Here is a 57,671-nt window from a genome sequence, read left to right as displayed (position 1 = left end):
TAGAAGTTCTTTTACAGAGTGTTGCGTCGGCTTAGTTTTCACTTCGCCCGCTGCCGCTAGGTAAGGAACAAGTGTTAGGTGCATGAACATTGCGCGCTCACGGCCTAGCTCAACAGCTAGCTGACGAATCGCTTCCATAAATGGTAGTGATTCGATATCACCAACAGTACCGCCAACTTCAACGATAGCCACATCATGGCCTTCAGAACCTGCAATAACGCGATCTTTGATTGCGTTAGTGATATGAGGGATAACTTGAATAGTTGCGCCTAGGTAGTCACCACGACGTTCTTTACGAAGTACGTCGGCATAAACACGACCTGCAGTGAAGTTGTTACGCTTGGTCATCTTGGTACGGATGAAACGCTCGTAGTGACCAAGGTCAAGGTCAGTCTCTGCGCCATCTTCTGTAACGAACACTTCACCGTGCTGAGTAGGGCTCATTGTGCCCGGGTCAACGTTGATGTAAGGGTCAAGCTTCATCATAGTCACTTTAAGACCACGAGCTTCTAGAATAGCCGCAAGAGATGCTGCTGCAATACCTTTACCTAGAGAGGATACAACCCCGCCAGTAACAAAAATGTAATTTGTCGTCATGTTTAACCTGAAATTGGTTGAATGAGGGAAATGGAGTGCTTCTGGACGGGAGATAAATATACCAGAAGCTCCTTACCGCCACAACGTGAAATCTATCACACCGTAATTTTTTATTTTTTGCTTCAAATCAAAGTGAGCAAAGACAAACCAAAGTCCGTTTTCGTGTAACCAAACAAGCTGACCTTATATTATGTATTCTGCCAGTTTACCTCTGCCTCGATTCTTCTTGTTTTACTTCATCCCAAAAATGGTCAAGTTCTGATAAAGAACAATCTGTAAGTACTTTGCCTGACTGCTGGACCTTGCCTTCAACTTGTTTAAAACGTCGCGCAAACTTTACGTTTGCTTTTCCTAGTGCGACTTCTGGGTTTTTATCAAGGTGGCGAGCCAAATTGACAGTCGCAAATAGCAAATCACCGAGCTCCAACTCAACTTTCTCTTCATCGGGCTGAACTTGCAGTGCCTCTTCCATGACTTCGTCAATTTCTTCTCGTACTTTATCGACAACCGGGCCAAGTGAATCCCAATCAAACCCAAATTTTGCACATTTTTTCTGAATTTTTGTAGCACGAGAAAGTGCCGGCAAAGAGTTTGGTATTGAGTCTAGGATACTTTCTTCCGCTTTGCCTACTAGGGCTTTTTCTTTTGCTTTTTCCGCTTCCCAGTTCGCGTTAATTTCCTCGTCAGATTCAAACTCAACATCTGAAAAAACATGCGGGTGGCGACGAGTCAGTTTTTCGTTCACGGTTTCGACGACATCCGAAAAGTCGAACAGCTCTTGCTCTTTCGCTAGCTGACTGTAAAAAATCACCTGAAACAACAAATCCCCTAGCTCTTCTTTTAGATTGGGCCAATCTCGATTTTGAATCGCGTCCACCACCTCGTAGGTTTCTTCTATTGTATGCGGAACGATGGTGTCAAAGGTTTGTTTTAAGTCCCAAGGGCAACCGTTTTCTGGGTCACGCAACTTCGCCATGATTTGTTCTAATTGTTCAATTGGATGACTCATTTTTTGTTCCTTTAAACCTTTCTATTAAAGAAAAAGGTGAGCAGCCAAAACCACTCACCTTCTACATTATATTTTCTCAGCAGCTTTCACTAAGTAATTGTTACTTTGACAAGGCAACAAGTTTTCGCGACTCCTGAGCATAGCCTACTATGTGATGCCCCTGAGCCGGCACGTCGGAATAAGTGCAGCTAACGCAGATAAAAAGCCAAATATGACGCAAGTGTAACTCTGTAAATAGTTGAAGTTGTAGCTAGGCGACAAACAAACGAGACTCCTGAGCATGGTTCACCATGTGATGGAGCGAGTGCGTGCAGTCAACAACGCTACAACGATAACTATGACGAGAGTTTTAGCCGAGGCGTTTCACCGTCATGACATCCTTGATCTGTTCCACACGTTTCGAAACCCGCGAAAGCACCTCAATATTGGTGACTTCTAGGTCAAAGTCCATGATGGCAAGTTGACGTCTGTAATCGACTCGGTTCTTCATACTGGTCACTTTGATCTTTTCGTTGGCGAACAGTGTCGTAATGTCTTTGAGTAGACCACCTCGCTCCATCGCTTCAACACGGACGGTGAGGATGTATGACCCGACGAAGCCGCTGCCCCAGACAGTATCAATGATACGCTCTGGCGCATGATGGCGCAGTTCTTCTAACTGTTCACAGTCACTACGGTGTACTGAAATGCCGCGACCTTGCGTGATGTAACCACAGATATCATCACCTGGAATTGGCTGACAGCAACGTGCTAGATGTGTCATTAGGTTATCGACGCCTTCTACTACAACTGCGTCTTTTTTCGGTCGGCTTTGCGCGGGTGATTTATGCTCAGCTTCTTGCAGTTTTTCCAGTGCTTGCTGGTCTTCTTCCTCTGCCGTTGGCTTGTTAACTAACGCGTTAATATGGTTAATGATTTGGTTGATGCGCAAATCACCGCTACCTACACCAACATACAATTCATCTGGTGTTTTGACGTTAAACCGCTTGAGGGCGTAATGCTCTGCATCTTTTAACGTTGCGCCAATTTTGGCTAACTCATGCTCAAGGATTTCACGACCTGCTTCGAGGTTCTTCTCACGGCTTTGTTTTCGGAACCAGGCGTTAATTTTGGCACGCGCACGACCAGAATGAACGAAGCCTAATGATGGGTTTAACCAGTCACGTGATGGGTTAGGTTCTTTCTGAGTGATAATCTCGACTTGGTCACCCATATGTAATTTATGCGTGAACGGCACAATACGACCTCCGACTTTGGCACCGATACAACGGTGTCCCACTTCGGAGTGAATGTGATAGGCAAAATCTAGCGGCGTTGCCCCCATTGGCAAATCGACAACATCACCACGTGGTGTAAAGGCATAAACACGGTCATCAAAGACTTGGCTACGCAGCTCATCGAGCATTTCGCCAGAGTCAGACATTTCTTCTTGCCAATCCAATAGCTTACGCAGCCACGTGATTTTCTCATCATAACCGCTTCGGCTGCTTGCCCCTTCTTTATATTTCCAGTGCGCTGCAACCCCCAGTTCCGACTCTTCATGCATTTGCTTGGTACGAATCTGGATCTCGATGGTTTTGCCTTCTGGCCCTAGAATTACTGTATGGATCGATTGATAACCGTTTGGTTTAGGGTTAGCAACGTAGTCATCAAACTCGCTCGGTAGGTGCTTGTATTTGGTGTGAACTACGCCTAAAGCCGCATAACAATCTTGCAGTTTGTCTGCGATGATACGCACTGCTCGCACATCAAACAGCTCATCAAAGGCCAAACTCTTTTTCTGCATTTTTCGCCAAATGCTGTAGATGTGCTTAGGTCGACCACTCACTTCCGCATTGATGCCCGACACTTCCATTTCGTGCGTGAGGTCTTCAACAAAGTCTTTGATGTACTGTTCACGAACAATGCGTCGCTCAGAAAGCTGTTTGGCAATTTGTTTGTAAGTTTCCGGTTGTTGGTAGCGGAAAGCGTAATCTTCAATTTCCCATTTCAGCTGACCGATGCCTAATCGGTTTGCTAGCGGCGCATAGATGTTGGCACACTCTTTTGCCGCCGCACGTCGAACTTCATCTGGCGCTTTTTTAACTTCAATAAGATTACAAATTCGTTCCGCGAGCTTGATAACTACGCAGCGGAAGTCATCCACCATGGCAAGCAGCATACGGCGTACGTTATCTACCTGAGATGACGCTGCACTGCCTTCCATGTTGACGTTGAGTTGGCCAATAGCAGCCATTTCTTCAACGCCGTCGATTAATTTTATGATTTCTTTGCTGTATTTCTCTTCCAGAATTTCTCTGTTAAAAGCACCACTTGAAACCAAAGGAAACAGTTGAGCAGCCACTAAAGTGGCTTGATCCATAGACAAGGTGATCAAAATTTCGATCATTTCTCGTCCACGCCACAACAACAGCTCCGCTTGCTCGTTATCAGCTAATACCGTCTGGCAATCTCGATATACTTCGATTAAGCGTGAGGCTGTGTTTTTCTCTTGTCCTAGGCTAGCCACCCAGTTTTCGAGTTCAAACTGTTCATCTTGGTTTAAATGCGCGCTTCTTACCGCAACCATCTCATCATCCTAATTATTATATTCGTGTGGTTTGACTAACACCGTCCAGGTTAGTTCTTTTTACCGCGCGTACACGCTGGCTTTATGACCACCCACCACAAATAAGGGGTCAAAGTCCTAAAGTTAGGACTTTTCAAACAATGCCATCGATTCTAGATGACTGGTATGAGGGAACATGTCCAGCATACCTAATTTAGTTAATTTATAGCCTTGCTCTATCAAGCTTTGACTATCCCTAGCAAGGGTAGCAGGATTACAAGAAACATAAACTACACGCTGTGCGCCAAGCTCAGAAACTTGATCGATGATCCCACTCGCTCCCGCGCGTGCCGGGTCTAATAATACTTTATCAAACCGCTCTGCGGCCCAGGCTTGGCCTTCAAAATCTTGCTCAAGGTTAGCGTGATAAAATTGCGCGTTATTGATTTGGTTCAAAGATGCATTGTTTGTGGCTTTTTCTACCATCTCTGCAACACCCTCTACTCCAACCACGTACTTAGCTAATTTCGCAACTGGTAAACTAAAGTTGCCTAAACCACAGAACAAATCTAACACTCGGTCACTCTTTTGTGGGTCTAACCACTCAACCGCTTGTTTGACCATTTGTTGGTTTACACCTTGGTTTACTTGAATAAAGTTATTTGGTGCAAAAGGGATTTTCACTCCAACTTCTTGATAAAAAGGCATATCGCCTTCGATAAGGTCTAATTGTTCTGTCGATGGCATTAAGTACAACGATGCGCCATGACGTTTTGCCAACTCCGTTAGAGATTGAGTTTCACTCGTTGTCAGAGCGCTCAAGTGGCGCAGCGTAATACACGGACCATTATCACCAAGTACCAGCTCTACATGACCCAATTGTTCCGGCTTTTTGAACGCTTTTAGGGCTGAGTAAATCTCTGGCAGCAAAACATTCAGTTCCGGTGCCAGCACTGGGCAATCGGTCACTTGCGCAATTTGCTTACTCTGCTTTTTACGGAAACCAAAATGTAGCTGACGTGTTTTTTTATCAACAAACAAGCTCACTCTCGCACGGCGACGGTAGGCCTGCGAATATCCCAATAACGGGGCATCTAGTTCAATGTCACTGCCTGAAAATTTTCGCATTAGCTGACGCAACGTTTGCTGTTTGTACGTCAATTGTTGGTCATAATCTAGATGCTGCAAATCACAGCCACCGCACTCATTATAATGTGGGCAAAATGGCTCCACACGAGCTTCACTCGGCTTAAGGATTTTAATCAACTTACCGCGAGCGTATTTGCTCTTTTCTTCCACCAATTGAGTGACCACCTCCTCACCCGGCAGTGCTCCATCAATAAACAATGGCTTCTTTTTGAGGTAAGCAATGCCTGCGCCGTGGTGATCTAAACGCTCTACTTGCACTGCTTGGTGCCGAGTATTGAGTTGGGTTTTCTTTTTCGGTTGAAAGATGCGTGCCATGCTCTATGCCTGATTTATGTGTAATTGCTCTTCGGCTTCACTATTCTTGATTGCAGCCGTTGTGTGATTCGAGTGACTTGATTATGCTTACCGTTTATTCGGTGACGTCACTTCTTTGCTCAAGGCTTTATCGTGCGCTTGAGAAATAATGCGTTATTTTCCCATATCCAGACTCCGATGTAATTAGATAACATGACCAGATATGGCTTACGAGCACGTGTAATTACACTAACTCTCGCTCCCACTCTCATTATTGGTTTATTACTGAGCGGCTTTTTCTCATTTAACCGCTACCAAGACCTTGAGAAACAAGTTATCACCACTGGTAACAGCATTATTGAGCCGCTGGCGATTGCCAGTGAAACTCATCTACTATCAGAAAGCCGAGAGGCGGTACGTCGCTTGATAAGCTACGCGCACCGTAAAAACTCCAAACTGGTTCGTAGTATCGCGGTATTTGATGAACATCATGAGCTCTTTGTAACCTCTAACTTTCATCCTAATTTTGAAGCCTTGATGTTTCCCAAAGATAAACCGATCCCGCAACTGGGTAATTCGGAAATCTACGAAAACTCACTGATATTGCGTGTCCCCATTTTGTCAGAAGGTCACTACTTAGCGGAGTTGTCGAACGAAAGCCAAGGCACAAAAGCGATTGGTTACATCGCCGTCGAGTTAGATCTCTCCTCCTTGAGGCTGCAACAGTATCAAGAAGTCTTCTCTGCGTTTTTAGTTCTGGTTCTCGGTCTTGGCTTAGCAAGTGTGTTTGCTTCACGTCTAATGCACGATGTGACCCAACCTATCACCCACATGAAGAATGTCGTTGACCGCATTCGCCGCGGTCATCTGGATGTGCGTATCGAAGGCAAAATGCACGGGGAGTTAGACCAGCTAAAAAATGGCATCAACGCCATGGCGGTATCGTTATCAGAATATCACGTGGAGATGCAGCACAGTATAGACCAAGCCACGTCCGACTTACGTGAAACGCTTGAGCAGCTAGAAATTCAGAACGTTGAGCTGGATATCGCGAAGAAACGCGCGCAAGAAGCGGCCAGGGTTAAGTCAGAGTTCTTGGCGAACATGTCGCACGAGCTGCGTACTCCGCTCAATGGGGTGATTGGCTTTACTCGTCAAATGCTTAAAACGCAGCTTTCTAACAGCCAAACGGATTACCTACAGACGATTGAGAAATCGGCGAACAACTTGCTGAATATCATCAATGACATTCTCGACTTCTCGAAACTTGAAGCGGGTAAGCTGGCGCTGGAAAACATTCCTTTTGATTTCCGAGAAAGTTTAGAAGAGGTAATTAACCTACAAGCCACAAGTGCACATGAGAAAGGGTTAGAAATTACCCTAAAAGTGGACCCTAAAATTCCACCAGGTTTAGTTGGGGATCCACTACGTATCCAGCAAATTTTGACGAACTTAGTCGGTAACTCAATCAAATTTACCGAGCGAGGCAACATTGATGTTAGCGTAGAAATGCGCTCTCAATCAGGAGACTCCGTCGAACTGCAATTCATGGTGCGTGATACAGGTATTGGTATCTCTGAGCGTCAGCAAGCGCAGTTGTTCCAAGCCTTTAGCCAAGCAGATGCAAGTATTTCACGTCGTTACGGCGGTACTGGCCTTGGTCTGGTCATCACTCAGAAACTGGTGAGCCAGATGGGCGGCGAAATCAGTTTAACCAGCCGTCTACACCAAGGTTCAACCTTCTGGTTTACGGTGCGCTTGCACTCAACCGAGATGCCAATGAGCGAACTGATTGAAGTGGAACTTCTGACTGGGAAGCAGTTACTGCTGATTGAACCAAACATGCAAGCCGCATCCGTAACCCAACAGATTCTTAGTCAGGAGGGTATTTTAGTAACCTACCGCTCTTCGCTACCAAACAACGAAGAACAATATGATTATGTATTGTTGAATTTAGCGGCCAACCAGACTCACGATGCGGAAGTTATTACACCTTGGATAGAACAAGCGAAACGTATGGCTCCGAGTGTTCTCCTAGGGACACCGAGTACCGAATTAGCGCTTGCGGACCAAATAATGACAGAGCATCACGTCCAGTGCCTGACGAAGCCATTGTCTCGCCGTAAGTTGCTACAAAGCCTGATTAGCGAACATGTAGAATCGCCACCTGTATTAAGCGCTCCAATTACGCCAAGCGAAGGGGACCGTTTACCTCTCACTGTACTAGCAGTGGATGACAACCCTGCAAACTTGAAGCTGATCTCTGCACTGCTCCGCGAACGAGTAGAAACCGTCACCGCCTGTAGCAATGGCCAGCAAGCGGTGAACCTGGCGACAGAGAAAAAGTACGATTTAATCTTCATGGATATTCAAATGCCACAAATGGATGGGGTGACCGCTTGTAAGTACATTAAAGAGTTGGAGCTAAATAAAGACACGCCAGTGATTGCGGTAACGGCGCATGCCATGGCAGGGGAACGAGACCGCTTGCTCTCGGCAGGAATGGATGACTATTTGACCAAACCTATTGAAGAGCATGTGCTACAACAGGTTTTGGTTCACTGGAACCCAAATGCTTGTACAGAGAGCATTGGCAAAGTCGCCCCTTCATACGTTGATGAACCTGAAGGAAGCGCACCACAATCCGTTTCTTCGCCTCAGCAGGATGTGATTATTGATTGGCAAGCAGCCTTAAAACAGAGCGCGAATAAAGAGGATCTCGCTAAAGACATGCTGCGCATGTTGATTGAGTTCATCCCTGAAGTAGAAGCAGTCGTTGACCAAGCTCTGGAGCAAGAAGATATCTCCCGTGATGACCTAATTCATGTCATCCATAAGCTGCACGGCAGTAGTTCATATTGTGGCGTTCCAAGACTGAAGTCACTCTGTGCGACGCTTGAGCAAGCACTGCGCTCAGGGGTCAGTCTTGAGGAAGTTGAGCCTGAAATGTTCGAGCTGCAAGATGAAATGATTAAAGTAACAACAACCGCAAAGTTATACCTTGAACAGTGATCTATTGAAGAGAAACAAAAGCCAGAGCAAATGCTCTGGCTTTTTAGTATTTTGTTTAAGACTTACAAACTAGGATTCAAAAATAACCGTCGCCACAGCGTAATGACGCTCATCGGAAATGGACAGGTGAATGTGGTTAACGCCCATCGCATCCGCTATTTGCTTGGCTGTGCCCGTCAATGCGAGCACTGGTTTTCCAAGCGCATCGTTCGAGATGGAAAAATCGTGAAACGTGACCCCTTTTGCTATCCCTGTTCCCAATGCTTTTGAGGCCGCTTCTTTGACTGCAAAGCGCTTAGCAAGATAACGGCCTTGCAGCTTAAGCTGTGAGAATTTGGCCATTTCTTCTTCTGAAAGAATCCGCTGAGCAAAAGGTTCACCACTACGAGCTAACGCTTTTTCAATACGCTCAATTTCTGCAATGTCGGTCCCTAACCCTATAATCGCCATCTAGATAGCCCTATGACTGGCGAGCCTCAATCATCAGTGCTTTCATGTCAGCAACCGCTTTATTTAAACCATCAAATACTGCGCGACCAATGATTGAGTGACCAATGTTGAGTTCGTAAATTTCTGGTAATGCAGCAATTGGTGCGACATTGTGATAAGTCAGGCCATGCCCGGCATTAACAATAATACCTAGATCATGTGCATAACTCGCACCAGCGGCAATCTTCTTCAGTTCAGCTTGCTGTTCGTCTTCTGTCGTCGCATCTGCATAGTGGCCAGTATGTAGCTCAATAAACGGAGCGCCACACTTTTTCGCAGCTTCAATCTGTTGACGGTCAGCATCAATAAATAGCGAAACTTTAATGCCTGCATCTGTCAGCTTTTTCGTCGCAGCTTTAATTTTTTCTAGCTGCCCTACTACATCTAAGCCACCTTCCGTCGTCAGTTCTTCACGCTTTTCAGGCACTAAACACACAAACTCTGGTTTAGTTTGCAGCGCAATATCAACCATTTCGTCAGTCACTGCCATCTCTAGATTCATACGCGTTTGAATGGTTTCACGCAGAATACGTACATCACGATCCAAAATATGGCGACGGTCTTCACGTAAGTGGATAGTGATACCGTCCGCGCCTGCACGCTCAGCAATTTCAGCAGCGTGAACAGGATCTGGGTATTTTGTACCACGTGCATTACGTAGAGTGGCAATATGGTCGATATTGACGCCTAAATAAATTGAGCTCATTTTCCGTTACTCCGTGCTCTGGGGGTCTGAATGAAAAATTCACGACTTTTTAAAGGTTTGCCGCCAAGATACGGCTTTAAGGCTATACGTGTAAAGCGTTTTGCCGCTTTTAGCTGCTCTTTAGTGACGAACCGCCGCTCACTGATAGCAATCAGTTCATTCCCTAAAAACGTGAGGTTATCGCGCCTAACCGAAGCAATAAACCCTTTCTGTTCCCGGTAACGATAGGTCATTTCTGGATCGACGGGCTCGCCGGTACCTGCACAATGCAAAAAATCCACGCCATACCCCATCGCAGACAGCAAGGCTAACTCAAAACGACGCAGTGCAGGCTCAGGGTTCTCGTTGTGCGCCAACTCGGTTAACGCATGCAAATAATCATGAAATAGTGCTGGCATCGGCACTTCAGCCATCAAAATACGGCCAATCAGTTCATTGACGTACATGGCTGAGTAGAGATTAATGCCCGTTAACGGCAAACCTAGACTTATCGGCTCGGCTTGACGCAAAGTTTTCATTGAGCCTTTCCCCGACCATTTAAGTAATAGCGGGGTAAAAGGTTGCAATGCGCCTTTTAAGTTCGAACGCTTACTGCGCGCGCCTTTGGCCATTAAAGTCATTCGGCCATATTCCTCACTAAATACATCAAGGATTAAGCTCGATTCACTGTAAGGGCGTCGGTGCAATACAAAACAGCGCTGTAAACCTTCGGAAGACAGATTACTCATCTAAGTCATTGTGCCTAAAAAGTGTGAAATAAAAAATAAGGAGCCAAGCGGCTCCTTATTTTAATCGATACTGATTTTTCATCGATGTTGGAGCGAAGCACCTTCGCAGCCAAGATTATAAATCGTCTATATAACCCAACGATCGCAACGCTCGTTCGTCGTCTGCCCAGCCAGATTTCACTTTTACCCAAGTTTCTAGGTAAACCTTACGACCGAACAATTCTTCCATATCTAAACGCGCTTCGCGACCAATGGTTTTAATCTTCTCGCCGCCTTTGCCAATCACCATTTTCTTCTGGCCATTACGCTCAACAAGAATCAAGGCATTGATGTGGAAACCGTCGGTTTCTGGGTTGTAATCAAAACGTTCAATCTCAACCGTTACTGAGTATGGCAGCTCTTCACCAGTAAAGCGCATCAGCTTTTCACGCACAATCTCAGACGCCATAAAACGCTGAGAACGGTCAGTCACGTATTCTTCTGGGAAGTGATGCGTTGCTTTAGGTAAGTGATTACGCACGTGCTTACGCAGTACGTCAATGTTCTTACCTTGCTTGGCAGAGATTGGCACAACATCCACGAAGTCCATCTTCTTAGACATCTCCGCCATGTGTAGCATCACGTCGTTACGATCTTGTACGTTGTCGACTTTGTTTACACAAAGCACAACTGGGAAGTTCGATTTTTGAAGTTTGGTCAGCACCATCTCATCATCTTTAGTCCAATGCGTACCATCGACTAAGAAGAACACAAGGTTTACATCACTCAATGACGAGTTAGCTGCACGGTTCATCAAACGGTTGATCGCACGCTTTTCTTCAATGTGAAGTCCAGGCGTGTCGACGTAAATCGCTTGGTAATCGCCGTCCGTATCCACACCCATAATACGGTGGCGTGTCGTTTGCGGCTTACGAGAGGTGATCGAAATCTTCTGACCCAAAATCTTGTTCAAAAGTGTCGACTTACCTACGTTTGGACGACCAACAATAGCAATAAAGCCACAGTGTTGGTTTTCTGGCGAGCTTGGCTCACCCTGTGATGCGAAAAACGCATCGATATCGAATTCGTTATCAGCCATTTGTTAATTGCTCAAGTGCTGTTTCAGCAGCCGCTTGTTCTGCCTTGCGGCGGCTGGTGCCTTTACCGATTACAGGCTTATCCACACCTGCTACTTCACACTCAACCGTGAACTCTTGGTTGTGCGCTTCACCTTTAATATTAGTCACTGTGTAGACAGGCAGCGGTTTTCTTCTGCCTTGTAGGAACTCTTGTAGGCGAGTTTTCGGATCTTTCTGTGAAACGCCTGGTTTAATGGCTTCAAGGCGTGACTGATACCAACTCAGTACAATGCCTCGCACAACTTCAAGATCACTGTCTAGGTAAATTGCGCCAATAATGGCTTCAACCGCATCGGCTAAAATAGAGTCTCGGCGAAAACCGCCACTCTTCAATTCACCTGGACCTAATTTTAAATAATCTCCTAGATCGAATTCACGACCCAGTTCCGCCAATGTATGTCCGCGAACCAAAGTAGCACGCATGCGGCTCATGTCACCTTCGTTCACTTTTGGGAAACGATGGTACAGATCATCAGCGATGACAAAACTTAAAATTGAATCGCCCAGAAACTCAAGACGTTCATTGTGCTTACTGTTGGCGCTGCGGTGCGTCAGCGCCAAATTGATAAGCCCGGCATCTTGAAACTGGTAGCCGAGCTTTCTCTCTAGTTTATCAATTGGAGAATTCATACTCTCTCGATATTTGAATGGTTAGTGAATGCCACCGATGCGGTTAAAACGCACACCAGTTGGAATCCATGAAGGTAGAACACTATCTGCGCCACGATCAAACTCGAAGCTGATCCAGATCGCGACAGCTTTACCGACTAAGTTTGCTTCTGGAACAAAGCCCCAGTAACGGCTGTCAGCACTGTTGTCACGGTTATCACCCATCACAAAATACTGACCTTGTGGTACAACCCACTCTGTCGTTCCGCTGCGTGGGAAATATTGCTCCACGCGGTTACGCACAAGAGGGTTAACCAAAATATTGTGCTCAACGTTACCCAATTTTTCATCCAGTTGGATCATTGGAATACCGTTCGAGCTAAACTGACTTTCTTCAACATTGCTCAGTTTAACTGGCTTACATGCCGATTCGCCTAGGCTTTGCACGCAAAGCTGCTTATCACTTGAATAACGCACGATATCACCAGGTAAACCAACTACACGCTTAATGTAGTCCACACTTGGTTGTGGTGGGTATTTGAATACCACGATATCACCACGCTCAGGCTTACCAGTTTCCACTAGCTGAGTACGCCATACTGGGTCTTTTAGACCGTACGCGTACTTCTCAACTAAAATGAAATCGCCAACTAGCAAGGTAGGCATCATTGAGCCTGATGGGATTTGAAATGGTTCGTAGATAAAAGAACGTAATACTAAAACGAACGCGATCACAGGAAAAATAGAGACGCTATTTTCAACCCACCAAGGCTGACGCTCTACTTTTTGCAAGGTCACTGCATCCAAACCATTAGACGTCTGAGCTTGAATCTCAGCCAGTTTTTCCTGACGCTTTTTCGCGAAAACCAGCTTTTCCAATAGCCAAACCACGCCAGTTACCAAAGTCGCAATAACCAACATCAGTGAGAATGTATTCGCCATTAAATTCCCTTATCTAAAAATACGAAAGTGAAAGAGCCGAAACCCTTTCACTTATTTTAATATCTAACGTCTTAAGACCGACAAGTGTGAGACAAAGTTCAACTTTAGTCTTTACCTACGTGAAGGATGGCTAGGAACGCTTCTTGAGGCAGCTCAACGTTACCGATCTGCTTCATGCGTTTCTTACCTTCTTTCTGTTTCTTCAGAAGTTTCTTCTTACGACTTACGTCACCGCCGTAACATTTCGCAATAACGTTCTTACGCAACTGTTTTACCGTTGAACGAGCGATAATGTGGTTACCAATTGCCGCTTGGATTGCGATATCAAACATTTGGCGAGGGATGAATTCTTTCATCTTCTCTACCAACTGACGACCGCGAGTCTGAGACTGATCTTTGTGTGTAATCATCGCCAATGCATCAACAGTATCACCGTTAAGAAGAACGTCTACACGTACCATGTTCGAAGCTTCAAAACGCTGGAAGTTGTAATCCAAAGATGCGTAACCGCGTGATGTTGATTTCAGACGATCGAAGAAATCCAGTACCACTTCAGCCATTGGAATATCGTAAGTCACAGCGACTTGGTTACCGTGGTAAACCATATCAACTTGACTGCCTCGCTTTTCAACACACAGGGTGATTACGTTACCGAGGTACTCTGAAGGCACAAGGATATTACAACGTGCAATCGGTTCACGAATTTCTTCAATATCATTGATCGCTGGTAGTTTTGCTGGGCTATCAACATACAGCAGATCGCCATCCGTCTTCTCAACTTCGTAAACTACCGTTGGTGCTGTGGTGATAAGATCCAAGTCGTATTCACGCTCTAGACGCTCTTGGATGATTTCCATGTGCAACATGCCAAGGAAACCACAACGGAAACCAAAGCCAAGTGCCGCAGAGTTTTCTGGCTCGTAGAATAGCGATGCGTCGTTAAGGCTTAGTTTGCCTAGTGCGTCACGGAAGTTCTCGTAATCGTCAGAAGATACAGGGAACAGACCTGCGTAAACCTGAGGTTTAACTTTCTTAAAGCCTGGTAGCGGTTTATCACAACCATTCTTCGCTAGAGTCAGCGTATCACCAACAGGAGCACCAAGAATGTCTTTGATGCCACAAACAACCCAACCTACTTCACCAGTACGAAGGGTATCGGTATCTACTTGTTTTGGCGTAAAGATACCAAGGCGGTCTACACCCCAAACTTGGCCCGTACTCATCACTTTGATCTTATCGTTCTTCTTCAGTTCGCCGTTTTTAATACGCACTAGAGAAACAACGCCAAGGTAGTTATCAAACCATGAGTCAATGATCAGCGCTTGTAGTGGCGCATCTGGATCACCTTCCGGTGCTGGAATCGCTGACACAATGTTCTCTAGAACGTCGTCAACACCGATGCCTGTCTTCGCAGAACAGCGAGTTGCTTCCATTGCATCGATACCAACGATTTCTTCAATTTCTTCCGCTACACGCTCAGGATCAGCTGCAGGTAGGTCAATCTTGTTTAAGATTGGCACAACCTCTAGATCCATTTCGATCGCGGTGTAACAGTTAGCCAGTGTTTGAGCCTCAACACCTTGACCCGCATCCACAACCAATAGCGCACCTTCACAAGCCGCTAGAGAACGTGATACTTCATATGCAAAGTCAACGTGCCCCGGAGTATCGATGAAGTTCAGCTGATACGTCTCACCGTCTTTAGCGGTGTAGTTTAGCGTCACACTCTGAGATTTGATGGTGATGCCACGCTCACGTTCAAGATCCATAGAATCCAGAACCTGTGCGGCCATTTCACGATCGGTTAACCCGCCACAAACTTGGATTAGACGGTCTGATAGGGTCGACTTACCATGGTCGATGTGGGCGATAATCGAAAAGTTACGAATGTGCTTCATAGATTTAGGGTGACTAACTCTTTACAAATAGGGACAGTAAGAAACGCCATCTACTGACGGCATTTCAATCAAGTTGGCAGATTCTACCGAATTTCGTTAACGGGCGCACGTAATTTAAAGTACATACCCAAATAACCTTTAGTGGAGGGGGACAGCACTTACTGGATTGGCTCTCCAAGTACCCGAACGAGGGTAACTTGGCGCTTGGATTCATCTTCTAACGGACGAGAAACACGTTTTGCGATCCACATTCCACCAGCGGCAAACAATACCGATGCCAATATGATGATGCCTTCCCCGCCGGCTGTCAGCGGCGCTAATAGGAAGTGACCAAACATCGCACCGATAATCAAACCAAACAATGGCAGTAAATAAACCGCCATTGCTGATTTTATTAGGCTCGACTCAGGAAAACCAATCTCGACGACTTGACCTATTTTCACCGATTTATCCGTGCGCAGGTGCCAAGATAAACTCTTGTTACCAATGGCTTTAGTAACAACGCCCGTTCCACAGCTTTTCTGTGAAGAGCAACTACTGCAACTGGTCTGCTGTTCGCAACTTAAATCAATTTCGTATTGCTTGCCGCGACGATGCACGTCTGTCACGGTAGCCAACGCGGTCATCATTGTTATTTACTCTTTGTTACATTAAATGTGACAGATTGGGCTATACGCTGTGCTGTGGTCGGTGGAATGTCTCCTACAACAGAGATTTCATGTTGACCGCTCACAAAACTGTGTAGCGTTCTTCTGCCTTGGCGAACCAACTGCCCTTTTAACGAATGCTCATCCTTGTTTGCTACGTAAACAGAGAAGCTAAACAGACCATCAGAATACAGCTGGCTCTCCACCATTTGGTTAGTAACGGCCATACGATAGCGGTTGAGCTCGTTCGGCTCGAAACCCTCAGGGATCCAACCAACCTGCCAATTACTGGTCCCAATATCGCCTTTTGGCATGGTGAGAACAGCAGGTAATTGAACATCTTGCAGGCCACTCATTAACTCTGCGATTTTTGGGTTTACCGTGTAAGAAATAGTGCGATATTGTTCAAGCATTTCACCATCGCGGTCCACAAGGTCGGCACGTAACGGCAATTTACTCTTTTCATCGATCCATAGTACGTATGAATAGCGCAGACCGTCTTTAGGAACAATACGCAGCACTTGTGTTGCCACACCAGCTTCACGAGCTCTACCCACTTTTACATAGTCGTAATACAAGTTTAGCTCATCGATATTGGTGTTGAGCATAGGCATAGTCGGAGCGACCATTTTACCTGACTCGATGGTGAACGGTTCTAAACCCGTTTCGATATAACTTACTTCAGTTCCGCGACGAATCACTTCACGCACTGGGCCACTTAAGTAGACAAGATGAGCATATTGATCGTCACCATGCGTGGCATGACGATACAGCAACGGCTCAATGCTGTTCTTTTTGATAAGGATATAAGAGAGTTCGTAACTTAAATTCTTACTCGCCTCGCTCATTTGATGCAATAAAGCCTCCGCTGGCTTATCACCAGCAAAGGCTTGAGAAGACATCATACTGAACAGAGCGCAAGCGCTGATCAGAAATTTTTTCATTCAATATCCGGATTCAGATTTGCATCTTGTTGAGATGCATCACTGTTAATTCGTAACTGCAATTCGTAGTCTCGCAGCATAGCATGAACACGCTTGCGCTGCTCTTGCATATTTGCCTCGCCTACAGAACGTTCTACAGACTCACGAGTCAAACTCACTGGTTCTGCGCTGCCAGCAAACGGAACCGTCTGCAATACAGGTAATTGATCTGTTTGCGGCGACATTGAATCGCTACCACCGTACTGCTGTACACCTAAAATAACAACAAGCGATACACATGCAGCAACAGCAACTTGACCAAACTGCGTCAACCAACCTGGCAACTGACGTTTTGCTTTTTGCGGTTCTGGTTGCGACTCTTTTGGCGTATCCGCAATTGAGATAACATTTGCACTGTGCGAATCAAACGCACGGTGTGCAGGTTCATCTTCTAACGCTAACGCCACGCTTTCAGCAATATTCCACTCAGGTTTTGCTGGCGCTTCGCCTCGCATCACATCACCAATCAGGTGATAGTTCTGCCAAGCATCACGGCTCTCTTGGTCTTGCTCTAACTCTTGAATTAAAGCCTTATCGACCAATTCTCCATCCATGAGAGCTGAAAGTTTTTCTTTGTCAGCCATTATTTTCACCATAGTTATTACTTGTACTAGCGTTGCAAAAGAGGTCTGATTTTCTTTTCCACCGCCTCACGAGCACGGAAGATACGCGATCGTACCGTTCCTACCGGGCAATCCATCACTTCTGCAATTTCTTCATAACTCAAGCCATCGAGCTCTCGTAATGTCATTGCGGTTTTTAAATCTTCAGGTAAAGCTTCGATTGCACTGAACACCACCCGTTGCAATTCTTTGGACAACGTTAAGTTCTCAGGGTTCGATATTTCTTTAAGTGCACTACCTGTTTCGTAAAATTCAGCATCTTCAGCATCGACATCTGTCGCTGGAGGTCTACGCCCTTGAGCAACAATGTGATTTTTCGCAGTATTCACTGCAATGCGATACAGCCACGTATAAAACGCACTTTCCCCACGAAAGCTAGGGATAGCTCGGTAAGCTTTAATAAACGCTTCTTGTGCTACATCTGGTACATCGCCAGGATTACTAACGTATCTGGAAATAAGATTACATACCTTATTCTGGTACTTTGTTACCAACAGGTTGAATGCTTGCTTATCGCCATTCTGAACTCGCTCAATCAATACTTGATCGGTCAGCTGCTCGTTCATTCGAGCGGATACTCCTATTTGTTATGCCCCTACTCTTCTCAGATATGGGTACTAATTATGCAAAACGTAGTATTGACACCACTGCTTACTTGAGCACTATTGTGACCCTAACGTGAATGAGAAAGTTCCATGGTTTCTCAAGTTTTTTGTCATTGTTTTTTCACAGTGTGATGTCTGTACCCAAATGACCACCGCTGCCTGACTTTAGTCTAAGTTTGACAAGCGAGCATCTTGGAGGGAAATGGGTATAATGAATGATCTCTGTCCCAGATTGTGCTGGGTCGAGCATGGAAAAGCAATGGCATTGACAAACTATTACTTTTCATTTGCATGGCTAATGGCTATCTGAACACCGCGTTACAAATTATAACTTAGGAAGCATGCTCATGCTCTGCATGAAAAAGAAGAGTGGCTCAGTCACCGCCGTAACACGGACGTCGATAGGTCTCCCAACTTAGCCCTTAGCGACAGATGTCGCGATAATGGAATGCACATGGTGTGCAAATAATACACAAGGTAACTTTGTTACCTTAGCTTGGGATTATAAAAGTTATATGAACACAAATCGTGAACATGAGTGTGATGTATTAGTGGTAGGGAGTGGCGCGGCAGGTTTGTCGTTGGCTTTGCGCGTTGCTAACCACTGTAAGGTGATGGTGCTGAGTAAAGGACCACGCAGCGAAGGGGCAACCTACTATGCTCAAGGCGGTATCGCTGCCGTATTTGATGAGTCAGACACCATTGATTCACACGTTGAAGACACGCAAATCGCCGGGGATGGTATTTGCGATGAGGAGACCGTAAGGTTCATTGCTGAGCATTCAAAAGAGTGTGTACAGTGGTTGATTGACGGTGGTGTCCCATTTGATCGTGAAGAAGATGACTCTGACGATGAACCTCGCTACCACTTAACTCGTGAAGGTGGTCATAGCCGTCGTCGTATTCTTCACGCGGCAGATGCGACAGGTATGGCGATGCAAACCTCCCTGCAAGATAACGCTCATAACCATCCAAACATTCATGTTCTCGAACGTCACAATGCTCTGGACTTAATCACCGAAGACAAAATTGGCGGTGATAAAAACAAAGTTATCGGTGCTTATATTTGGAACCGCAACGAAGAGCATGTCGAAACCGTGCGAGCCAAATTTGTGGTTCTCGCTACAGGTGGTGCTTCAAAGGTTTATCAATACACCTCTAACCCAGATGTGTCGTCTGGTGATGGTATTGCGATTGCTTGGCGTGCAGGGTGTCGTGTGGCGAATATGGAATTTAACCAGTTCCACCCTACGTGTTTATATCACCCAGAAGCACGTAACTTCTTGCTGACTGAAGCGTTGCGTGGCGAAGGTGCTTACCTGCGTCGTCCAGATGGCTCTCGCTTTATGCCGGATTTCGATGAACGTAAAGAGCTTGCTCCGCGTGACGTCGTGGCTCGTGCTATCGACTTCGAAATGAAGCGTTTAGGTGCCGACTGTATGTATCTCGACATCAGCCATAAGCCTGCTGACTTTATTACGAAACACTTCCCAACCATTTATTCACGTTTGATGGACTTGGGCATTGACATGACTAAAGAGCCAATCCCAATCGTACCTGCTGCACACTACACTTGTGGCGGTGTCATGGTGGATAGAAATGGCTGCACCGATCTGAAAAATTTGTATGCGATTGGTGAAGTTAGCTACACCGGCCTGCACGGTGCTAACCGCATGGCATCAAACTCACTTCTCGAATGCGTGGTTTATGCTTGGTCTGCGGCAAAAGATATTCTAAAACATCACACTAACGTTGAGCTACCCTCACAGGTGCCATGTTGGGATGAAAGTAAAGTAACCAATAGTGATGAAGAAGTGATCATTCAGCACAACTGGCACGAGCTTCGTCTGTTTATGTGGGACTACATGGGCATTGTGCGAACTGACAAGCGTTTAGAGCGCGCCTTACGCCGTATCCAACTGTTGCAACAAGAAACACACGAGTACTACAGCAATTTCCGAGTGTCGAACAACTTATTAGAACTGCGTAACCTTTTACAAGTAGCAGAGTTGATGGTTCGTTGTGCGATGCAGCGTAAAGAGAGTCGAGGTTTGCACTACACGCTTGACTATCCGAACCAACTGGAAAACAGCGGACCAACGATTTTGGTTCCAGCTAAACAGCTTTAACTTTACCAATTAAACTATTACATCAGCAGGGAGCATTAGCTCCCTGTTTCATTTCCCATTGGCGTAATACCAAAGATAATTGACGATACTGCTCATCGTCACAGCTATCACGCCAAATCGTAACACTACGGCCAGATTGCAATTGGAATGTTATCTTGAATGGTGATGCCGATGTATCAACTCGCTGTAAATGACCCTTTTCGGACTCAATATCTTCCGAGTATTCGCCATACTCAAGGGCATCAAACCTAACCGAGCCATCGCAGTGCACATACCAATGCCCATGACTTGTAGGTTGAACAAGGCCTTGGCTTGAGAGAGCCTTAACAATCAGTAATAACAAATAAGTCGATAATACGAGCGGAATGCTAGAGAAGATAACAGCCCAAGTCATCAATAAGAAAAGTACAACATTGAAGACTCGGGCAGTCAGAGAGGGAGAAGCAGTAAAATTAACGAACTTTGCTGAGGTTATGGGCGACAATTTTATCAACCATTGCTGCATGACCTAAATTTTCGCTACGGCCATGCCCCATTACCCAAGTAAACAGATCAGGATCATCGCATTCAAGTAAAGAAACAAAGTCACGCTGCTCTTGTTCACTCAGAGTATCAAAGCACTCTTCAAAAAACGGCATAATTACTACGTCAAGCTCAAGCATGCCTCGACGACAAGCCCATTTAATACGCGCTTTTTCTTCCGGAGTGTACATTCACTATTCCTTCATAGATGTCTTGTTGTTAGTGCGGAGTGTAACAAGGGATGTGCTACGTCACTAGTGTGCGGGTCACAATACGATAGTGAAAGCAGACAAATGTTGATTCGTAAATCGCTCCCCTAGTATCTCAAGGTTATTTGGGTATAACATAGCGGAAAAATATCTTCAAAAGGCATTGTAATTATGGAATGGCAAACTCGTTTTTCAGCATTACCTCTCTCAACTCAAGACGCACTTCCAGAGTTATCTATCTCACTGCTGGATAACTTCGGCATGATCACCATGATCGGTGATGATAAAAAATCATACTTACAAGGTCAGGTTACCTGCGATGTTGTTTCTTTAGAACAAGACCAATCAACACTGGGCGCACATTGTGATGCGAAAGGAAAAGTGTGGAGCGTGTTCCGCCTTTTCCATCATCATGATGGCTACGGCATGATCCAACCAAAATCGGCGATTGACGTAGAACTTAATGAAATAAAGAAATACGCTATTTTCTCTAAAGTAACGATTGAAGCTTCTGATGACGTTATCTTAGGTGTTGCTGGCGTCAAAGCCGACGAATTCATTTCAACAATGAGCAAGACAACTGGCAGCGTTCGCCCAGTTGACGGTGGCACAGCAGTGCAAGTTGCACAAGATCGCTGGTTACTGATATTAAGTGCGCCAGAAGCACAGCAAATCGTTGAAACTACCGACGCTGTCTTTACGACAAATGAGCTTTGGAATCGTTTCGATATTGAGGCAGGTTTACCATTTGTCTCTGCATCCGCGCAGAATGCTCACATTCCACAAGCACTTAACGTACAAGCTTTAGGAGGCATAAGCTTCACAAAGGGCTGCTACACGGGACAAGAAACGGTAGCACGAGCGAAGTATCGCGGTACCAATAAACGTGCGATGTATATCGTAAAAGGTGCAACTTCTGCTCCATTCAGTGACGAACCAATTGAGCTCGAACGCAGCGTAGGTGAAAACTGGCGTTCAGTAGGTGCTTTATTAAATCACTACCAGTTCAGTGACAATCACGCGATTGGCCTGATCGTGCTGCCTAATAATCTCGATGAGGACACTCGTCTTCGTTTGGTTGCGCAACCAGAATGTGAATGGACAATCGAATCACTGCCTTACAGTCTTGATGATGAGTAATACAATCAATACTCCTTTGATGCAATTTCTCACAGACCAACACATTCCGTTTCGTCTGTTACCGCATCAAAGACCAGCAACCACCATTGAGGATGCCGCGCACCAACGCGGCATTCGCCCCTCTCAAATGGTGAAAGCAATCTTGCTACGAGACATGGGTAATCAATATGCACTCGCCTGTGCGCCAGGTGATCGTAGCGTTGATCCCAAAAAAGTGCGCTCGTTACTGAAATGTCGCCGGATGACTTGTGTTGATCAAGCCGATGTTGAGTCCATCACTGGTTACAAAATTGGTACTGTCACTCCTCTGCTACTAAAACGTCATATGCCAATCGTGTTCGACCCTAGCTTACTAGAAGAACAGGAAGTCACGATCAGCAGTGGCGATCGCATGGCTGGACTGGCGCTTTCTATCCAAGATCTTATCCAATTGTGTCAGCCGACCGTAGCTGAGATCTGTCGTTAATCGTCTAAAAACAATGTAATGACACGTAGTGTTTCTATCACTGCGTGATCTCGCTCATATCTACAAAAATAGACATGAGAATTTTTAATCACATATAAAACATAAATAGTCACAAAGATAAAACTCGTATATGCTGAATTTGTTGGTTAAGTTTCAAACAAGCACTTAACCAATATAAAGTGAGTCAGCTAGCTGAGTGACAGCATTCATGCAGTTAGTTATCCACTTTTGTGTAATGCATCTGTGACTATTCGCCCGCTGAAGCGGGCTTTTTTTTACGTGGAACTTTTTCTCTTTCATTTCCTCTAATCGTTAGAACGCAAAGTGTGTTGCGCGAGGCACGACCTTAATAGAAACAACTAGCAAACAACCGTTTTCGTTCTATTCTTAATTCTGTAACAAAACTATTGCTTAATGCGTCACGTAAAAAGGAGTGTATTGGCGTAAGGGTTCCTTTAGAGAGGTTATTTTTGGGGTAATCCTCACGCTATTTAAGAGATGACACTGTCAAATTGTCTAAGACAACACAATTCTCTGACGCAACATCCTACATCTGTATTTAATACTATTGCTGTCACAATAATTTTCGCGTCCAGAACGTAGAATACCTAGGCTAGGTTAGATAAAAGGAAAGTAAATATGAGACTGTTTAAGCGCTATACACCAAGTATGATTGCTAAACATATAAGTCGTCTTTTTAAAGGAAGAATTTATATTTACGGGGTCGGTAGATTCGAGTTTGATAACGGTAAGTTAATACTGCCGGAGAAAGCAGAGCAACGCCATTTCCGAGCGGTCAAAGAGATCAATCAAGAAATAATGAAACTCCGATGCGCATATGCTTAGCAAAATGTTGATAAAACAAAGGCTGGATTAACCAGCCTTTTGTGTATTTGAAGTTTGCTTTGCACTTACTGACGCGCCAGATCCGGCAAGTGTCCCTTTAAACCAAGCGCGCGCTTCATGATCTCATCTTTCGCTCCCGGCAGTTGCCCCGCTAAACTCAAGCCAATGCCACGAACAAGCTTTTTAGCAGGGTTCTCGCCAGAGAACAAATCTCGAAACCCTTGCATAGTAGCGATCATCTTTGCCGCTTCCGCTTTTCGCCAACGCTCGTAGCTTCTTAGGTTGCGTTTACTGCCGATATCTTGCCCCTGCTTCCAAAGTGCTAACACCTCTTGAGCAAGACTGGCCGCATCTAATAAACCTAAATTCACACCCTGCCCCGCTAATGGGTGAATGGTATGGGCCGCATCACCAACCAGCGCGACTCGCTCGACGACAAAATCTCGCGCATAGCGCATTTTCAAAGGAAACGCAGCACGCTCTCCCACTACTTCACATAGACCAAGTCGAGCATCAAACTCACTCGTCAACGCTTTATTGAAATCATGTTCACTCATCGCCACTAACTGCTCTGCTCGATTTGGCTCCGTGGACCAAACAATAGAGCACATATCTGGTTGCGACATTGGCAAAAATGCCAACGGTCCGTGAGGAGTAAATATCTGGCGCGCAATGCTGTTGTGTGGCATAGCAGTTTTGACATTCGCGACCAAAGCATGATGACCATAGTCCCAATGCGTTAATGGAATATCCATTTGATGGCGAAGCCACGAATTCGCCCCATCGGCTCCGACCACTAATTTAGCGGTCATGGCTTGGCCATTATCGAGCGTCAGCCAGCTTTCTTGCTCACCGACCGCGAGAGTCGCGCAACGTGCGGGCATAAACATCGTGACGTTATCGAGCTTTTGGACTTGTTCAAGCAGCGCAAGTTGAATCACACGATTCTCAACAATATGCCCTAAATCAGGTTGTGCCATACTTTGTGCATTAAATTCAATGCTGGCAAAGCTATCTTGTTCCCATACTTCCATGCCATGGTAAGGTGAAGCTCGGCGCTGTTCTATGCCCTGCCAAGCACCAAGTTTACGCAAAATCGTCTCACTAGAGCGGCTCAGCGCAGACACACGAACATCGGGTAATTCTTTCAACGAATCATCTGGCACTTTACCTTCAATAACGGCGACACGCAGATCACTGTCTTTGAACGCGGCAGCAAGTGCCAACCCAACCATCCCTCCGCCGATGATGGCGATATCTACACTTTGCATCATTGCTTTTTATTACCTAATTCAGTGCGGCCGTTCATCGTTTTACCAAGCCAAGTGTATGGCGTAGTAGCGGCTGCTTAAAAATAGAAAGGTTATCCATCGCTGCTAAGGCAGTATTTCGGCCAATTCGCATCGCGGGTAAATCATTTGAAAAAACATGCACTAAGGCACTGGTTAGCCAAATAGTTTCGCTTCGATCTGCTTCTCTACGTTGACTAAAGCGCATCAGGCCTTGATAAAGACCCACATCCTCACTTTGCTGCACAATTTCTTCTGCTAGTGAGACTACATCGCGAATACCGAGATTAAAGCCTTGTCCAGCTATCGGGTGCAGCGTTTGCGCCGCATTTCCAACAATCGCAAAGCGATGTGAAACATTTTGCTTTCGATGGCGAAGAAGCAATGGGTAACTTGCACGGCGCCCCACTTTTTTCATCGCGCCTAAACGCCAACCAAAATCGTTCTGTAAACGCTGGAGAAATGCTTGATCAGATAACTCAAGAACGGCTTGGGCTTCTTCAGGGTGCAAACACCAAACTAAGGACATTCGATTGTCACTCATTGGCAATAAAGCAACAGGGCCATTCTCAGTAAAACGTTCAAAGGCTCTACCTTGATGAGGTTCTTGAGTCACAATATTGGCAATGACAGCCACTTGTTCAAAATCTTGCTCAGAAAGTTCTAGACCAATTTTCTGACAACAGGTCGAAACAGCACCATCTGCAGCCACCAGCAGTTTTGCTTCAAGTTGCTCACCACTTTTCAACGTCACATGGGTACAGTTTTGCTCGCGCTCGATATCGGTAACGGAGTCAGGACAAAACAGCGTAATTGACTCGCTACTGTCTAATAATTCTTGATATACACGCCCAACATCGGCTAGTTCTACAACATACCCTAGAGCTTCAACCCCGACCTCTTGCTTGGTAATCTCCGTCATCCCAGCATGAGAACGGTCAGAAACGTGGATATGTTCAATGGGGGTGACAAACGGTTCTACTGACGTCCAGAGCTGTAGTTGACGCAACAGATTGACAGTACCGTAAGACAATGCGATTGAGCGAGAGTCAAAACCAGGGTGCATATCTGATTGTGCTTTAAAAGGCTCAACGACGGCAATGCGGAGCTTTCCCTGAGACAAATGGTCAATCGCCAATGCTAACGTTGCACCAGCCATGGCACCACCAGCAATGACTACATCATATTGCTTCATACTAACCTCTGGACGGTCTACGATTAGTGAATAGTAGGTTTTTTGTCGCTGCTTTCAGGACGAACACCAAATTCAGCATGAATCGTTAGTACGCAAGCTTTGATGTGCTCAATCACTTGCTCTAGCAATTGCGCTTGTTCACCAAGATCGTCATCTTCATCGATGCCTAATTTGGCAATCTCTTCTAAGTCAGCCAGTGCTTCTTTAGCGTCATCAGATGCTTTATTAAGCGCAACGCCTGCTAGACCTAACCCAGAAATAAAGTGGTTTACAAAGTCGGACACACTGTCAGCTAATGCGAATAAGCCTTCTTCGCCCGGCTCATCTGGCAATAGTAAAGACAGCTCCATTGACGTGCCAGTAAGCTCATTAACAGTAACGTTGAATATGCTCTGAGCAAAAGTGAGTGCTGTCGAGGGCCACCCCATCCCATCATTGGTGTAGTCAAAAAGAATCGGCTGCCAAGTTTGATCATTGATCGCCAATCCACCACTTAACATGCCAACAAATAAGCCATGTAACTCCGCCGGTGTCACTGCTAGGCTTGCCGATTGCAGTTCAGCAGCAATAGATTGGTATTCAGGAAGGGTGATTTCACTCATAACTTGGCTCATTCTTACGTAATAATGTATTGGTATATCCTACCATCAAGGTTAGTGGTCTGAAACGGCTATCAAATTCAATTTTGGACAGCATTTGTTCAATTTGCCCAATTCCTGTGTGATCTCGTCATCATTTCTCTTTCTGTGATGGGAAATGCTTGAATCTTAATAGCGGTTTTCCTATAGTTTGCTCCTCGGTAGTTGTATGAAGCAACACCTTAGATAGCGCGAATATAGAGTTTATTCATCATGAGCAATCAAGCGATCGACGTTGAAATATTAGGCAAACTTACACGAGTGAATTGTCCGACAGGACAAGAAGAGTCTCTTGTTGCAGCGGCAAAAGATCTGGATCGCCGATTGAAAGAAATGAGCGAACGTACTAAGGTAACCAATGAAATCCAACTGCTGACCTTTGCTGCATTGAATATTTGCTATGAGTTGCACACCAAGTCATACGAATCCAATGGTCAACAGCAAGAAATTACTGAGCGAATGGAAAAGCTCACCGCGTCTTTAGAGAACGCACTAAGCAAAGTTACGCAAGGACAGCAGTAAATACAAAATTTACCCTGGGGTGTGCGTCAGCAGGATTTAAGTCCCTGAGCCGATAAGCAATACCTAAGGGTTAGTATTTGGTAACTATTGAGCAAGCTCGGCATGCACCGAGAAGCCTACGGTTGTCATTGCTGATCCGCCTTGAACCAGCTGGTTCAAGGGCCACAATCCTCAACGGCACCCTGGGGTATTCTCTCTATGTCAGACCTCTCTCGACAAGACTTCCGCAAACTGATTCGTGAAAAGCGCAACGCTCTGTGCAGTGATACACAATACCAAGCGGGAATCGACCTTATTACTCAATTTTCCCAACTTCCTGAAATCGATCAGGCGCAACATATTGCCATCTACCTTTCTGCAGACGGTGAGCTTGATACTAAACCGCTCATTGAATGGTTATGGCAACAGGGAAAATCGGTTTATCTGCCCGTCATCCACCCCTTTTCTAAAGGTCAGTTACTGTTTCTTCAGTATATAAGTGATGAACAGCTCGTCTACAACAAGTACGGCATCTTAGAGCCCAAGCTCGATATCAGACACCTCAAACCCGTTCGCCAGCTTGATTTAATCTGCACGCCTTTAGTTGGGTTCGACAGTATCGGACACCGCTTAGGCATGGGCGGAGGGTACTACGATCGTACTCTGTCACGTTGGTTTATAACTGGAGAGGGAGCTAAACCTGTTGGTATCGCTCATGACTGCCAACATGTAGAACGCTTACCAATTGAAAGCTGGGACATTCCATTACCTAAGATCGTGACCCCAAGCCAAATATGGCAATGGGAAAGTGACAAGTAAGCCGCTATAATCACGCCCGCAAACGTTAACGAACATCTATTCAGGAGATTGGCATGACTCAAGATGAAATGAAAAAAGCGGCTGGTTGGGCAGCACTAAAATATGTTGAGAAAGGCAGCATTGTCGGTGTTGGTACTGGCTCTACCGTGAATCACTTCATCGATGCACTAGGCACTATCAAAGATGATATTAAAGGTGCAGTGTCTAGCTCTGTCGCTTCAACTGAGCGCCTTAAAGAGCTTGGTATTGAAGTATACGAGTGTAACGATGTAATGAAGCTGGATGTGTATGTTGATGGCGCAGATGAGATCAACCCAGCACGTGAAATGATCAAAGGCGGCGGCGCGGCTCTGACTCGTGAGAAAATTGTCGCAGCAATCTCTGATAAGTTCGTATGTATCGTTGACGGCACTAAAGCAGTTGACGTACTTGGCCAGTTCCCATTGCCTGTTGAAGTAATCCCAATGGCACGCTCTTACGTGGCTCGTGAATTGGTAAAACTAGGTGGTGATCCAGCTTACCGTGAAGGCGTTGTGACTGACAACGGCAACGTGATTCTGGATGTGCACAATATGCAAATTACCAACCCGAAAGAAATGGAAGACAAAATAAACGGCATCGCTGGTGTGGTGACTGTGGGTCTTTTCGCTCATCGTGGTGCAGACGTAGTGATCACTGGCACACCAGAAGGTGCAAAAATTGAAGAATAAATAACAGCCCAAAATGAACCTATCTGGTTCACTTTTCTGTTATTTCATTACATACGGTGCTGCAAGGCACCGTTTTTTATTCCTTTCTATAAGAAAATTATCTCTTATTCCGTAATTTTCTTACCCAAAGCAATTTTTTTTTGTTACTTTATTGAACAGAAGACGCACAGGGAAACGTTTGTCTTCCTACAAAACTGTTAATTATCCCCTTTTTAATAGTTTTGTCCAATGTGCGCCACATTAGCCCACCTTTCCATTTTAAGGACGAGAAAAAATGGCCAAAGTTTCACTGGAAAAAGAAAAGATTAAGATCCTCTTGTTAGAGGGACTCCACCCTTCTTCAGTTGAAGTTCTTCAAGCAGCTGGTTATACCAACATTGAATACCATAAAGGTTCCCTTCCGGAAGAAGAACTAATTGAAGCGGTAAAAGACGTACACTTCATTGGTATCCGCTCCCGTACGAACCTATCCGAAGAGGTAATCAATGCGGCGAACAAGCTGGTTGCAATTGGCTGTTTTTGTATTGGTACTAACCAAGTAAACCTAGACGCAGCAGCAAAACGCGGTATTCCTGTCTTTAATGCACCATTCTCTAACACTCGAAGCGTGGCAGAGCTTGTACTTGGGCAAATCCTTTTACTAGTGCGTGGTATTCCTGAAAAGAATGCACTTGCACATCGCGGTATTTGGAAGAAAAGTGCAGACAACTCTTACGAAGCTCGTGGTAAGTGCCTTGGCATTATCGGATACGGTCACATTGGTACTCAGCTTGGTATTATTGCCGAAAACTTAGGTATGCGCGTTTACTACTACGATATTGAGAACAAACTGTCCCTTGGTAATGCGACGCAAGTACATACCATGAGTGAACTACTGAACAAATGTGATGTGATTTCTTTGCACGTTCCCGAAACACCGGAAACGAAAAACATGATGGGTGAAGCTGAATTTGCTCGAATGAAACCAGGTTCCATCTTTATCAACGCGGCACGTGGCACCGTTGTGGATATTCCTGCACTTTGCCATAGCTTAGAAGCTGGTCACCTTGCCGGCGCTGCAATTGATGTATTCCCAACTGAACCAAAAACGAATGCTGACCCGTTCGAGTCTCCTTTACAAAAATTCGATAACGTCATCCTCACTCCACACGTTGGTGGTTCAACACAAGAAGCACAAGAGAATATCGGCTTAGAAGTGGCGGGTAAACTGGCTAAGTACTCTGATAACGGATCGACACTTTCAAGCGTAAACTTCCCTGAAGTGTCATTACCAGAACACAGTGGTGAGTGCTCTCGTCTGCTTCATATCCACAAGAACCGTCCTGGTATCCTAACTCAGATCAACACCATCTTTGCTGAAGAAGGCATTAACATTGCCGCGCAGTACCTACAAACAGCCGCTGAAATAGGCTACGTAGTGATCGACGTTGAAACTGAACGCTCAGAAGAAGCTCTAACAAAGCTCAAAAACATTGAAGGCACAATCCGTGCTCGTATCCTTCACTAAACAGTGAAACAGAAACGACAAAGGCAGGGGTTATGACTCCCTGCCTTTTGCTTTTTACTGTTTGCTAAGCCTTACTTTAGCTTATAAATGACATCGACTTGATCGCGAATGATCATAGTTGAATCTTGGTAGCTATTCGCTCCTTCTTTACTATCCATCGCCATTGAACGCATTAACACAGGCTGAACGTGCATCTGTCTGTAATTGATCTGCCATACATCGCCCAACTTTTTCTCAAAACCAGTCGCTAATGACCCTGCTTTTTCTCTTGCGTCCTTAATCGCAGCCATTCGTGCCTTTTGCTGATACTCGGCTTGGTTGCTTACCTTAAGTTGAATATTATCAACCTGATTAATTCCCGCTTCTAACGCCATATCTAGGTATTGGTTAAGGTTTTTCAGATCCGTCACCGTGACATCAATACTGCGAGATGCTCGGTACCCAACAAGTTCTGCTTTTCCTGATTTAGGGTAATGGTACTGAGGAGCAAGGTATAAATTCGAGCTAGTAATATTGTCTTTTGACAAGCCGGCATCCGATAAGCTTTTTAGAAACTCTTCAACGGTTTTATCTACGGACAATTTCGCTTGTTCGGCCGTCATTGTCGTATCGACTACTTTTACAGAAAACGTAGCCATATCAGGTGTGGCCGTCACTTCGCCATACCCCGTTGTCGTAACATGAGCAAACTCTGGCGTATTCGCCAAAACTGAAGCACTGGTAAGGCTGAGTGCTGAAGCCAGCAAAAATGAATACAATTTCATTCAATAAATCCATCCATACAAAATTAAGTACTTAATCTCAGATTCCAACATCACTATCATGGCTGAGAAAGCGTGTGGTTTCATAATAGAAACTTCCGCCGATTATCCAAGCACCCATAGTGACTTCTAACACAACTTTGACTATGTAACATTGGCGTAATTTTTAAACAAAACACACTTAAGTTAACGATATGCAGCTCTGACAAACTTATTGAGGTAGATGCTGCTGCGCATACCCCACTATCGCGTGTGAGATTTCTTGTAATACCCCAGTTTCTAACTGCCAGTGGTGCCAATAAATCCGATGGGACATTAAAAAACCTGGAGTCACATCAACCAACACACCTCTGTCTAATTCGTCGGTAATTTGCAAGCGGGGGATCAAGCAATAAGCAACACCAGCTAACGCCACTTTTAGAAACGCTTCAGAACTACTGATGTTGTGATGAATAACGCTGTCAGGATTGACGTTAAAATGCTCGGTAAGAAATGTTTTATGTAGATCATCATATTGGTCATATGAAACGGCCGGTGCTTTTGCCAATGTCTGATTATTTACGCCTTTAGAAAAATAACGCTGATAGAACTCTGGGCTCGCGACACAAACATAATCGATGCGACCTAAATAGTCTGCTCTGCATCCGGGGATTGGCTGGGACTCCAAGCTGATCGCTCCTGTCACTTCGCCACTTTTGAGTTTTTCAATAGAGCGGTATTCACCATAGATAGTCAGTTTTAGTTCAACTTGACGCTGCTTCATAACATTTTGCAGCGCTGGCAGTAGCCATGTTGCAAGGCTATCTGCATTAGTCGCTAAAGAGAGTTGCACAGGTCGCGTACTGGTATCATTTTTTAATTCGGGGAGAATTTCATGCTCTAGCAAGCGTACTCGCCGATAAAGACCCAACAATTTTTTACCAATTAGCGTTGGCTTAGGTGGCTGGCTTCGAATTAAAACAGGCTGCGCGAGAAACTTCTCTAACTGCTTGATACGTTGAGAAATGGCGGATTGAGAAACAAATAAATGCTCGGCAGCACGCTCAAAGCTACCCTGATAAACTATAGCGTCTAATGCCTCAATCCATTTGTAATCTAACCCTCGCATACCTTTCCTCTCACTCCTGATCAAACGCCTCCCGTTAAATTAGTCTATCTAATGTAAGATTAAAATCATTAATTATACTTATTTAGATAAACGCTTTATCTTTCCCCTCTCTGTAAATGTATTTGTTATTTTGAAGTGAGGTGAAGTGTGAACTTGTGGGTTCTATTGCAAGGTTTTGGTTTAGGAGCATCAATGATCATTCCGATCGGCGCGCAAAATGCGTATGTTTTGAATCAAGGCATAAAGCGTAACCACCATCTAACAACCGCCACTATTTGTAGCGTGCTAGATATGATTTTCATCTCTCTAGGTATCTTTGGTGGTGGTGCAATTCTGTCTCAAAATGAAATCTTACTGACGTCGGTGACACTTGGTGGTATTGCTTTCTTGAGCTTCTATGGACTGCTCTCGCTAAAAAGTGCTTTTAAGCCAGAGAGTGAATCGGAATCAAAAGGGGAGATCGTAGCTCGAGGTCGTCGAACGGTTATTCTAGGTGCGTTAGCCGTCACTGTGCTTAATCCGCACTTATATTTAGATACAGTCGTTATTCTAGGTTCGATCGGTGGACAATTTGAAGGCCATGATCGCATTGCTTTTGCACTAGGTACGATTATGGCTTCCTTTGTTTGGTTCTACACTTTATCGATAGGAGCCGCCAAACTAGGTCCAACACTCTCTAAACCAAAAGTGAAAAAAACCATCGACATTGCAATCGCAATGATGATGTTCACAATAGCGTATATCTTAGCGAGTGAGCTTATTGATAAGTATTGGTAATCATAAGGTAGTAAGGCAGCAGAGACATGGAGTCACTAAAACGTATTTATAACAACAATAGAGAGCGATTCAACGCGCTCTCTATTCCTTTTCGGGAATGGCAGCACGAAGCCATCTTAGACTTTGAGACAGATATACGCATTGCGAGAGAGCTTGGTTGGACGGGTACGCATACCAAAAGCCTCTTTTTAACACTCAAAGGACAAGGTTACGCAGTTTATCTGACAGATAAGGACTCGCGCCTCGATGCCAAGCAGATTAAAGCGATTACAGGTAAACGTCCCTCTATTTGTAATGACGATGAAATGGTCGAAGTGTTAGGTTGCGTACCCGGCGCGGTTTGCCCAATAGGCTTACCGGAATACATCACTATCATTGTTGATACCAATCTCTATCAACATCAAGAGTTGCTCTATACGCCTGGCTTACCTGAGTTCACATTTGGATTTGCAGGTAAACATCTAAAACGCCTCTTACTTGCTGGTCATCACACCCTTTACGAAGTATAAAAAAGCGAGGCCTATTGGCCTCGCTTTTGAATATCGACTGCTTTTGATTAAGCGTCGACTTTGTTCAGGTGAACATCCATTTGTGGGAATGGAATCTCGATACCATTTTCATCCAATGCTTCTTTAATACCTTGCATTGCATCAAAGTATACGCCCCAGTAATCTGCAGTTTTCACCCATGGACGAACCACAAAGTTAACTGAAGAGTCTGCTAACGTAAGTACACCAATTGTGATATCTGGGTCTTTCAAGATACGTGGATCTTTCTCTAGCGTCTCACGAATCACTTTCTTCGTTAGTTTAAGGTCTGCTTTGTATGAAACACCAATCACTAGGTCGACACGTCGTGTCGCATGGCGAGAGTAGTTAGTAATGGCACCGCCGATAACTGAAGAGTTAGGCACAACAACCATTTTGTTGTCTGGTGTTTTTAGAACTGTTTGGAAGATTTGAATTGCTTCAACACTACCCGCTACACCACCGATTTCTACGTAGTCGCCTGATTTGAATGGACGGAACGCAACAATAAGTACGCCTGCTGCAAAGTTTGATAGTGAACCTTGTAGTGCAAGACCAACAGCAAGACCTGCCGCACCAATCACAGCAACAACAGAAGCGGTTTGAACTCCTAATCGACCAAGAGCCGCGATTAGCACGATTACAAATAGCAAGTAACGAACAAGACCGTGAATAAATTCAACGACGGCCTTATCCATGTTTTTCTTTTCTAGTACTTTAGAAACACTACCAGCGACTGCCTTAACGATAAGATTACCGATAAACAGAATAAGCACCGCAGAGATAATGTTCACACCGTACTGAACCAGTAGATCTGAATTGTTTGTCAGCCAAGTTTCAGCCTGAGTTAGACCATCCGTTAAAGTGGTATCGATACCCACCGATTCACCTGCCATAATTCTTATCCTCAAAAATAAAGAGATATAAATCCAATTGCCGTTAATTTATGAACCTTGTTTTTTTAAAGGCTCTTTTCTAAAACAACATCCCTATTGCTCCACTGAACAGTGTCAGATTTTTGGCACAATATCCCAACTCTGACTTTTTTCAAAGTCAGAGTTTCGCAAAGATATGCAAAACAAGACTTTATCAGAGCTTTCTGACACTGACTTGTTACAGGTTACGCAATGCACTCTGATTTCGCCACTCTTAAGACTGATATTCCCATGTTTTCTTTAAAAAAAACGTTAAAGGTGAGATATCTCACTAGCAAATACAACCTAACGCATAAAAATATCGGGAGAAAGCAGAGGGGAAGAAAATGATAGATATAAAAAAAACCCGCTCAAAGAGCGGGTTTTTAAGTAACTTAATCAGTAACGATTATAGTACGTCAACTGCGTTAAGGTCAGCAAATGCTTGCTCTAGACGAGTAACCATTGAAGCTTGGCCTGCACGTAGCCATACGCGTGGATCGTAGTACTTCTTGTTTGGTGCATCTTCACCAGTTGGGTTACCGATCTGACCTTGTAGGTAATCGTGGTTTTCAGCTTCGAACTTACGGATACCATCCCAAGTAGCCCACTGTGTATCAGTATCGATATTCATTTTGATTACACCGTAGCCGATAGATTCACGGATTTCTTCTAGAGAAGAACCTGAACCACCGTGGAATACGAAGTTTAGAGAGTTCGCTGGAAGACCGAATTTCTCAGAAACGTGCGCTTGAGAATCACGTAGGATAGTTGGAGTTAGTACAACGTTACCTGGCTTGTATACGCCGTGTACGTTACCGAAAGATGCTGCGATAGTGAAACGGTGGCTGATTGCGCTTAGTTTCTCGTATGCGTATGCAACGTCTTCTGGAGAAGTGTATAGCTCAGACGCATCCATATCAGAGTTGTCAACGCCGTCTTCTTCACCACCAGTACAACCTAGTTCGATTTCTAGAGTCATGTTCATTTTAGCCATGCGCTCTAGGTACTTAGCAGAAATTTCGATGTTCTCTTCTAGAGACTCTTCAGAAAGGTCGATCATGTGAGAAGAGAATAGTGGCTTACCAGTTTGCGCGAAGTACTCTTCACCAGCGTCTAGTAGACCGTCGATCCAAGGAAGTAGTTTCTTAGCTGCGTGGTCAGTGTGTAGGATTACTGGAACACCGTAAGCTTCAGCTACAGCGTGAACGTATTTCGCACCAGCAACAGCACCTAGGATTTGAGCTTCTTGACCTTCAAGTTTTAGACCTTTACCAGCAAAGAAAGCAGCGCCACCGTTAGAGAACTGAACGATAACTGGAGCTTTAACTTTTGCAGCTGCTTCAAGTACTGCGTTTACAGAGTCAGTACCCACACAGTTTACTGCTGGAAGTGCAAAGCTGTTTTCTTTTGCAACTTCAAATACTTTCTGAACGTCATCGCCAGAGATAACACCTGGTTTTACGAAGTCGAAGATCTTAGACATGGATGTAATCCTATTTATCTGTCGTTTTTAAACAAAACTTGTTAAGTTGAAAATCTTGCAAACGTTTGCTCACAACTGAGGCTATTCTAGCAGAGTTCCTCACACGTTGCAGCAAACAAGAAAGCGGGAGAATCACTCCCCCGCTTTGCTTTAATTACTTAGCGCGTGCTTCTAGCATTTCTACTGCTGGAAGAACTTTACCTTCTACGAACTCAAGGAAAGCGCCGCCGCCAGTAGAGATGTAAGATACATCCGCTTTGATACCGAACTTGTCGATAGCTGCTAGCGTGTCACCACCGCCTGCAACAGAGAAGCCTTCAGAAGCTGCGATAGCTTCAGAGATACCTTTAGTACCTGCTTCGAAGTTCTTGAATTCGAATACGCCTACTGGACCATTCCATAGGATAGTCTTAGCGTTTTTAAGGATTTCAGCTAGTTCAGCTGTTGAATCTGGACCAAGGTCGAAGATCATGTCGTCGTCTTGTACTTCAGAAACGTGCTTAATTTCAGCTTCTGCGTTCTCGTCGAATGCTTTCGCACATGCAACGTCAGTTGCTACTGGAATTGCACACTCGTCCATTAGCTTCTTAGCTGTTTCAACTAGGTCTGCTTCGTATAGAGACTTACCAACGTTGTGGCCAGCAGCTGCGATGAATGTGTTAGCAATACCACCACCAACAACGAGTTGGTCAGCGATTTTAGATAGAGACTCAAGAACCGTTAGCTTAGTAGAAACTTTTGAACCACCTACGATAGCAACCATTGGACGAGCTGGCTTGTCCATTGCTTTGCCTAGCGCTTCTAGTTCGTTCGCTAGTAGAGGACCAGCACATGCTACGTCTGCGTGCATACCAACGCCGTGAGTAGATGCTTGAGCACGGTGAGCCGTACCGAATGCGTCCATTACGAATACGTCACATAGTGCTGCGTATTTCTTAGATAGCTCTTCGTCGTTTTTCTTTTCGCCTTTGTTGAAGCGAACGTTTTCAAGAACAACAAGTTCACCCGCATTTAGCTCTAGGCCATCTAGGTAGTCTTTTGCTAGCTTCACTTCGCAATCTAGTGCGTCGTTTAGGTAGTTAACAACTGGTTGTAGAGAGAACTCTTCAGCGTATTCACCTTCAGTTGGGCGACCTAGGTGAGACGTAACCATTACTTTAGCGCCTGCTTCTAGGCAGTGCTTAATAGTTGGAAGAGATGCGATGATACGTGCATCCGAAGTTACTTTACCGTCTTTTACTGGCACGTTTAGGTCAGCACGGATAAATACACGTTTACCTGCAAGATCCAGGTCAGTCATCTTGATTACAGACATGATGTGTCCTCTCAAATATTTAATAATTAAAGTTTTTGAAAACTCGGCAACCCTGCCAAGCCTGTTAATTCTTCAAACTGGTTATAGATATGGAGATATTATGGATTTATTTCAAGGCTAGAAATAAAAATTCTCCATCACTTCTTCGTCATTACTGTTCCACTTGCGAAGAAGCTTGCATTGCTAAGGCAGTATCCAGCATCCGGTTAGCAAAGCCCCATTCGTTGTCGCACCAAACGAGCATTTTTACGAGTTGCCCGTTACTCACTCTAGTCTGGCTTCCATCCACAATCGCACTATGGGGGTCGTGGTTAAAGTCGATGGAAACGAGTGGCGATTCAGTATAGTCAACAATGTTACGTAATGTACACTGAGATGCGTTAACAATGGTTTGATTTACGTCATTAACTTTCACATTTGTACTAATTGTGACACTTAAATCCATTGCAGTGACGTTAACCGTTGGAACACGAACAGAAATTGCTTCGAATTTGTTGGAAAATTTCGGGAAGATCCTTTCAATCCCCTTATGCAACTTAGTGTTCACCGGAATAATAGATTGGCTTGCAGCACGGGTACGGCGTAAGTCGTTATGATACGCATCAATTACTTGTTGATCGTTCATGGACGAATGAATTGTGGTAATGGTGCCAGACTCTATGCCGAAGGCTTCGTCTAGTACTTTAATGATGGGAACGATACAGTTGGTGGTGCAAGAGCCATTGGAGACAACACGGTGCTCGTCTTTCAGAGTTTCGTGGTTCACGCCATAGATAATCGTATTATCTAGGTCGTTTGCGCCCGGGTGCGAAAACAGTACTTTCTTCGCGCCTGCTTCTATATGCGCTTGCCCATCGGCTTGCGAACCAAATACGCCAGTGCAATCCAAGACGATATCAACTTCTAAATCACGCCAAGGAAGTAATTCGATTTCGGAGAGGTGGAGAATGCGAATGGAATCATATTCACCGCTGTCATGATGAACATGCAAATGTTCTTGGTCATGGGAAATTTTTTTACCAAAGCGACCATGACTGGTGTCATATTGCAGTAGGTGTGCCATCGCCTCTGGCTGAGCTAGTTCGTTAACCACCACAACCTTGATCTGCTGGTGTTTTCCACTTTCATACACCGCTCGCAGAACATTACGACCTATACGTCCAAATCCATTGATCGCAACCTTTAGCATTTATCCTTCGCCCTACCAAAAATTTCGTGTCACAGATACTACCTGATCAGGCTGACAAACGCACCTGTTGAATCAAAGTAAAGCAGGATTAAAAAAGGTCGAGACTATGCTCGACCTTATTACAACGATAGATAATTAAAATGCGACGTCTAAACCTAACCAGTAGCGACGACCATCTTCAATATATCCGTATTCTTCGTAACTGATTTCCTCGTCCAGCAAGTTATAGATAGCGCCTTTAATACGAGTATTGTCGGTTAACTGGTATGTCACACCGGCGTCCACAAAGGTATAAGCTGGTTCTACAATACTGTTTCTTGATGGGCCAGTAACCGGATCCATTTCTTTACCTCGGTACGTGACTTTCGCCCAGCTCTCTAGATCTGTTGTCGTTTGCCAAGTCACATCCACATTAAACAGATGCTTTGGTAACTGCTGCAGCGGCATGCCTTTGTATTCACCTGTTTTTTGCTCTGAGTCGGTAAATGTGTAGCTCGAGCTAAGGTAAATGGTTTCCGTTAACGGCGATGCTAAGGTCGCTTCAATACCTTGTGTGACGGCTTCATCCACGTTAATACGGTACGTTGGATCTGCGCCCCATTGGTTTGGGCCATCAGTACAGATAGTGTCTGGACAAACAACACGTGTGATCTTGTCTTTGAATTCGTTATGGAACGCAGTCAAAGAGACATCTAAGCCAGAATCACCTTGATACAAGACGCTGATTTCTTTGTTTAGCGACGTTTCAGGGTCAAGATCTGGGTTACCGTAGATATTACCGCCACCACTGACTTGCGCCCAGCCAGGAGTAATTTCACGTAATTGTGGAGAACGGAAACCTGTTGCCACACCGCCTTTCACCGTCCAAGACGGATCAACTCGCCATACACCGTAAACACGCGGACTAAAGTGCGCGCCATAGTTTTCGTCATGATCTAGGCGACCACCAAGCGTAACGCTAAACGGATCAGCGATTCTCCATTCATCTTCAATGAAAACAGCCCACTGCGTATTCGATGTTTCAGTCTTCGACGACGCTTTGTTGGAGGTGAAATCCTCAAGCTCTGCATGAGTAGCGTCCACACCCGTCGTCAACGTATGGTTTCCAATACCAGTCACCAAGCTCGATTTGAACGTGGTGTTGGTTATCGTCATCTCACGAGATTTGTTCTCGCTCTCTTCTCGCTGTAAGTAAGTATCTGAAATGCCAATCGAATCCCAATCACCGTTGTGGCTTACCGTTACGTAATTACGACGATATTCATTCAGTGAGTCTTCACACCCACCACGACACCCAGTAGTCGGCACTGAAAGGCCCACATTGCCACGACGACTTTGTGCCGACGTGCCGCCCTCTAATTGCACCGAGTGGCGATCATTAATCTGGTAAGTCAGTTTTGAAGAGATACTCTGCATATCTTTATCTTCATAACCGTATTCGATGTCATCTTCTTCTCTGGTTGTGTACTGACCATATACTTGGAGAGATAAATTTTCAGCCAACGGACCATTAACGAAAAAGTTCGCGCTCTGCTCTCCCCCTGAGCGACTATTCTCTTGTAGTACCGTGCCCAGTTGAACATTACCCGTCCACTCTAGCGCATCTTTTCGTGTGATGACGTTAATCACACCACCAATCGCATCAGAACCGTAAAGCGTCGACATTGGGCCACGAATAACTTCGATTCGCTCAATCGCTTGAAGAGGAGGTAACCAACCTTGTTCGATACCAGGGCCGTCACTATTTGGACGAGTTTCACGCGTACTTTGACGTTTACCATCGACCAGTATCAAAGTGTATTTAGAACCCATACCACGGATACTAATGTCGGTGGTATCACCACCACCTGTCACGACAACACCTGGCACACTTTTTAGTGCATCAGTCACATCGCGGTAATAACGGGAGTCCAACTCCTCACGTGAAATCACACTAATACTTGCAGGCGCGTCCGCTTGAGATTGCTCATAACTTGATGCAGTTACAACCACTGTTTCCATTTTAGAAACTGCATCATTGGCAAAAACATGAGGGACACTGACGAAGGCTAAAATACCAGTTGCGGTAATAACTGGCAGTCTAAGAGTAGACATCTACATCTCCATAATTGATAATGATTATTATTTTCGAAAGTGAATTATTCACAAATAGAATGAGATGCATAGTGAGAGTTATGGAACGGTTCTTTCCATTTATGGAACTCGTACATAACGCAGTAAGGAGTAAAAGAAATATGCACGACTTAGCATCAATTAGAGCCTTTGATGCGCTCAATCAGCATAAAAGTTTGACAGCCGCTGCTAAAGCCCTTAATCAGCCAAAATCAACGCTAAGTCGTCGCTTGGCACAATTAGAAGAAGACTTCGGTCAGGCTCTAACCGCCAGACAAGGTAATCGATTAGTTCTGACAAGAGCTGGAGAAATCTTTGCCCACTACAGCCGCCAGATTCTTGAGTTAAGCGAAGAGAGTTATGATGCACTGCAAGGTTTAACGAACCAAGTTTCAGGGCCACTGCATATTGTTTGTCATACTGCCTTAGTTAGAAGCTGGCTCGGCGGCGTACTCAATCGTTTTCTTGCTGATAATCCCGATGTTAGAGTTCAACTTACCAGTGACTTTTCTGAGGCGCATCATGACCCAGATTTGTTCATCTGGCTCGGTGAACGTAAAGAGCTAGACTGGCGAAAAGAAGTGCTGGGGGTATTTCGCTATACGCCTTTTGCCTCTCCAAATTATCTAAAACAACATGGGCCTATACCGCACCCCAAAGAACTTGAAGCACATCCATGGATCGATTTTGGTTCAGTGCAAGAAAATGGATTGATGCTAGCACACCCTCAACACGGTGAGTTCTTTTTAGAACCCTTTGTTAGTCGCTTATACAGCGACAACATAGCAATGCAAATAGACAGTATCGCGAATGGTCATGGTATTGGACTGCTGCCGACTTGGACAGCATGCGGCTATGAGAAACATCACCCAGGGCGAATCACACCATGCTTAGAAGGTTGGGTTTCTGAGCCTATTTCCATTAACTGCTATACACCAGCAGGACGACCACCACTGCGCTTATCCGTACTTTTAGACTGCATTCACCAAAGCATTCCACAAGGTTGGAAAACCTGACAAAAATAAAAAGGCCATCATAATGATGGCCTTTCTAACTTTAGCATCTAACAGTTGTCGTTTACGTTCGACTGTTTAGATGGTCCTGCAATTACGCTAGCAATTCTTTAGCTGTGTTCACTACGTTTTCAGTCGTGAAGCCAAACATCTCGAATAGCTGACCAGCAGGTGCTGATTCACCGAATGTTGTCATACCGATGATGCGACCGTCGAAGCCTACGTACTTGTACCAGAAATCCGCAATGCCCGCTTCAATAGCGATACGTGCCGTTACGTCTGATGGCAGTACAGATTCACGGTAAGCAGCGTCTTGTTTATCGAATGCATCTGTTGATGGCATTGAAACAACGCGTACTTTCTTGCCTTCTGAAGTTAGTTGCTCAGCGGCTTTCACTGCAAGCTCAACCTCAGAACCTGTTGCGATAAGGATTAGCTCAGGCTTACCTTCGCTATCTTTCAGGATGTAAGCACCTTTCGCGATGTCTGCGACTTGTTCAGCAGTACGCTCTTGTTGCGCTAGGTTTTGACGAGAGAAGATAAGTGCAGTTGGTGCATCTTTACGTTCAATCGCTAGTTTCCATGCAACTGCAGACTCAACTTGGTCACATGGGCGCCATGTGCTCATGTTTGGAGTTACACGTAGAGACGCCATTTGCTCAACAGGTTGGTGAGTTGGGCCATCTTCGCCAAGACCGATCGAATCATGCGTGTAAACTTGGATGTTCTGAATTTTCATCAGCGCAGCCATACGCATTGCGTTACGAGCATATTCCATGAACATTAGGAATGTTGCGCCGTAAGGAACGAAACCACCGTGCAATGCGATACCGTTGATGATAGCGGTCATACCGAATTCACGCACACCGTAGTGGATGTAGTTGCCAGAGAAGTCCTCCATTTCTAGAGACTTAGAACCAGACCACATGGTCAGGTTAGAAGGCGCTAGGTCAGCAGAACCACCCATAAACTCAGGAAGCATTTGACCAAACGCTTCTAGTGCATTTTGCGACGCTTTACGTGATGCAATGTTCGCTGGATTTGCTTGAAGATCGGCAATGATTTGGTTCGCTTTTTCTTCCCACTGTGCAGGAAGTTCGCCGTTTAGACGACGTTTAAGCTCTGCCGCTTCTGCAGGGTAAGCTGCAGCGTATGCTTCGAATTTTTCATTCCAAGCTGCTTCTTTCGCGGCGCCCGCTTCTTTTGCATCCCACTCAGCGTAAACATCTGCCGGGATCTCAAATGGGCCGTACTCCCAACCTAGGTATTCGCGAGCCGCTTGGATTTCATCGTGACCTAGTGGTGCACCGTGACAGTCGTGCGAACCAGACTTGTTAGGAGAACCGAAACCGATAATTGTTTTGGTACAGATAAGCGTAGGACGTGGGTCCGCTTTTGCTGCTTCAATTGCTGCGTTGATCGCGTCTGAGTCGTGACCATCGACTGCTGGGATTACATGCCAGCCGTACGCTTCAAAACGCTTAGGTGTATCGTCAGAGAACCAGCCTTCAACGTGACCGTCGATAGAAATGCCGTTGTCATCCCAGAACGCGATCAGTTTGCCTAGACCTAACGTCCCAGCAAGAGAGCATGCTTCATGCGAGATGCCTTCCATTAGACAGCCGTCACCCATGAACACATACGTAAAGTGGTCAACGATATCGTGACCTTCTTTGTTGAACTGTGCCGCTAGTGCTTTCTCTGCGATCGCCATACCAACAGCGTTAGTGATGCCTTGACCTAGAGGACCCGTTGTTGTCTCGATACCAGGCGCGTAGCCGTACTCTGGGTGACCTGGGGTTTTTGAGTGCAATTGACGGAAGTTTTTCAGATCGTCAATAGATAGCTCGTAACCGCTTAAGTGCAGTAGAGAGTAAATAAGCATTGACCCATGACCGTTTGACAGCACAAAGCGATCGCGGTCGGCCCACTCTGGGTTTGAAGGGTTATGGTTTAGGTGAGAGCGCCAAAGAACTTCAGCGATATCAGCCATACCCATTGGTGCGCCTGGGTGGCCTGAGTTAGCTTGTTGAACACCATCCATGCTTAGAGCACGAATTGCATTGGCAAGATGTTTACGAGACGACATGTCTGCTCCTGAGTACATTAAGCGAAACGAAAAGTAGGTCATAATTCTCTCAAAGCCCTGTTGGGTGTGCAAACGTTTTCCAGTCCAAAACCTCACAAATATTGCACCTTTCGCGCCAAATCGTTCGAAGTTCTTAAAATTATCAATAAATCAGGCAAACGTTTGGTTATAACAAAAACCAAAAAAGAGCTTGTAATTCGAGCAATCAAATTTAGAATAGACGTCTAGATGTAGATACACCTACAAAAATTAGTATTAATTTGCGCTGGAGAGTTTATCATTCCCCAGTTTTAAACCAGATATAGTGGAGCTAACATGGCTAAGCACCTGTTTACTTCTGAGTCAGTATCAGAAGGTCATCCAGATAAAATTGCAGACCAGATTTCTGATGCGGTTCTTGACGCGATTCTAGAGCAAGATCCAAAGGCTCGTGTTGCATGTGAGACTTACGTTAAAACCGGTATGGTAATGGTGGGTGGTGAAATCACGACTTCAGCATGGGTAGACATCGAAGAGTTAACTCGTGAAACCGTTCGTGAAATCGGCTACGTACATTCAGATATGGGCTTTGACGCAGATTCTTGTGCGGTACTAAACACAATCGGTAAACAGTCGCCAGATATCAACCAAGGTGTTGATAAAGCTGACCCTAAAGAACAAGGTGCAGGCGACCAAGGCATCATGTTTGGTTACGCTTGTAACGAAACTGAAGTACTAATGCCAGCGCCAATTACTTACTCTCACCGTCTTGTTCAAAAGCAAGCAGAAGTTCGTAAAAACGGCACACTACCTTGGTTGCGTCCTGATGCAAAATCTCAGGTAACATTCCAATACGATCAAGGTAACATCGTTGGTATCGACGCGGTTGTTCTTTCAACTCAACACTGTGACTCAATCTCAACTTCAGACCTGCGTGAAGCGGTAATGGAAGAGATCATTAAGCCAGTGCTACCTTCTGAGTGGATCAACAAAGAAACAAACTTCTTCATTAATCCAACCGGTCGCTTCGTAATCGGTGGTCCTATGGGTGACTGTGGTCTAACTGGTCGTAAGATCATCGTAGATACCTACGGCGGCGCAGCTCGTCACGGTGGCGGTGCGTTTTCTGGTAAAGATCCATCAAAAGTTGACCGTAGTGCAGCATACGCAGCACGCTACGTAGCGAAAAACATCGTAGCCGCAGGCATGGCTGACCGTTGTGAGATCCAACTTTCTTACGCAATCGGTGTTGCTGATCCAACGTCTATCATGGTGGAAACGTTCGGTACTGAGAAAGTATCTCACGACATCATCATTGAAGCGGTTCGTCAATTCTTCGACCTACGTCCATACGGTCTACAAGAAATGCTTAACCTTCTTCAACCTATCTACAAGAAGACAGCGGCTTACGGTCACTTCGGTCGTGAAGAATTCCCGTGGGAAGCGACAGACAAAGCTGCACTTCTACGCGATTTCGCTGGCATCAAATAATCAAGCCAAGCAAGAATCAATCAAGCCCTCGCCTATGGTGGGGGCTTTTTATTTTCAGCAACTTTTATCTAGCCATTTCGGCTCATACCGCCCTGCCCCACAAAGCAGTCCTGTTTCTCCCTCATTTTTATACCGAATAAATTTTAAGCAATTATTTGTAAATTATCCCATCTCCACCAATAGTTAAAATATTGTTAACTCCAATTTAAATAGAGACGTCGGATGCTGGCGACTGTGGAAGCAACACTTAAGTAAAGACATGAGTCAGGCATCTTTATGGCCGATACCAAACTAAGCCAATGCTCAGATGTAAACTTGAAAAAGTCGCTTCAAGTTTGACTGAACAAAAACCGCTGTCAGTTGGTATAAGCGGATAATGTGGGAATAAATCAAGGAGGAGTTATGCCTCGAACTGTTAATCCATCGGACTTCCACAACAAGCGAAAGGAAGTGCCAGACAACGAATACGCCAGAACCATACCGTGCAATACGGTCAATCTTTCTGCACCTTTTCATTGGCTAGCATTAGGTCTGCATGATTTCGTGCGAATGCCACTTATTAGTGCTTTCTATGGCATCTGTTTTATGGCAGCTGCGATAGGCATTGTTTTGCTCGTACAGTGGCAAGGCACACACTTGGTCGTCATGCCCAGTTTGATTGTTTACATGTTAATCGGTCCGTTTCTCGCGCTGGGCTTGTATGATGCCAGTTGGGAGAGAGAGCGCGGACACAAAGCAAGCTTGTTCCATTCAATGAAAGCGATCGGTCGTAACTCAACATCTCAATGGGCGTTCGCCGTGTTACTCGCAGTGTGTATGATATTTTGGATGCGCATTGCCGCTCTACTTCATGCGCTCTACCCTTCTGTTCAAGGGGCACCTTTAAGTGAGTTCCTACCCTTCCTTGTCATCGGCTCTTTAGTTGGCTTTGTTTTGGCTTGTGTGGTGTTTAGCATTTCAGCCTTTTCTATTCCGCTCATGATGGAGCGTCGCGTAGACATGATGACCGCTGTATTTACCAGCTTTAATGCCGTGAAATCCAACATTCCAGCAATGATTGTTTGGGCAGCGATCATCTGTGGCGGTATTCTTATCGGCTTTGCGACCTACGGGATCGGAATGTTGTTTACCATGCCAATTCTAGGCTACGGTACATGGCACGCTTACCATGCCACCATCAAGAAAAAACACACACCATAATTAACTGATGCTATGATCTGGCCCTCGCAAATGCGGGGGCTTTTTTATTTGATTTATCGAGGTGAATTGTGGATATAGAACTCAGCTATAAAGCCAAGCAAGTGATGGCGGGATGTATCGCGATGGCGGAACAAGCTTTCAAACGTTCTTTCCCGATTCCAACAATCACCTTCGACGTCCGTGGGAAAGCGGCAGGAAAAGCCTACCTTCAATTAAATCAAGTACGCCTAAACCCTGTTTTATTTCGCGAAAACACCCAAGCATTCTTAGATGAAGTCATTCCTCATGAAGTAGCACACCTGATTACTTATCAGGTTTACGGGCGAGTTAGGCCTCACGGTAAAGAATGGAAAGGCGTCATGGAAGCCGTATTTAACGTACCAGCCAAAACCACTCACAGCTTTGAAGTAAAATCCGTTCAAGGTAAAACCTTTGAGTATCGTTGTGGTTGTATGACCTACCCTCTATCGATTCGCCGTCATAATAAAGTGCTGCGCAAAGAGGCGACGTACTCTTGTCAAAAATGTCGCCAACCACTTAACTTCACCGGCATTCAATTATCGTAGCCCTTACCTCATAGTGTTACTTGCGTTCCCAAAATAAAGATCGAGTTGATCAAAACCTTCCCTTCGCCACTTATTGTTAACTTACTCATCACTAAAGCTATTTTATGCGTGTTATCATGAATAAAGTCATACTTTATAAAGACTTTTATCATGAAATACTTACTCTCTCTGTTGCTTATCGCGCTTTCTAGCACTGCGATTGCCGCGCCACCGAGCTCATTCTCTGCTGCCAAACGTGAGGCGGTCAAAATTTATCAAGACCATCCAACAAGCTTCTACTGTGGCTGTAACATTCAATGGCAAGGCAAGAAAGGCTTACCCGATTTAGCCTCTTGCGGCTACCAAGTCCGTAAACAAGAAAAACGGGCTGCACGAATCGAATGGGAGCACGTTGTTCCTGCGTGGCAATTTGGCCACCAGCGTCAATGCTGGCAAGATGGCGGACGTAAAAACTGTAAGAAAAAAGACAAAACTTTTCGTTTGATGGAAGCAGACTTGCACAACCTAACTCCTGCTATTGGTGAAGTAAACGGTGACCGTTCAAACTACAACTTCAGCCAATGGAACGGTATGGATGGCGTGAGTTATGGTCGCTGTGAGATGCAAGTGAACTTTAAGCAGCGTAAAGTCATGCCACCAGACCGTGCGCGTGGCTCAATTGCTCGTACCTATCTATACATGAGCAAAGAGTACGGTTTCAAACTGTCGAAGCAGCAAACGCAATTAATGAGTGCTTGGAACAAAACCTATCCTGTCGATAAATGGGAATGTGAGCGTGACGAGCGCATTGCAAAAGTACAGGGCAATCACAACCCATTTGTTCAAGAAGCCTGCCGCGCACTGTAACCTCCGACCTCGAAGCGTTTCAATTACTGATATTGAAACGCTTCTTGCCCCTTGTTTTTTCGGTGCAAAGCATCCATGTTAGGGTTTAAGTTTATTCTCTTGCTGGAAATCTCATGCGTACCCCTCGAATTTATCATCCAGAAACCATTCATCAACTTGGCTCACTTGCTTTAAGTGACGACGCAGCAGGCCATATCGGTCGTGTTTTGCGCATGAAAGAAGGCCAAGACGTTCTCCTTTTTGACGGCAGTGGCGCAGAGTTCCCAGCGGTTATCAGTGAAGTCAGCAAGAAATCAGTTTTGGTTAACATCACCGAGCGTGTAGAAAGCAGTATTGAATCCCCTTTAGATCTGCACCTTGGTCAAGTCATTTCACGTGGCGATAAGATGGAGTTCACCATCCAAAAGTCTGTTGAACTTGGCGTCAATACCATCACTCCTCTGATTTCTGAACGTTGTGGCGTCAAGCTTGACCAAAAGCGTTTTGAGAAAAAACTCGCGCAATGGCAGAAAATCGCTATCAGTGCCTGTGAGCAATGTGGGCGTAATGTCGTGCCCGAAATTCGTCCAATTATGAACTTGGAAGAGTGGTGTAAAGAAGAGTACGATGGTTTAAAGCTTAACCTTCACCCTCGTGCTAAATACTCAATCAACACTTTGCCAACCCCGGTTGAAAAAGTGCGCCTACTGATCGGTCCTGAAGGCGGTTTATCGTCTGAAGAAATCGAGATGACTCGAGAATACCAATTTGAAGAAACGCTACTCGGCCCTCGCGTTCTGCGCACCGAAACAGCGGCTCTGACAGCAATTACAGCCTTACAAGTTCGTTTCGGCGATCTTGGTTAAACGGAGAAAAATAATGATCAAACTCGGTATCGTAATGGACCCAATCTCGTCCATTAACATCAAAAAAGACTCTAGCTTTGCCATGATGCTTGAAGCGCAACGACGCGGCTATGAAATCCACTACATGGAAATGAATGATCTGCATCTCGATCAAGGCGTTGCCATTGCAGATACTAAAGTGGTAGAACTAAAAGAAGATCCAAACGGTTGGTACGAGTTCAAATCAGAGCAAACTATCGAACTGTCTGAGCTAGACGCGGTGCTAATGCGTAAAGATCCTCCGTTTGATACTGAATACATCTACGCGACTTACATCCTTGAGCGTGCAGAAGAACAAGGTGCACTGATCGTTAACAAGCCTCAAAGCTTACGTGATTGTAACGAAAAGCTGTTTACGGCATGGTTCCCAGAGCTGACACCTACAACGATCGTGACGCGAAAAGCAGAGAAAATTAAAGAATTTCGTGAAAAACATGGTGATGTCATCCTGAAACCACTTGATGGTATGGGTGGCGCGTCCATCTTCCGTGTAAAAGAAAACGATCCAAACGTCTCTGTGATCATCGAGACATTGACTAACCACGGTCAAAACTACGCAATGGCACAAACCTTCGTGCCAGACATCAGCAACGGTGACAAACGTATCCTAGTGGTAGATGGCGAACCTATGCCTTACTGTCTAGCACGCATTCCTGCTAAAGGCGAAACGCGCGGCAACCTAGCCGCTGGTGGTACTGGTGAAGCTCGTCCGCTAAGCAAAACCGACCTCAAAATTGCGCAAACCGTTGCCCCGACACTGAAAGAAAAAGGCCTTATCTTTGTTGGCCTTGACGTAATTGGCGACAAGCTAACAGAAATCAACGTCACCAGCCCAACCTGTATTCGCGAAATTGAAGCAGCTTTTGATATCTCAATCACAGGCAAGCTGATGGATGCGATTGAGCGTCGAGTAAAAGGCGAATAACTCAAACTGTATTACAGTTAATAGAGAGCGTAGTACATTAACTTAAGCAAACTCATGCACATACCTAGATGTAAATTGTATGATGTTTGCTTAAGGGCATTTACGAGAGTTAAGGGTCAATATGAGTATGAATCTCACAAATCACTTTTTGGTTGCCATGCCTGGGATGAAAGATCCGTACTTTCAAAACAGCGTGATCTACGTTTGTGAGCACAACGAAGACGGCGCTATGGGGCTGATGATCAATGCTCCTGTTGATATCACCGTCGGCAACATGCTCAAGCAGGTGGAAGTTCAGCCAGTACACCCGCGCCTATTTGAAGCCAGTCTAGATAGACCAGTCTACAATGGCGGCCCAATCTCGGAAGATCGTGGTTTTATTTTGCATAAACCCAAAGATTACTACGAGTCCAGCGTCCAAATGACCGACGACCTCGCGGTAACCACTTCGCGAGATATTCTTTCGGTGTTAGGAACAGAAGCAGAACCAAGTGATTACCTAGTGGCACTTGGCTACTCCGGTTGGAGTGCAGGCCAATTAGAAAGTGAGCTGGTCGAAAACTCTTGGCTCACCATTGAAGCGACGCCTGAAATTATCTTTAATACACCAATCAACGAGCGTTGGAAGAAAGCGGTCGAAAAGCTGGGCATCGACCCAAGTCACCTTTCAGCAGACTCTGGACATGCTTAGTCCAAATATACAGTTACATTAGATAGAGACACCTTATGTCACGCACAATTATGGCTTTTGACTTTGGAACCAAAAGCATTGGTAGCGCTATTGGCCAAGAAATTACTGGTACAGCTTCCCCATTAAAAGCCTTTAAAGCCAATGACGGTATTCCAAACTGGGACGATATCGAAAAGCAAATCAAAGAGTGGCAACCAGATTTGCTAGTGGTCGGTTTACCGACCGATCTGCATGGTAAAGACCTTGAGACCATAACCCCTCGTGCACGAAAATTTGCTAAGCGTCTGCAAGGCCGATACGGATTGCCAGTTGAACTGCATGATGAGCGTTTATCTACAGCAGAAGCTCGTGCGGAGTTGTTCAGCATGGGCGGCTACAAAGCCCTATCGAAAGGTAATGTTGACTGCCAGTCAGCAGTGGTGATTCTAGAAAGCTGGTTTGAAGCCCTTTGGGGTGAATAAAACACAATACTCAAAACAAGAAAAGGTTGGCAAGTGCCAACCTTTTTTCGTCTAAACACGCTTAATCCATATCGATCTTAACGTTCGCCAAACTGCCCGTAGAGAATGCTTCACCACGCTGCGTTTTCAACATCAAGCGCAGATCATTCGCTGAGTCGGCACTATGTAGTGCATCCTCTTCGCTGATCTTACCTTGCATCACTAACTTATAGAGAGATTGATCGAACGTCAGCATACCAAACTCATTTGAGCGAGCCATGGTTGACTTCAACTCATGTAAATCTCCGCGACGAATCAAATCCGACACACGTGGGCTATTTAGCAAGATCTCAAATACACCATGACGTCCCTGCCCATTTTTATCTCGGATCAACTGCTGACCAACCACGCCTTTTAGGTTCATCGACAAATCGAACAAGAATTGTTCTTTTTGATCTTTCGGTACCAAGTGAAGAATGCGCTCTAAAGCTTGGTTGGCATTATTGGCGTGCAACGTTGCCATACACAGGTGACCCGTTTCGGCGAAGGTCATCGCGTATTCCATTGTTTCACGGCTACGGATCTCACCAATCAAAATCATATCTGGTGCTTGGCGCAGCGAGTTTTTAAGCGCAACTTCATAGCTTTCCGTATCTAACCCAACTTCGCGTTGAGTCACGATACAGCGCTTGTGTTCATGCACGAATTCGATCGGATCTTCGACCGTCAAAATGTGCCCGGTTTTATTGCTGTTTCGATAGCCTGTCATCGCCGCCATGGTGGTCGATTTACCCGATCCAGTAGCACCGACCACCAGCACCAAACCACGCTTAGCTATCGCCAAATCTTGCAACACTAACGGTAACTTTAACTGCTCAAAAGTAGGAATATTGGTTTCAATACGACGAATCACTGCGCCTGGTAACTCGCGTTGAAAAAAGGCACTCACACGGAAGCGACCACAATCTCTCACAATGGCAAAATTCGACTCGCGACTTTTACGAAATTCCTGACGCCGATCTGGTTCCATAGCGCTATCGAGTAATGCAGCCACATCACTCTCGGTGAGTTTTTCCCCTTGCGGACGCAATTCGCCATCCACACGAAATAGAATTGGCGCTCCAACCGTGATGTAAAGATCCGACGCTTTCAGCGCCAGCATGCCTTCGAGAAATTTATCTAGATCCATCTTCCGTATTCACCATTATCTGTATGAACGTTACGAGAATTGCTGCACTTCTAATCCGATCTTACTATCGACCTCTTCACGAGCAACCATGCCTTGCGCCATTAACTGACGAGCATTTTGCTCCATGGTTTGCATGCCGTGAGCCGCACCTGTTTGAATGATCGAATACATCTGCGCGACTTTGTCTTCGCGGATCAAGTTACGAATCGCAGGCGTTGCCATCATAATTTCATGGCATGCAATACGTCCACCACCATTACGCTTCAGAAGCTTTTGCGCGATAACCGAACGAAGAGACTCAGATAGCATCGAGCGAACCATATCTTTATCACTACCAGGAAACACATCGATAATACGGTCAATGGTTTTTGCCGCCGAGCTGGTGTGCAACGTCCCGAAAACTAAGTGACCCGTTTCTGCCGCCGTTAAGGCAAGGCTGATGGTTTCTTTGTCACGCATCTCACCAACCAGAATAACGTCTGGGTCTTCGCGCAATGCACTACGCAAAGCATTTTGGAAACTATGGGTGTCACGGTGAACTTCACGCTGGTTGATCAAACATTTATTGTTGTTGTGAACAAATTCAATCGGATCTTCAATTGTGAGTACGTGCTTGTTGTGATTACAGTTAATGTAGTCAACAATGGCTGCTAAGGTCGTCGATTTACCTGAACCTGTTGGGCCAGTGACCAGAACTAAGCCTTTTTCAGCGTTCGCAATTTTTTTGAAGATCTCTGGCGCTTCTAGCTCTTCCAGAGTTGGAATGCTACTTGGAATGGTACGGAATACTGCCGCACAACCGCGAGATTGGTTGAAAGCGTTGACACGGAAACGGCCAACGTTATGCAACTCAAAAGAGAAATCGACTTCGAGTTTTTCTTCGAACTCACTGCGTTGGGCATCGTTCATGATTTCGAAAACCAAACGATGCACTTCTTGGTGTGTAAACGCTGGAATGCCTAGTTTTCTCACATCCCCATCAATACGAACCATTGGTGGGACACCTGCAGAAAGATGTAGATCCGAGGCATTATGTTTTACACTAAAATCCAGTAACTCAGTGATATCCATTTAAAATCCTTAAGTCTAAAGTACAGCTATGAGTAGTATTCAACAAAATATTGAACATATCACCTCTCAAATTCGATATGACGAGCAAAAATGTGGTCGAACTCCAGAGTCAGTGCAACTTCTAGCGGTAAGCAAAACTAAACCTGTCGAGGCAATTCTCGAAGCCTACCAAGCGGGACAAACCGCCTTTGGTGAAAACTACGTTCAAGAGGGCGTCAGTAAAGTTCAGCACTTTGCCGAGCATTATCCAGATAATCGAATCGAATGGCACTTCATTGGTCCGATTCAATCCAATAAATCGCGACTTGTTGCTGAACATTTCGATTGGGTTCACACCATCGATCGAACCAAGATTGCTCAACGCCTGAATGATCAGCGGCCAAGCGAACTTAAACCGCTACAAGTTCTGATTCAGGTTAACACCAGTGGTGAGGCATCTAAGTCTGGTGTCACTGAAGCGGAAGTATTCGAGCTGGCGGAGTTGATTTCTCGCCTACCCAACCTCACTTTAAGAGGGTTGATGTCGATTCCTGCCAACGTGTCTGACTACGAATCACAACTCCGTGAATTTCAGAAGTTGGCTACGTTGAAGCAAACACTCGAAGCACAGTTCCCAGAAATCGATACATTATCAATGGGAATGAGTGGTGATATGACCGCTGCAATCGAAGCTGGTAGTACAATGGTTCGTATTGGAACCGCTATTTTCGGCGCACGAGACTACAGCTAAATCAACAAAACGCTCACTCGCGACATAAGTTATGTCGTCAATCGTTAGAGCGTAAATGCGCAATCATCTTACTCGCCAATAGGAGCAGTAAGTAACAGCGGCGCCATTATACACCTGGGCGCACAACAAATTCTAAATATCATGATGGAAATCAGACAAATGGAACATAAAAAAATCGCCTTCATTGGTGCTGGCAACATGGTGAGAGCCATTGTTTCAGGCTTGGTTGCTAACGGATACCCAGCGCAAAACATTACCGCGACAGCTCCTTCAGAGGCTCGCCGCCTTCTGCTAGAACAAGATTTTGGCATCCGTACCACCAGCGATAACATCCAAGCTGCGACCGAGGCGGATGTGGTGGTATTGTCTGTAAAACCGCAAATGATGGCTGATGTCTGTAAACCACTGCAATCGATCGATTTCACTAATAAACTGGTGATTTCTATTGCCGCAGGCATCAACTGTTCACGATTGGATGATATGCTAGCCACCAAATTGAACTTGGTTCGTGTTATGCCAAATACGCCATCACAACTTGGGTTGGGTATGAGTGGGTTATTCGCACCAACTCATGTAACCGAGCACGACAAAGCTTTTGCCGCAGAGTTAATGGAAGCGGTCGGTAAAGTATGTTGGGTTGAGCAAGAGTCTGGCATCAATAATGTGATTGCCGCAGCGGGCAGTGCTCCAGCATACTTCTTCCTGTTTATGGAAGCGATGCAAGCAGAAGCGATTGCGCAAGGCTTTGATAAAGAGACTGCTCGACTATTGGTTCAACAAGCTGCATTGGGCGCGGCCAGTATGGTGGTTAGCAACCCAGAAACTGAGCTATCGACCCTGCGTGAGAACGTGACATCGAAAGGTGGGACAACGGCAGAAGCACTGCGTACATTCAACGAACATCAACTTTCAGATATTGTCGCTAAAGCCATGCAAGCTGCTGTGGCTCGCGCGGAAGAAATGGAAAAACTGTTTTAATTATTTGGATGAACTCCGTTTAGTATCATCCATCACTTGTTAAGGGTACCTTATGAATTCAATGAGTTTTCTCATCTCAACCCTATTTGACCTGTACATCATGGTCGTAATTTTGCGAATTTGGTTGCAAGCTGCGCGCGCAGACTTCTACAACCCATTCTCGCAATTCATAGTAAAAGCGACTCAGCCGGTCATTGGTCCATTGCGCCGCGTTATCCCTTCCGTGGGGAATATTGACCTAGCAACCGTGTTGTTTGCCTACGTGTTGTGTGTGCTTAAATTTGTCGTGCTTATCCTAATAGCTTCGAACGGTTCCGTCTCTTTCAGCGCTGACTTCTTATTCTTGGGCTTATTATCATTAATCAAAGCCGCAGGTGGCCTATTGTTCTGGGTACTATTGATCCGTGCAATTTTGAGCTGGGTAAGCCAAGGCCGCAGCCCTATCGAGTACGTATTCCATCAACTGACCGAGCCAATGTGCGCTCCAATCCGTCGTATTCTTCCGGCTATGGGTGGTCTTGATTTAAGCGTACTGGTGTTATTTATCGGCTTGCAGTTCGCGAACTTCTTAATGGGCGATATCATTGGTCCAATTTGGTTCCAGCTATAATGTCAGCTGCAGTTTGGCAAGATGGTGAGGACATCATCCTGAAGCTCTATATTCAACCTAAAGCTAGCCGCGATAAAATCGTTGGCTTGCATGGTGAAGAGCTAAAAATCGCCATTACTGCTCCACCTGTCGATGGCAAAGCTAATGCACACCTAACTAAGTTCTTAGCCAAGCAGTTTAAAATCGCTAAGGGCTTGGTTCACATAGAAAAAGGTGAATTAGGACGGCACAAACAAATTCGGATAGAATCGCCTACCCAGATACCGACAGAAATTAAAGCCATCATATGATGGCTTTTTATTTACGATTTTGTACCACACTTACTAATACCAACGACTGAGTACGCATTTTTTACCCCCTGACCAAGGTAAAATTGCAGCTATGGTTGTTTTATAACAAGTGCTTTGAGGAAGTAACAATGAGCAAATGGATTACCGCATTACTGATTAGCCTGTTGTCGTTACCAAGCTTCGCCGATCAGTTTAAAAATATGAAAGATATCGAAGTACACTATGTCGCGTTTAACTCAACATTCCTAACACCCAAAGTCGCACGTAGCTACGATATCAAACGTAATGGATACCTCGCTGTGGTTAATATTAGCGTGTTAGATAGAGCTTCATTGGGTAAGCCAGCATTAGAAGCAAAAATTGCTGGACGCGCGAAGAACCTTATCGGCCAAACTCAGACCTTGACCTTTCGTGAAGTCAAAGAAGGCAATGCGATATACTATTTAGCCGAACTACCAATTACCCACGAAGAAACTTTTACTTTCGATATTGACGTAAAAGCTGGAAACAAAGGCTCAGGTAAGCTTAAATTCACCCAGAAGTTTTATGTTGAAGAGTAATTGGGTTGTGATGTTCCAAAAGCTTTTGGATCTAAGCAGGCTAAAAACCACTTATTAGTTAAAGAATATCTAGAGGAGAACGATTTGTTCTCCTCTATCACTATTAAAAGAGATTCCCATGAAAAAAATTGTGCTAGCAACTGGTAACCAAGGCAAAGTTCGTGAAATGGCAGATTTGTTGTCTGACTTCGGCTTTGAAGTATTAGCGCAAAGTGAATTCAATGTATCGGAAGTGCCTGAAACGGGTACAACTTTCATTGAAAACGCAATCATTAAAGCTCGCCATGCCGCACAAGAAACAGGGCTTCCTGCCATTGCAGACGACTCTGGATTAGAAGTCGATTTCTTAAAAGGCGCTCCGGGCATTTACTCTGCACGTTACGCAGGCGAGAGCGCATCTGATCAAGAGAATCTAGAAAAATTGCTAGCGGCAATGGAAGGCGTACCAGAAGCAGAGCGTACAGCACGTTTCCACTGTGTATTAGTCCTCATGCGTCACGAGAACGACCCAACGCCTATCGTCTGTCACGGTAAATGGGAAGGCCGAATTCTAACTGAAGCACACGGTGAAAATGGCTTTGGCTACGACCCAATCTTCTTTGTTCCTGAAGACAACTGTGCGTCAGCCGAACTTGAACCTGCACGTAAGAAACAACTGTCTCACCGCGGTAAAGCGCTCAAGTCGTTGTTTGCTCAACTGTCTGAGCAAGTGTCTCAGTAATCACGAGCGAATTAGACCATGTTAACGCCCCCAGCACTCAGCTTGTATGTACACATCCCTTGGTGTGTGCAAAAGTGCCCGTATTGCGACTTTAACTCTCACGCGCTCAAAACCGAGATTCCAGAAGAAGAGTACATCAGTGCCCTTTTAGAAGATTTGGATACCGACATTGAGAAATACCGACTTAACGAAGCGCCACGTCCACTGCATTCAATCTTCATTGGTGGTGGTACGCCGAGTTTGATTTCGGCAGAAGGCATCGAGCATCTACTTAAGGGCATTGAAGCGCGTATTCCGTTCAAGCCTGAAATCGAAATCACCATGGAAGCGAATCCAGGCACCATCGAAGCAGAGCGTTTTGTTGGCTACCGCAAAGCTGGTGTAACGCGTATCTCTATCGGCGTACAAAGCTTTGAGCAGCAGAAGCTTGAGCGTTTGGGGCGCATTCACGGCCAAGACGAAGCCGTCAATGCTGCTAAGCTGGCGCACCAAATCGGTTTGAACAGCTTTAACCTCGATCTCATGCACGGCTTACCTGATCAAAGCATCGAACAAGCCTTGGCAGATTTGGACAAAGCGATTGAGTTGGCACCGCCGCACTTGTCTTGGTATCAGCTGACCATCGAACCAAACACCATGTTCTACTACAAGCCACCAACGCTACCTGACGATGATGACTTGTGGGATATTTTCGAGCTCGGACACCAAAAACTTGCAGCCGCGGGTTATGTGCAATATGAAATCTCCGGTTACAGTAAGCCGGGCTATCAGTGTCAGCACAACCTCAACTACTGGCGCTTTGGTGATTACCTTGGTATCGGTTGTGGCTCTCATGGCAAACTCAGTTTTACCGACGGACGTATTATTCGAACGACAAAGGTAAAACACCCGCGAGGCTATTTAGCGGCTTATCAAAATATGGTCAAACCTTATCTGCATACGGAACATGTCGTCGCGGATGAAGATCGTCCATTCGAGTTCTTTATGAACCGATTCCGCTTAATTGAAGCCTGTCCGAAGCAAGATTACGTGGACACCACGGGCTTACCGCTTAGTACGATTCAAGAAACCATCAACTGGGCGATAGAAATGGGCTACCTGAGTGAAACGCCTACCCACTGGCAAATTACTGAAAAAGGGAAGCTCTTCCTTAATGATTTGCTCGAAGCCTTTATGGCCGAAGAAAGCGAAGAGTAACGCAACCTGACCCGTCCTGATATGGGTTGACACTTTTTAACTAAAACGCTCGATGTACTTCATCGGGCGTTTTGTATTTTAAAG

General features: G+C 45.2%; 57 protein-coding genes and 1 other RNA gene (1 of these 58 running past the window's edge). 28 read left to right on the top strand and 30 right to left on the bottom strand.

From position 1 onward, the window contains the following. From R7Z10_RS15320 to rlmD, 4 genes are all read right to left on the bottom strand, one after another. Positions 1-597: the 5' portion of a CTP synthase gene (locus tag R7Z10_RS15320; RefSeq protein ID WP_021034029.1), read on the bottom strand. The gene continues 1,044 nt to the left of window position 1, outside the view; only the first 597 of its 1,641 coding nucleotides appear in the window; it begins with the start codon at positions 595-597; its stop codon lies beyond the left edge, outside the window. A 205-nt stretch (positions 598-802) separates the two neighbouring features. Beyond that, on the bottom strand, positions 803-1,606 hold the full coding sequence (mazG, locus tag R7Z10_RS15315) for a nucleoside triphosphate pyrophosphohydrolase (RefSeq protein WP_005383780.1): 804 nt from the start codon (positions 1,604-1,606) through the stop codon (positions 803-805). Positions 1,607-1,955: 349 nt separating this feature from the next. Continuing rightward, positions 1,956-4,175, bottom strand: coding sequence for a GTP diphosphokinase (relA, locus tag R7Z10_RS15310; protein WP_005393896.1), 2,220 nt, complete (start codon positions 4,173-4,175; stop codon positions 1,956-1,958). 123 nt (positions 4,176-4,298) lie between these two features. Next, complete coding sequence (rlmD, locus tag R7Z10_RS15305; protein WP_186584657.1) at positions 4,299-5,618, bottom strand: 23S rRNA (uracil(1939)-C(5))-methyltransferase RlmD; 1,320 nt, start codon at positions 5,616-5,618, stop codon at positions 4,299-4,301. Positions 5,619-5,810: 192 nt separating this feature from the next. On the opposite strand from rlmD, the gene barA reads away from it, so the two are divergent. Then, positions 5,811-8,609 carry a two-component sensor histidine kinase BarA gene (gene barA, locus R7Z10_RS15300; protein WP_213961250.1) on the top strand — a complete coding sequence of 933 codons (2,799 nt, stop codon included), beginning with the start codon at positions 5,811-5,813 and terminating at the stop codon, positions 8,607-8,609. 69 nt (positions 8,610-8,678) lie between these two features. On the opposite strand, the gene acpS is transcribed toward barA, so the two are convergent. From acpS to rpoE, 11 genes are all read right to left on the bottom strand, one after another. Beyond that, positions 8,679-9,059 carry a holo-ACP synthase gene (gene acpS, locus R7Z10_RS15295; RefSeq protein ID WP_012841407.1) on the bottom strand — a complete coding sequence of 127 codons (381 nt, stop codon included), beginning with the start codon at positions 9,057-9,059 and terminating at the stop codon, positions 8,679-8,681. A gap of 10 nt (positions 9,060-9,069) precedes the next feature. Continuing rightward, entirely contained in the window at positions 9,070-9,804 is a 735-nt protein-coding gene (gene pdxJ / locus R7Z10_RS15290; protein WP_053304135.1) for a pyridoxine 5'-phosphate synthase, read from the bottom strand. Then, positions 9,801-10,532, bottom strand: a complete 732-nt coding sequence (recO, locus tag R7Z10_RS15285) for a DNA repair protein RecO (protein ID WP_005384578.1) — start codon at positions 10,530-10,532, stop codon at positions 9,801-9,803. The genes pdxJ and recO overlap by 4 nt, the downstream gene beginning before the upstream one ends. A gap of 115 nt (positions 10,533-10,647) precedes the next feature. Further along, positions 10,648-11,610 (bottom strand): GTPase Era, encoded by a 963-nt coding sequence (gene era, locus R7Z10_RS15280; protein ID WP_005380931.1) that lies wholly within the window; start codon positions 11,608-11,610, stop codon positions 10,648-10,650. After that, positions 11,603-12,280: a ribonuclease III gene (gene rnc, locus R7Z10_RS15275; RefSeq protein ID WP_005380932.1), complete on the bottom strand. Its 678-nt coding sequence runs from the start codon at positions 12,278-12,280 to the stop codon at positions 11,603-11,605. The genes era and rnc overlap by 8 nt, the downstream gene beginning before the upstream one ends. Before the next feature lie 21 nt (positions 12,281-12,301). Beyond that, entirely contained in the window at positions 12,302-13,201 is a 900-nt protein-coding gene (gene lepB, locus R7Z10_RS15270; protein ID WP_042521273.1) for a signal peptidase I, read from the bottom strand. A gap of 104 nt (positions 13,202-13,305) precedes the next feature. Next, the gene (gene lepA, locus R7Z10_RS15265; RefSeq protein ID WP_005380934.1) at positions 13,306-15,099 is read right to left on the bottom strand and encodes a translation elongation factor 4; all 1,794 of its coding nucleotides are present in this window, start codon (positions 15,097-15,099) and stop codon (positions 13,306-13,308) included. Between the two features lie 158 nt (positions 15,100-15,257). Beyond that, a complete protein-coding gene (locus R7Z10_RS15260; RefSeq protein ID WP_005384575.1) occupies positions 15,258-15,728 on the bottom strand; it encodes a SoxR reducing system RseC family protein in 471 nt (156 codons plus the stop codon). A gap of 2 nt (positions 15,729-15,730) precedes the next feature. Then, complete coding sequence (rseB, locus tag R7Z10_RS15255; RefSeq protein WP_005380941.1) at positions 15,731-16,690, bottom strand: sigma-E factor regulatory protein RseB; 960 nt, start codon at positions 16,688-16,690, stop codon at positions 15,731-15,733. Further along, complete coding sequence (locus R7Z10_RS15250; protein WP_005380944.1) at positions 16,687-17,313, bottom strand: sigma-E factor negative regulatory protein; 627 nt, start codon at positions 17,311-17,313, stop codon at positions 16,687-16,689. The genes rseB and R7Z10_RS15250 overlap by 4 nt, the downstream gene beginning before the upstream one ends. A gap of 26 nt (positions 17,314-17,339) precedes the next feature. Next, positions 17,340-17,918 carry an RNA polymerase sigma factor RpoE gene (gene rpoE / locus R7Z10_RS15245; RefSeq protein WP_005380946.1) on the bottom strand — a complete coding sequence of 193 codons (579 nt, stop codon included), beginning with the start codon at positions 17,916-17,918 and terminating at the stop codon, positions 17,340-17,342. 554 nt (positions 17,919-18,472) lie between these two features. On the opposite strand from rpoE, the gene nadB reads away from it, so the two are divergent. Beyond that, on the top strand, positions 18,473-20,086 hold the full coding sequence (gene nadB, locus R7Z10_RS15240; RefSeq protein WP_005380947.1) for an L-aspartate oxidase: 1,614 nt from the start codon (positions 18,473-18,475) through the stop codon (positions 20,084-20,086). A gap of 22 nt (positions 20,087-20,108) precedes the next feature. Here the strand turns inward: nadB and R7Z10_RS15235 are convergent, their stop codons facing one another. Both R7Z10_RS15235 and R7Z10_RS15230 read right to left on the bottom strand, forming a co-directional pair. Then, positions 20,109-20,570: a protein YgfX gene (locus tag R7Z10_RS15235; RefSeq protein WP_238939353.1), complete on the bottom strand. Its 462-nt coding sequence runs from the start codon at positions 20,568-20,570 to the stop codon at positions 20,109-20,111. Beyond that, on the bottom strand, positions 20,539-20,799 hold the full coding sequence (locus R7Z10_RS15230) for a succinate dehydrogenase assembly factor 2 (RefSeq protein WP_005380951.1): 261 nt from the start codon (positions 20,797-20,799) through the stop codon (positions 20,539-20,541). Before R7Z10_RS15230 ends, R7Z10_RS15235 begins: the two co-directional genes overlap by 32 nt. A 189-nt stretch (positions 20,800-20,988) precedes the next feature. Between R7Z10_RS15230 and ygfZ the strand changes: the two genes are divergently transcribed. The 3 genes from ygfZ (at position 20,989) to R7Z10_RS15215 (ending at position 23,269) form a co-directional block, all read left to right on the top strand. After that, positions 20,989-21,957 (top strand): tRNA-modifying protein YgfZ, encoded by a 969-nt coding sequence (ygfZ, locus tag R7Z10_RS15225; protein ID WP_054577171.1) that lies wholly within the window; start codon positions 20,989-20,991, stop codon positions 21,955-21,957. Further along, on the top strand, positions 21,950-22,423 hold the full coding sequence (locus R7Z10_RS15220; protein WP_005384562.1) for an aminoacyl-tRNA deacylase: 474 nt from the start codon (positions 21,950-21,952) through the stop codon (positions 22,421-22,423). Before ygfZ ends, R7Z10_RS15220 begins: the two co-directional genes overlap by 8 nt. Before the next feature lie 639 nt (positions 22,424-23,062). Continuing rightward, the gene (locus R7Z10_RS15215) at positions 23,063-23,269 is read left to right on the top strand and encodes a DUF1107 domain-containing protein (protein ID WP_005380970.1); all 207 of its coding nucleotides are present in this window, start codon (positions 23,063-23,065) and stop codon (positions 23,267-23,269) included. A gap of 65 nt (positions 23,270-23,334) precedes the next feature. On the opposite strand, the gene R7Z10_RS15210 is transcribed toward R7Z10_RS15215, so the two are convergent. The 3 genes from R7Z10_RS15210 to R7Z10_RS15200 are packed head-to-tail and all read right to left on the bottom strand — an operon-like array spanning position 23,335 to position 26,355. Further along, positions 23,335-24,543: an FAD-dependent 2-octaprenylphenol hydroxylase gene (locus R7Z10_RS15210; RefSeq protein ID WP_033907445.1), complete on the bottom strand. Its 1,209-nt coding sequence runs from the start codon at positions 24,541-24,543 to the stop codon at positions 23,335-23,337. A 31-nt stretch (positions 24,544-24,574) separates the two neighbouring features. After that, a complete protein-coding gene (gene ubiH, locus R7Z10_RS15205) occupies positions 24,575-25,753 on the bottom strand; it encodes a 2-octaprenyl-6-methoxyphenyl hydroxylase (RefSeq protein WP_138939845.1) in 1,179 nt (392 codons plus the stop codon). Between the two features lie 23 nt (positions 25,754-25,776). Further along, positions 25,777-26,355: a YecA family protein gene (locus R7Z10_RS15200; RefSeq protein WP_005380976.1), complete on the bottom strand. Its 579-nt coding sequence runs from the start codon at positions 26,353-26,355 to the stop codon at positions 25,777-25,779. 249 nt (positions 26,356-26,604) lie between these two features. Between R7Z10_RS15200 and R7Z10_RS15195 the strand changes: the two genes are divergently transcribed. From R7Z10_RS15195 to serA, 5 genes are all read left to right on the top strand, one after another. Continuing rightward, complete coding sequence (locus tag R7Z10_RS15195; protein ID WP_005384553.1) at positions 26,605-26,913, top strand: cell division protein ZapA; 309 nt, start codon at positions 26,605-26,607, stop codon at positions 26,911-26,913. Between the two features lie 8 nt (positions 26,914-26,921). After that, positions 26,922-27,106, top strand: a non-coding RNA gene (ssrS, locus tag R7Z10_RS15190) — 6S RNA. Between the two features lie 5 nt (positions 27,107-27,111). Next, positions 27,112-27,711, top strand: a complete 600-nt coding sequence (locus R7Z10_RS15185) for a 5-formyltetrahydrofolate cyclo-ligase (RefSeq protein ID WP_005384552.1) — start codon at positions 27,112-27,114, stop codon at positions 27,709-27,711. Positions 27,712-27,764: 53 nt separating this feature from the next. Further along, a complete protein-coding gene (gene rpiA, locus R7Z10_RS15180; RefSeq protein WP_005380982.1) occupies positions 27,765-28,421 on the top strand; it encodes a ribose-5-phosphate isomerase RpiA in 657 nt (218 codons plus the stop codon). 274 nt (positions 28,422-28,695) lie between these two features. Then, complete coding sequence (serA, locus tag R7Z10_RS15175; protein WP_005384551.1) at positions 28,696-29,928, top strand: phosphoglycerate dehydrogenase; 1,233 nt, start codon at positions 28,696-28,698, stop codon at positions 29,926-29,928. 71 nt (positions 29,929-29,999) lie between these two features. On the opposite strand, the gene R7Z10_RS15170 is transcribed toward serA, so the two are convergent. Continuing rightward, entirely contained in the window at positions 30,000-30,692 is a 693-nt protein-coding gene (locus tag R7Z10_RS15170) for an oxidative stress defense protein (RefSeq protein ID WP_005384550.1), read from the bottom strand. Positions 30,693-30,900: 208 nt separating this feature from the next. Next, complete coding sequence (locus tag R7Z10_RS15165; RefSeq protein WP_025768836.1) at positions 30,901-31,797, bottom strand: LysR family transcriptional regulator ArgP; 897 nt, start codon at positions 31,795-31,797, stop codon at positions 30,901-30,903. Positions 31,798-31,944: 147 nt separating this feature from the next. Between R7Z10_RS15165 and R7Z10_RS15160 the strand changes: the two genes are divergently transcribed. Both R7Z10_RS15160 and R7Z10_RS15155 read left to right on the top strand, forming a co-directional pair. After that, positions 31,945-32,574, top strand: coding sequence for a LysE/ArgO family amino acid transporter (locus tag R7Z10_RS15160; RefSeq protein WP_151515121.1), 630 nt, complete (start codon positions 31,945-31,947; stop codon positions 32,572-32,574). Between the two features lie 26 nt (positions 32,575-32,600). Further along, entirely contained in the window at positions 32,601-33,083 is a 483-nt protein-coding gene (locus R7Z10_RS15155) for a YbaK/EbsC family protein (RefSeq protein ID WP_017633558.1), read from the top strand. Between the two features lie 47 nt (positions 33,084-33,130). On the opposite strand, the gene mscS is transcribed toward R7Z10_RS15155, so the two are convergent. The 5 genes from mscS to R7Z10_RS15130 form a co-directional block, all read right to left on the bottom strand. Beyond that, entirely contained in the window at positions 33,131-33,997 is an 867-nt protein-coding gene (gene mscS, locus R7Z10_RS15150) for a small-conductance mechanosensitive channel MscS (protein ID WP_005384548.1), read from the bottom strand. 427 nt (positions 33,998-34,424) lie between these two features. After that, entirely contained in the window at positions 34,425-35,501 is a 1,077-nt protein-coding gene (gene fbaA / locus R7Z10_RS15145) for a class II fructose-bisphosphate aldolase (protein ID WP_005380996.1), read from the bottom strand. 154 nt (positions 35,502-35,655) lie between these two features. Then, entirely contained in the window at positions 35,656-36,816 is a 1,161-nt protein-coding gene (locus tag R7Z10_RS15140) for a phosphoglycerate kinase (protein WP_005384547.1), read from the bottom strand. Positions 36,817-36,967: 151 nt separating this feature from the next. Further along, positions 36,968-38,005 (bottom strand): erythrose-4-phosphate dehydrogenase, encoded by a 1,038-nt coding sequence (gene epd, locus R7Z10_RS15135; RefSeq protein ID WP_318105211.1) that lies wholly within the window; start codon positions 38,003-38,005, stop codon positions 36,968-36,970. A 135-nt stretch (positions 38,006-38,140) separates the two neighbouring features. Beyond that, the gene (locus R7Z10_RS15130; protein ID WP_054575406.1) at positions 38,141-40,099 is read right to left on the bottom strand and encodes a ligand-gated channel protein; all 1,959 of its coding nucleotides are present in this window, start codon (positions 40,097-40,099) and stop codon (positions 38,141-38,143) included. A gap of 140 nt (positions 40,100-40,239) precedes the next feature. Between R7Z10_RS15130 and R7Z10_RS15125 the strand changes: the two genes are divergently transcribed. Further along, the gene (locus R7Z10_RS15125) at positions 40,240-41,133 is read left to right on the top strand and encodes a LysR family transcriptional regulator (RefSeq protein WP_065274859.1); all 894 of its coding nucleotides are present in this window, start codon (positions 40,240-40,242) and stop codon (positions 41,131-41,133) included. 91 nt (positions 41,134-41,224) lie between these two features. Here the strand turns inward: R7Z10_RS15125 and tkt are convergent, their stop codons facing one another. Next, positions 41,225-43,219 (bottom strand): transketolase, encoded by a 1,995-nt coding sequence (gene tkt / locus R7Z10_RS15120; RefSeq protein WP_054577167.1) that lies wholly within the window; start codon positions 43,217-43,219, stop codon positions 41,225-41,227. Between the two features lie 315 nt (positions 43,220-43,534). On the opposite strand from tkt, the gene metK reads away from it, so the two are divergent. The 8 genes from metK to ruvX all read left to right on the top strand — a co-directional run bounded on the left by metK (position 43,535) and on the right by ruvX (position 50,262). Then, positions 43,535-44,689 carry a methionine adenosyltransferase gene (metK, locus tag R7Z10_RS15115; RefSeq protein ID WP_005381027.1) on the top strand — a complete coding sequence of 385 codons (1,155 nt, stop codon included), beginning with the start codon at positions 43,535-43,537 and terminating at the stop codon, positions 44,687-44,689. Between the two features lie 402 nt (positions 44,690-45,091). Then, positions 45,092-45,889: a DUF2189 domain-containing protein gene (locus R7Z10_RS15110; protein ID WP_005381026.1), complete on the top strand. Its 798-nt coding sequence runs from the start codon at positions 45,092-45,094 to the stop codon at positions 45,887-45,889. Positions 45,890-45,957: 68 nt separating this feature from the next. Beyond that, positions 45,958-46,455, top strand: a complete 498-nt coding sequence (locus tag R7Z10_RS15105; RefSeq protein WP_005381025.1) for a SprT family zinc-dependent metalloprotease — start codon at positions 45,958-45,960, stop codon at positions 46,453-46,455. 150 nt (positions 46,456-46,605) lie between these two features. Then, complete coding sequence (gene endA, locus R7Z10_RS15100; RefSeq protein ID WP_053306786.1) at positions 46,606-47,301, top strand: deoxyribonuclease I; 696 nt, start codon at positions 46,606-46,608, stop codon at positions 47,299-47,301. Positions 47,302-47,414: 113 nt separating this feature from the next. Beyond that, entirely contained in the window at positions 47,415-48,146 is a 732-nt protein-coding gene (rsmE, locus tag R7Z10_RS15095; RefSeq protein ID WP_213904167.1) for a 16S rRNA (uracil(1498)-N(3))-methyltransferase, read from the top strand. Between the two features lie 13 nt (positions 48,147-48,159). Further along, positions 48,160-49,110, top strand: coding sequence for a glutathione synthase (gene gshB / locus R7Z10_RS15090; protein ID WP_258654896.1), 951 nt, complete (start codon positions 48,160-48,162; stop codon positions 49,108-49,110). Between the two features lie 127 nt (positions 49,111-49,237). Continuing rightward, positions 49,238-49,801, top strand: coding sequence for a YqgE/AlgH family protein (locus R7Z10_RS15085; protein ID WP_005381020.1), 564 nt, complete (start codon positions 49,238-49,240; stop codon positions 49,799-49,801). Positions 49,802-49,836: 35 nt separating this feature from the next. Beyond that, the gene (gene ruvX / locus R7Z10_RS15080; RefSeq protein WP_005381017.1) at positions 49,837-50,262 is read left to right on the top strand and encodes a Holliday junction resolvase RuvX; all 426 of its coding nucleotides are present in this window, start codon (positions 49,837-49,839) and stop codon (positions 50,260-50,262) included. Positions 50,263-50,323: 61 nt separating this feature from the next. Here ruvX and R7Z10_RS15075 read toward each other — a convergent pair whose 3' ends face one another. Both R7Z10_RS15075 and R7Z10_RS15070 read right to left on the bottom strand, forming a co-directional pair. After that, positions 50,324-51,430 carry a PilT/PilU family type 4a pilus ATPase gene (locus tag R7Z10_RS15075; protein ID WP_005381016.1) on the bottom strand — a complete coding sequence of 369 codons (1,107 nt, stop codon included), beginning with the start codon at positions 51,428-51,430 and terminating at the stop codon, positions 50,324-50,326. 30 nt (positions 51,431-51,460) lie between these two features. Further along, positions 51,461-52,501 carry a type IV pilus twitching motility protein PilT gene (locus tag R7Z10_RS15070; RefSeq protein WP_170897431.1) on the bottom strand — a complete coding sequence of 347 codons (1,041 nt, stop codon included), beginning with the start codon at positions 52,499-52,501 and terminating at the stop codon, positions 51,461-51,463. A 28-nt stretch (positions 52,502-52,529) separates the two neighbouring features. On the opposite strand from R7Z10_RS15070, the gene R7Z10_RS15065 reads away from it, so the two are divergent. The 7 genes from R7Z10_RS15065 (at position 52,530) to hemW (ending at position 57,587) form a co-directional block, all read left to right on the top strand. Further along, complete coding sequence (locus R7Z10_RS15065) at positions 52,530-53,231, top strand: YggS family pyridoxal phosphate-dependent enzyme (protein ID WP_005384521.1); 702 nt, start codon at positions 52,530-52,532, stop codon at positions 53,229-53,231. Positions 53,232-53,390: 159 nt separating this feature from the next. Further along, complete coding sequence (gene proC / locus R7Z10_RS15060; RefSeq protein ID WP_005381013.1) at positions 53,391-54,209, top strand: pyrroline-5-carboxylate reductase; 819 nt, start codon at positions 53,391-53,393, stop codon at positions 54,207-54,209. A 52-nt stretch (positions 54,210-54,261) separates the two neighbouring features. After that, positions 54,262-54,819: a YggT family protein gene (locus R7Z10_RS15055; RefSeq protein WP_318105207.1), complete on the top strand. Its 558-nt coding sequence runs from the start codon at positions 54,262-54,264 to the stop codon at positions 54,817-54,819. Beyond that, a complete protein-coding gene (gene yggU, locus R7Z10_RS15050) occupies positions 54,819-55,109 on the top strand; it encodes a DUF167 family protein YggU (protein ID WP_005381011.1) in 291 nt (96 codons plus the stop codon). Before R7Z10_RS15055 ends, yggU begins: the two co-directional genes overlap by 1 nt. 128 nt (positions 55,110-55,237) lie before the next feature. Further along, positions 55,238-55,669 (top strand): DUF4426 domain-containing protein, encoded by a 432-nt coding sequence (locus R7Z10_RS15045; RefSeq protein WP_005381010.1) that lies wholly within the window; start codon positions 55,238-55,240, stop codon positions 55,667-55,669. A gap of 118 nt (positions 55,670-55,787) precedes the next feature. Then, positions 55,788-56,390 carry an XTP/dITP diphosphatase gene (locus tag R7Z10_RS15040; protein WP_025768828.1) on the top strand — a complete coding sequence of 201 codons (603 nt, stop codon included), beginning with the start codon at positions 55,788-55,790 and terminating at the stop codon, positions 56,388-56,390. Positions 56,391-56,408: 18 nt separating this feature from the next. Continuing rightward, positions 56,409-57,587, top strand: a complete 1,179-nt coding sequence (hemW, locus tag R7Z10_RS15035; protein ID WP_104979712.1) for a radical SAM family heme chaperone HemW — start codon at positions 56,409-56,411, stop codon at positions 57,585-57,587. Positions 57,588-57,671 lie beyond the last annotated feature (84 nt).

Origin of the sequence: Vibrio sp. Vb1018, from assembly GCF_033338775.1 — a bacterium.
In the GTDB taxonomy this organism is placed as follows: domain Bacteria; phylum Pseudomonadota; class Gammaproteobacteria; order Enterobacterales; family Vibrionaceae; genus Vibrio; species Vibrio alginolyticus.
The sequence above is the reverse complement of the archived record's forward strand: the minus strand, read 5'-3'. Positions and strand labels throughout refer to the sequence as shown.

What these genes read in the sequence shown, in the direction of transcription:
- mazG (WP_005383780.1), bottom strand. Translation starts at nt 1,606, where the DNA reads ATGAGTCATCCAATTGAACAATTAGAACAAATCATGGCGAAGTTGCGT.
- relA (WP_005393896.1), bottom strand. Translation starts at nt 4,175, where the DNA reads ATGGTTGCGGTAAGAAGCGCGCATTTAAACCAAGATGAACAGTTTGAA.
- rlmD (WP_186584657.1), bottom strand. Translation starts at nt 5,618, where the DNA reads ATGGCACGCATCTTTCAACCGAAAAAGAAAACCCAACTCAATACTCGG.
- barA (WP_213961250.1), top strand. Translation starts at nt 5,811, where the DNA reads ATGACCAGATATGGCTTACGAGCACGTGTAATTACACTAACTCTCGCT.
- acpS (WP_012841407.1), bottom strand. Translation starts at nt 9,059, where the DNA reads ATGGCGATTATAGGGTTAGGGACCGACATTGCAGAAATTGAGCGTATT.
- pdxJ (WP_053304135.1), bottom strand. Translation starts at nt 9,804, where the DNA reads ATGAGCTCAATTTATTTAGGCGTCAATATCGACCATATTGCCACTCTA.
- recO (WP_005384578.1), bottom strand. Translation starts at nt 10,532, where the DNA reads ATGAGTAATCTGTCTTCCGAAGGTTTACAGCGCTGTTTTGTATTGCAC.
- era (WP_005380931.1), bottom strand. Translation starts at nt 11,610, where the DNA reads ATGGCTGATAACGAATTCGATATCGATGCGTTTTTCGCATCACAGGGT.
- rnc (WP_005380932.1), bottom strand. Translation starts at nt 12,280, where the DNA reads ATGAATTCTCCAATTGATAAACTAGAGAGAAAGCTCGGCTACCAGTTT.
- lepB (WP_042521273.1), bottom strand. Translation starts at nt 13,201, where the DNA reads ATGGCGAATACATTCTCACTGATGTTGGTTATTGCGACTTTGGTAACT.
- lepA (WP_005380934.1), bottom strand. Translation starts at nt 15,099, where the DNA reads ATGAAGCACATTCGTAACTTTTCGATTATCGCCCACATCGACCATGGT.
- R7Z10_RS15260 (WP_005384575.1), bottom strand. Translation starts at nt 15,728, where the DNA reads ATGATGACCGCGTTGGCTACCGTGACAGACGTGCATCGTCGCGGCAAG.
- rseB (WP_005380941.1), bottom strand. Translation starts at nt 16,690, where the DNA reads ATGAAAAAATTTCTGATCAGCGCTTGCGCTCTGTTCAGTATGATGTCT.
- R7Z10_RS15250 (WP_005380944.1), bottom strand. Translation starts at nt 17,313, where the DNA reads ATGGCTGACAAAGAAAAACTTTCAGCTCTCATGGATGGAGAATTGGTC.
- rpoE (WP_005380946.1), bottom strand. Translation starts at nt 17,918, where the DNA reads ATGAACGAGCAGCTGACCGATCAAGTATTGATTGAGCGAGTTCAGAAT.
- nadB (WP_005380947.1), top strand. Translation starts at nt 18,473, where the DNA reads ATGAACACAAATCGTGAACATGAGTGTGATGTATTAGTGGTAGGGAGT.
- R7Z10_RS15230 (WP_005380951.1), bottom strand. Translation starts at nt 20,799, where the DNA reads ATGTACACTCCGGAAGAAAAAGCGCGTATTAAATGGGCTTGTCGTCGA.
- ygfZ (WP_054577171.1), top strand. Translation starts at nt 20,989, where the DNA reads ATGGAATGGCAAACTCGTTTTTCAGCATTACCTCTCTCAACTCAAGAC.
- R7Z10_RS15220 (WP_005384562.1), top strand. Translation starts at nt 21,950, where the DNA reads ATGAGTAATACAATCAATACTCCTTTGATGCAATTTCTCACAGACCAA.
- R7Z10_RS15215 (WP_005380970.1), top strand. Translation starts at nt 23,063, where the DNA reads ATGAGACTGTTTAAGCGCTATACACCAAGTATGATTGCTAAACATATA.
- R7Z10_RS15210 (WP_033907445.1), bottom strand. Translation starts at nt 24,543, where the DNA reads ATGATGCAAAGTGTAGATATCGCCATCATCGGCGGAGGGATGGTTGGG.
- ubiH (WP_138939845.1), bottom strand. Translation starts at nt 25,753, where the DNA reads ATGAAGCAATATGATGTAGTCATTGCTGGTGGTGCCATGGCTGGTGCA.
- R7Z10_RS15200 (WP_005380976.1), bottom strand. Translation starts at nt 26,355, where the DNA reads ATGAGTGAAATCACCCTTCCTGAATACCAATCTATTGCTGCTGAACTG.
- R7Z10_RS15195 (WP_005384553.1), top strand. Translation starts at nt 26,605, where the DNA reads ATGAGCAATCAAGCGATCGACGTTGAAATATTAGGCAAACTTACACGA.
- R7Z10_RS15185 (WP_005384552.1), top strand. Translation starts at nt 27,112, where the DNA reads ATGTCAGACCTCTCTCGACAAGACTTCCGCAAACTGATTCGTGAAAAG.
- rpiA (WP_005380982.1), top strand. Translation starts at nt 27,765, where the DNA reads ATGACTCAAGATGAAATGAAAAAAGCGGCTGGTTGGGCAGCACTAAAA.
- serA (WP_005384551.1), top strand. Translation starts at nt 28,696, where the DNA reads ATGGCCAAAGTTTCACTGGAAAAAGAAAAGATTAAGATCCTCTTGTTA.
- R7Z10_RS15170 (WP_005384550.1), bottom strand. Translation starts at nt 30,692, where the DNA reads ATGAAATTGTATTCATTTTTGCTGGCTTCAGCACTCAGCCTTACCAGT.
- R7Z10_RS15165 (WP_025768836.1), bottom strand. Translation starts at nt 31,797, where the DNA reads ATGCGAGGGTTAGATTACAAATGGATTGAGGCATTAGACGCTATAGTT.
- R7Z10_RS15155 (WP_017633558.1), top strand. Translation starts at nt 32,601, where the DNA reads ATGGAGTCACTAAAACGTATTTATAACAACAATAGAGAGCGATTCAAC.
- mscS (WP_005384548.1), bottom strand. Translation starts at nt 33,997, where the DNA reads ATGGCAGGTGAATCGGTGGGTATCGATACCACTTTAACGGATGGTCTA.
- fbaA (WP_005380996.1), bottom strand. Translation starts at nt 35,501, where the DNA reads ATGTCTAAGATCTTCGACTTCGTAAAACCAGGTGTTATCTCTGGCGAT.
- R7Z10_RS15140 (WP_005384547.1), bottom strand. Translation starts at nt 36,816, where the DNA reads ATGTCTGTAATCAAGATGACTGACCTGGATCTTGCAGGTAAACGTGTA.
- epd (WP_318105211.1), bottom strand. Translation starts at nt 38,005, where the DNA reads ATGCTAAAGGTTGCGATCAATGGATTTGGACGTATAGGTCGTAATGTT.
- R7Z10_RS15130 (WP_054575406.1), bottom strand. Translation starts at nt 40,099, where the DNA reads ATGTCTACTCTTAGACTGCCAGTTATTACCGCAACTGGTATTTTAGCC.
- R7Z10_RS15125 (WP_065274859.1), top strand. Translation starts at nt 40,240, where the DNA reads ATGCACGACTTAGCATCAATTAGAGCCTTTGATGCGCTCAATCAGCAT.
- tkt (WP_054577167.1), bottom strand. Translation starts at nt 43,219, where the DNA reads ATGTCGTCTCGTAAACATCTTGCCAATGCAATTCGTGCTCTAAGCATG.
- metK (WP_005381027.1), top strand. Translation starts at nt 43,535, where the DNA reads ATGGCTAAGCACCTGTTTACTTCTGAGTCAGTATCAGAAGGTCATCCA.
- R7Z10_RS15110 (WP_005381026.1), top strand. Translation starts at nt 45,092, where the DNA reads ATGCCTCGAACTGTTAATCCATCGGACTTCCACAACAAGCGAAAGGAA.
- endA (WP_053306786.1), top strand. Translation starts at nt 46,606, where the DNA reads ATGAAATACTTACTCTCTCTGTTGCTTATCGCGCTTTCTAGCACTGCG.
- rsmE (WP_213904167.1), top strand. Translation starts at nt 47,415, where the DNA reads ATGCGTACCCCTCGAATTTATCATCCAGAAACCATTCATCAACTTGGC.
- gshB (WP_258654896.1), top strand. Translation starts at nt 48,160, where the DNA reads ATGATCAAACTCGGTATCGTAATGGACCCAATCTCGTCCATTAACATC.
- R7Z10_RS15085 (WP_005381020.1), top strand. Translation starts at nt 49,238, where the DNA reads ATGAATCTCACAAATCACTTTTTGGTTGCCATGCCTGGGATGAAAGAT.
- ruvX (WP_005381017.1), top strand. Translation starts at nt 49,837, where the DNA reads ATGTCACGCACAATTATGGCTTTTGACTTTGGAACCAAAAGCATTGGT.
- R7Z10_RS15075 (WP_005381016.1), bottom strand. Translation starts at nt 51,430, where the DNA reads ATGGATCTAGATAAATTTCTCGAAGGCATGCTGGCGCTGAAAGCGTCG.
- R7Z10_RS15070 (WP_170897431.1), bottom strand. Translation starts at nt 52,501, where the DNA reads ATGGATATCACTGAGTTACTGGATTTTAGTGTAAAACATAATGCCTCG.
- R7Z10_RS15065 (WP_005384521.1), top strand. Translation starts at nt 52,530, where the DNA reads ATGAGTAGTATTCAACAAAATATTGAACATATCACCTCTCAAATTCGA.
- proC (WP_005381013.1), top strand. Translation starts at nt 53,391, where the DNA reads ATGGAACATAAAAAAATCGCCTTCATTGGTGCTGGCAACATGGTGAGA.
- R7Z10_RS15055 (WP_318105207.1), top strand. Translation starts at nt 54,262, where the DNA reads ATGAATTCAATGAGTTTTCTCATCTCAACCCTATTTGACCTGTACATC.
- yggU (WP_005381011.1), top strand. Translation starts at nt 54,819, where the DNA reads ATGTCAGCTGCAGTTTGGCAAGATGGTGAGGACATCATCCTGAAGCTC.
- R7Z10_RS15045 (WP_005381010.1), top strand. Translation starts at nt 55,238, where the DNA reads ATGAGCAAATGGATTACCGCATTACTGATTAGCCTGTTGTCGTTACCA.
- R7Z10_RS15040 (WP_025768828.1), top strand. Translation starts at nt 55,788, where the DNA reads ATGAAAAAAATTGTGCTAGCAACTGGTAACCAAGGCAAAGTTCGTGAA.
- hemW (WP_104979712.1), top strand. Translation starts at nt 56,409, where the DNA reads ATGTTAACGCCCCCAGCACTCAGCTTGTATGTACACATCCCTTGGTGT.